Below are 56,851 nucleotides of genomic sequence, written 5' to 3' on the forward strand. Positions count from 1 at the left end.
AGCTTGCCCTGCATCATGGCTTCGAAGGCGCCCTTCACCGCGTCGATCGAGATGATCACGATGTCCTTGGCCGGCTTCAGCCCCGCCTCCTCGATGGCCTGGATGGCGCCGATGGCCATGTCGTCGTTGTGCGCGTAGAGCACGTTGATCTTCTTGCCCTCGGCCTTCAGGAAGGCTTCCATCACCTCCTTGCCCTTGGCACGCGTGAAGTCGCCGGTCTGGCTGCGCACGATCTTGAACTTCGGGTCCGCCTTGATGATCTCCTCGAAGCCCTTCTTGCGGTCGATGGCGGGGGCGGAGCCCACCGTGCCCTGCAGCTCGACGATGTTCACCGGGCCCTTCTCGGCCTTCATCTTCTCCACCAGCCAGCGGCCGGCCTTGCGGCCTTCCTCGGTGAAGTCCGAGCCCATGAAGCTGACCCACAGCGACTGGTCCTTCACGTTCACGGCGCGGTCGGTCAGGATCACGGGGATCTTGGCGGCCTTGGCTTCGCGCAGCACCGTCTCGAAGCCGGTCTCCACCACCGGCGAGAAGGCGATCACGTCGACCTTCTGCGCGATGAAGGAACGGATCGCCTTGATCTGGTTCTCCTGCTTCTGCTGCGCATCCGCGAACTTCAGCTCGATGCCGGCGTCCTTGGCCGCGGACTTGATCGACTCGGTGTTGGCCGTGCGCCATTCGCTTTCGGCGCCGATCTGCGAGAAGCCCAGCACGATCTTCTTCTGGGCGAAGGCGCGGGGGATCCCGGCGGCCAGCGTGAAGGCGGCGCCGCCGGCAAGGACGGTTCTGCGGTCGAGGGTCATGGTTGTCTCCTGGTGGTTTTCGAGGGTTGTCGCCGTGTCACGCGCAGGTGTATGCGGTCTTCACGGTGGTGTAGAACTCCGCGGCATAGCGCCCCTGTTCGCGAGGGCCGTGGCTCGATCCCTTGCGGCCGCCGAAGGGCACGTGATAGTCCACGCCGGCCGTGGGCAGGTTGACCATCACCATGCCGGCCTGGGCGTGGCGCTTGAAGTGGGAGGCGCGCTTGAGCGAGGTCGTGCAGATGCCGGCGCACAGGCCGTAGGGCGTGTCGTTCGCCAGCGCCAGCGCATGCTCGTAGCTGTCCGCCTTGAGCACGGTGGCGACCGGCCCGAAGATCTCTTCGCGCGCGGTGCGGTGCTCCGGCGCGCCCAGCAGCAGGGCGGGGCTCATGTAGTGGCCGGCCGTCTCGCATTCCACGAGCCGCCCTCCGGCGACCAGTTCGGCGCCTTCGGCGCGGCCGATCTCCAGGTACGACTGGTTCTGTTCCAGCTGCGGCTTGCTGGCGACGGGACCGATGTCGGTGCCCCGGGCCAGCGCCGGGCCGACCTTGAGCTGCTTCATGCGATCGCGCATGCGGCTGACGAAGCCGTCGTAGACCGTGCGTTCGACGACGAGGCGGCTGGACGCGGTGCATCGCTGGCCGGTGGAGAAGAAGGCGCCCTGCACGGCGCATTCCACCGCGCGGTCCAGGTCCGCGTCGCCCAGCACCACCAGCGGATTCTTGCCGCCCATCTCCAGCTGCACTTTCACCCCGCGCGAGGCGACCTGCTGCCGCACCTGCGCGCCCACCGTTTCGGAGCCGGTGAAGGTGATCGCATCGACCAGCGGATGCTCGATCAGGGCCTGGCCCACCTGGCGGCCGCTGCCATTCAGGAGGTTGAACACGCCCGCCGGCAGGCCGGCGCGGCTGAGGATTTCCGCCAGCGCCCAGCCGCAGGCCGGCACCAGTTCGGCCGGCTTGAACACGACGGCGTTGCCGTACGCCAGGGCCGGCGCGATCTTCCAGGCAGGGATCGCGAGGGGAAAGTTCCACGGCGCGATGATGGCGACCACGCCCACGGGTTCGCGCGTCACGTCGACGTCGATGTCGGGACGCACCGAGGCCACCTTGTCGCCCGTGATGCGCAGCGCCTCGCCGGCGAAGAACTTGAAGATGTTGCCGGCACGCGCCGCTTCTGCGGTGGCCTCGGCCAGCGGCTTGCCCTCCTCGCGCGCCAGCAGCGCACCGAGTTCGTCCTTCCGGGCCAGGATCTCGCTGCCCACGAAGTCCAGCGCGTCGGCACGCCGCTGCGGCGTGGACAGCGCCCACGAGGCCGCGGCGTCGTGCGCGGCCAGCACCGCCTGCTGCGCCTGGCGCGCGTCGGCCCGGGCGTATTCGGCCACCGGCGTGGCGAGGTCCGAAGGGTTCTCGCTCAAGCCGGTGGTCGCGCCGGTTTCCCAGCCGCCGTTGATGTAGTTGCGAAGGATCTCCTGCATCGGCTCTGCTTCTTTGAAGTGGAGCGGATGGTAGGAAGGTGCGGGAAGTGCCGCCAATAGTTATTCGGCGCGTTGCCATACGGGAATTCGCATCCATGAAAACCCGTAGTGGCCGGCGTCTCCCAGGGGAGATCGGCCCGTTCCATGTCCTCCGCGATACGCGCGGGATGGCTTCGCACCGCCGAGCCATATACAGTTTGCTATCGATGAGGCGCCCAAGAAGAAGCACTTTGCAATGATCAATTACAGCCACTGGTTCATCCGGGCGCGCCTGAAGACGCGGCAGCTGCTGCTGCTGGTTTCGCTGGCGGAGGAAGGCAACATCCACCGCGCCGCCGAAGTGCTCAACATGACGCAGCCGGCCGCCTCCAAGCTGTTGAAGGACCTGGAGGACGTGCTCGGCGTCCCGCTGTTCGAGCGCCTGCCACGCGGCATGCGGCCCACGGTCTACGGCGAGGCCATGATCCGGCACGCGCGCGTGGCCCTGTCGAGCCTGAACCAGGCGCACGACGAAGTGCAGGCGCTCAAGACCGGCCAGTTCGGCCAAGTGAGCGTGGGCGCGATCACCACCCCGGGCATCGTGCTGCTGCCGCAGGCGATCTCGCGGGTGAAGCAGACGCACCCGACGCTGCGCATTTCGCTGCAGGTGGAAGGCAGCGACGTGCTGATGGAACGCATGGAACAGGGCAAGATCGACCTGCTGGTGGCGCGGCTCTTCGCCAAGCACGACAAGTCGAGCGTGCGCTTCGAGGCGCTGGCGGAGGAGCCGGTGGTCGCCGTGGTCCGCCCCGGGCATCCGCTGCTCGCGCTGCACCAGCCCACGCTGCGCGACCTGAGCGGCTGCGGCTGGATCGTCCCGCCCGAGGGCAGCGTCATGCGGCACCGCTTCGACCTGATGTTCAGCGAAGCCGGCCTGCAGGCGCCCACCAACCTGATCGAGACCAGTTCCCTGCTGTTCGTCACCAAGATGATCGGCGAAGGCGACCTGGTGGGTCTGCTGGCCGGCGACGTCGGACGCTATTACGAGCGGCACAACGTGGTGCGCGTGCTGCCGGCGGAGCTGCCCTGCCGCATGGACGCCTTCGGCCTCATCACCCGCACCGACCGGCCGCTGTCGCCGGCCGCCCACGTGATGCTGGATGCGATCAAGGCCGCGTCGGCGGAGTTGTACGGCGTGGCGCTCGAGGCCGGCATCTAGGACGCCTGCCATGTCCATTCCGGTATCGCAGCGGCCCAAGAACTCATTGGTGCCGCGGCCGCGATCGCCCTAGTCTCCGGTTCCCAAGCACGACCGGAGGCCGCATAGCGATGACCGACCGCAAACCCCTGCGCTCGGCCCAGTGGTTCGGGACAGCCGACAAGAACGGCTTCATGTACCGCAGCTGGATGAAGAACCAGGGCATCCCGGACCACGAGTTCCAGGGCAAGCCCATCATCGGGATCTGCAACACGTGGTCCGAGCTGACCCCGTGCAATGCCCACTTCCGCAAGATCGCGGAACACGTCAAGCGCGGCGTGCTGGAGGCCGGCGGCTTCCCGGTGGAGTTCCCCGTCTTCTCCAACGGCGAATCGAACCTGCGGCCGACCGCGATGCTCACGCGCAACCTCGCCTCCATGGACGTCGAGGAGGCGATCCGCGGCAACCCGATCGACGCCGTGGTGCTGCTGGCCGGCTGCGACAAGACCACCCCGGCGCTGATGATGGGCGCGGCCAGCTGCGACCTGCCCGCCATCGTCGTCAGCGGCGGGCCGATGCTCAATGGCAAGCTGCAAGGACGCAACATCGGCTCCGGTACGGCCGTGTGGCAGCTGCACGAATCGCTCAAGGCCGGTGAGATCGACCTGCACCAGTTCCTGGCCGCCGAATCGGGCATGTCGCGCTCGGCCGGCACCTGCAACACCATGGGCACGGCCTCCACGATGGCGTGCATGGCCGAAGCGCTGGGTGCCGCCCTGCCGCACAACGCCGCCATCCCCGCCGTGGACGCGCGCCGCTACGTGCTGGCGCACATGTCCGGCATCCGCATCGTGCAGATGGTGCAGGAAGACCTGCGCCTGTCGCGCATCCTCACGCGCGCCGCCTTCGAGAACGCGATCCGCGCCAATGCCGCCATCGGCGGCTCGACCAACGCGGTGATCCACCTCAAGGCGATCGCCGGCCGCATGGGCGTGCCGCTGGAGCTGGAGGACTGGACGCGCATCGGGCGCGGCGTGCCGACGCTGGTGGACCTGATGCCTTCGGGCCGCTTCCTGATGGAGGAGTTCTATTACGCCGGCGGGTTGCCGGCCGTGCTGCGCCGCCTGGGCGAGAACGGCCTGCTGCCGCATCCCGATGCGCTCACCGTCAACGGCCGCAGCCTGTGGGACAACGTGCGCGAGGCCCCCAACTACGACGAGGAGGTGATCCGCCCGCTGGCCAAGCCCCTCATCGCCGACGGCGGCATCCGCGTGCTGCGCGGCAACCTGGCGCCGCGCGGCGCGGTGCTCAAGCCCTCGGCCGCCTCGCCCCACCTGCTCAAGCACCGCGGCCGGGCGGTGGTGTTCGAGGACTTCGACGACTACAAGGCACGCATCGCCGACGAGTCGCTCGAAGTCGACGAAGGCTCGATCCTCGTGCTGAAGAACTGCGGCCCGCGCGGCTATCCCGGCATGGCCGAGGTCGGCAACATGGGCCTGCCGCCCAAGCTGCTGCGCAAGGGTGTGAAGGACATGGTGCGCATCAGCGACGCCCGCATGAGCGGCACCGCCTACGGCACCGTCGTGCTGCACGTCGCGCCGGAGGCCGCCGCCGGCGGGCCGCTCGCGGCCGTGCGCAACGGCGACTGGATCGCGCTCGACTGCGACGCCGGCAGCCTGCAGCTGGAGATTTCCGAGGCCGAGCTGGCGGACCGGCTGGCCGTCCCGGCGCCGTCCTCCGCCCCCAAGGGCGGCGGCTACGCCCGCCTCTACGTCGACCACGTGCTGCAGGCCGACGAAGGCTGCGACTTCGACTTCCTCGTCGGTTGCCGCGGCGCCGAGGTTCCCCGCCACTCGCACTGAGTGCATCATCCCGCCTGTCGCATCGCACGGAGCCTGCCATGTCCTTTTCCGCCCTCTACCCCAGCCTGCGCGACCGCGTCGTCCTCGTCACCGGCGGCGCCACCGGCATCGGCGCCTGCCTGGTCGAGAACTTCGCCGCGCAGGGCGCGCGCGTGGGCTTCATCGACATCGACGTGAACGCCGGGCTGGCGCTGGCCGAGCGCCTGGCCGGCAGCGCGCACGCGCCGCTGTTCCTCGAAACCGATCTCACCGACATCGCGGCGCTGGACCGCGCCGTCGCGCAGGTGCGCGAACGCTTCGGCCCGATCCGCGTGCTCCTGAACAACGCCGCCAACGACCGCCGCCACACGATCCAAGAAACGACGTCGGACGCATGGGACGCCAGCGTCGCCGTCAACCTGAAGCACCAGTTCTTCGCCGCCCGCGCGGTGTGCGAAGGCATGCGCGAGGCCGGCGGCGGCTCGATCGTGAACTTCGGCTCCATGAGCTGGATGGCCAAGCAGGCCGGCCTGCCCGTCTATGAGACCTGCAAGGCCGCGGTGCAGGGCCTCACGCGCAGCCTGGCGCGCGAGCTCGGGCCGGCCAACATCCGCGTCAACACGCTGGTGCCGGGCTGGGTGATGACGGACAAGCAGCTGCGCCTGTGGGTCGACGACGCCGGGCGTGCCGAGATCGCGCGCAACCAGTGCATCAACCAGCCCCTGCAGCCGGAACACATCGCGGCGATGGCCCTGTTCCTCGCCGCCGACGACAGCGCCATGTGCACGGCGCAGGACTTCATCGTCGACGGGGGCTGGGTTTGAACGCAGCGCTGCGGGTCGACGCCCGCGCCACCCTCGGCGAATGCCCGCTGTGGTGCGAGCGCAGCGCCAGCCTCTGGTGGACCGACATCCAGAGCTGCACGCTCAGCCGCTGGCGGCCGGCCGACGGCAGCCTGCGGCACTGGACGCTGCCGGACCGCGTGGGCAGCTTCGCGTTCTGTGCGGGCGATGACCGCCTGCTGCTGGGCCTGGCCACCGGCATCGCCCTCTTCCATCCCGAGACCCAAGCGCTCTCGCCGATCGTGCCGCTGGACGCACCGCCGGCGGAAGGCCTGCGCATCAACGACGGCCGCTGCGACCGCGAGGGCCGGTTCGTCTTCGGGATGTTCAACACGGCCGAAGCGCCGGTCGGGCATTTCTACCGCGTGCACGGCGACCTGCGCATCGAACGCCTGCCGCTTCCGCCCGCCGGCGTGGCCAACAGCATCGCCTTCAGCCCCGACGGCCGGACGATGTACTACGCGGATTCGCCGACCCGCACGATCTTCCGTGCCGACTACGCCGCCGACGGCCGCGTGGGCGCGCCACGCGTGTTCGTGACGCTTGCGGCCAGCGAAGGCTACCCCGACGGGTCGACCGTGGACGCGAACGGCGGCCTCTGGAACGCGCAGTGGGAGGGCGGGTGCGTCGTGCGCTACGACAGCGAAGGCCGCGAGACCGCCCGCATCGCCCTGCCCGCCACGCGGCCGACCTGTCCCGCCTTCGGCGGCACCACCCTCGACACGCTCTACGTCACTTCGGCGCGCATCGGGCTGCGGCCCGAGGCCCTCGCGCAGCAACCCGCCGCCGGCGGGGTGCTCGAGATGCAGCCCGGCTGGCACGGGCTGCCCGAATCGCGCTTCGTCCTTGCAGGAACCCGACCATGACCCGCCCCACGCCCCGCTACCAAGGCGTCTTTCCCGTCGTGCCGACCACCTTCGGCGCCGACGGCGCGCTGGACCTCGAAAGCCAGAAGCGCTGCCTCGACTTCATGATCGAGGCCGGCGCCGATGGCCTGTGCATCCTGGCGAACTTCTCCGAGCAGTTCAGCCTCTCCGATGAGGAAAGGCGCGTGCTCACCGACACCATGCTGCAGCACGTGGCCGGCCGCGTGCCCGTGATCGTGACCACCACGCACTTCGGCACGCGGGTGTGCGTGGAACGCTGCCGCCATGCGGAGCAGGCCGGCGCGGCGATGGTGATGGTGATGCCGCCGTACCACGGCGCCACGTTGCGCGTGACGGAGCCGCAGATCCATGCGTTCTTCGCCGCGCTCTCCGATGCCCTCACGATCCCGATCATGATCCAGGACGCGCCCATCAGCGGCACGCCGCTGTCCGCCGCCTTCCTCGCGCGCATGGCGCAGGAGCTGCCGCGGGTGCGCTACTTCAAGATCGAGACAGCCGGCGCGGCCGGCAAGCTGCGCCAGCTGATCGAGCTGGGCGGCGACGCGATCGAAGGTCCGTGGGACGGCGAGGAAGGCATCACGCTGCTGCCGGACCTGGAGGCCGGCGCCACCGGCGCGATGACCGGCGGCGGCTTTCCCGACGGCATCCGCCAGATCATGGACCCGTGGCGCGCGGGCCGGCACGAGGAGGCTGCCCTGGCGTACCAGCGCTGGCTGCCCCTCATCAACTACGAGAACCGGCAGTGCGGCATCCTCACGGCCAAGGCGCTGATGAAGGAAGGCGGCGTCATCGCCTGCGAGGACCCGCGCCATCCCTTCCCGTCGCTGCACCCGGCGGCACGCGAGGGCCTGATCCGGACCGCGCGCCGGCTGGACCCGCTCGTGCTGCGCTGGGCGAAGTAGCTTCACCTGGCTGCGTTCAAGGCGGTCGCAAGAAGCCTCGTCACCGGCGGGACGACTCCCTCGCCGCCGGCTGGCAGATCAGCGGCTGGATCCTGCGGAACGCGCGCGGCGCGGCTTTCTCCCACGGCCACGCGCCGGCCGTGCTGGGGATCACCACCTGCACCACCGGGTAGCCGAAGTCGCCGTACAGCCGGTTGCAGGCGAACATGAAGTTCGCGGCCTTGCGCGGCGAAGCAGGCTCGACGTAGACCGGGAAGCCCTCGAGGAATCCGCGGTACGCCACGCCCGGGCGGAACTTCTTGCCCGCGCGCACCTGCCGGTTGTACTCGTTGACCACCCAAGCGCCCAGCTTCGGCGAGAGCCCGAACACGATCACTTCCGGATGCCCGCTGTCCATGGCGATGCCGACGGAATAGCTGAAGGGCGCCTCGTCGCCGTCCGGATCGAACACCGAGAGGACGAAGCAGCCGTACTCCGCGATGCTGCTGCCGATGTGGTTTTCGTGCGCCGCGCGTTGGGCTCGGGTGAATCGCTGGGTCATCGATGCGATGTTGTCTCCGTGGGGGAGGGTCGAGCATAACGAAGAGAAAGGTCACCGCTGTCCAGCTCCCGGCCGTTCACGACCTAGCGGGTCATAGACCTGGTGGTTAAGCTTGGACGCTGGCGCGCAGTCGGCCGAGTCCGACTGCAGCGGTGGATGCCGGCGGACAGCCCCGCCCCCACGGCTGACCTCAAAGTGCAAGGCCATGCCTAGACCGCGAAGAGGAAACGCCGTGCACGCCATCTTCCGCCTGCCGCTGCTGTCCGCCGCCGCCCTGCTGTTCGCCGAACCGCTGTTCGCCATCGCGGAGTCGCCGATGCCCGACCCGATCGCGCCCGCCGTGATCGGCCGGCCGCTCGACCAGCTCGGTGCGCTGAAGAACGTGCGCCCGAAAGCCATCCCGTCGAAGCCGGCGCCCGCCAAGCGGGTGGCGGCGAAGCCCGCCGCGGCCAAGCCCCTCGCGGTGGCGCCGCAGCACGCGGCCGTGACCACGGCCACCCTGGGCGCGGCGGCCGCGGTGGCCGCACCGGCGCCGGCATCCACCGCGCCGCGCGAGGCCAAGCAGGCCGTGGACGACCGCGCCGATCCCAACACGCGCCTGAGCGAAGTGGGCGAGGGCAAGCGCCTGGCGCGCAAGCCGCTCGGCGAAGGCGCCTACATCGCCGCGCGGCACCGCAACGCCGTGCACAAGTACTACGAGCAGCACCCGGTGATGCGGCCGGCCGTGAAGTGGAAGATCGGCGAGCCGGTGCCGCGCGACGCGGTGGCGGCGCTGGTCCCGCGCGGCGTGCTGGCCGTCCTGCCGCCGGCGCCCCCGGGGCACACCTACGTCGAGCTGGGCGGCGAGGTGGTGCTGGTGGCCACCGGGTCCCGCATGGTGGTGGACGGCGTCAGCCGCACCCGCACGGAGACGGCGCAACTCACGCGCTAGCCTCCTTCGCATTCCCGCGCGGCATGGCGCACGGCGCCAAACGTCATGCCGCACGCCGCATGGCACGGTCACCATGGACCCTGCCATGCAAGACGCCCTGCCCCCGACCCTTCACGCGCTCACCGGCCCCCATCTCGCCGACGGCTGCCTGCGCTGTGGCGTGCCGGTCCGCGTCGCTCCTTCCGCGCTGCAGCCCCTCGTGCCCGGCATGGCATGCCGCGGCCGTGCGCGGCCCGTACGCCACGTCGGCAGCATCGACGTCTTCCTCGAAGCGCTCGACCACGTCTCGCCCGGCGACGTGATGGTCATCGACAACGGCGGCCGCCTGGACGAAGCGTGCATCGGCGACATCGTGCTGCTGGAGGCGCGGGCCGCGGGGGTGGCCGGCATGGTCATCTGGGGGCTGCACCGCGACGGCGCGGAGCTGCGCGAGATCGGCTTTCCCGTCTTCAGCCTCGGCGCCCTGCCGACCGGTCCGCAACGCCTGCACGCCAGGCCGCCGGACCTGTTCACCCGCGCCATGGTGGGGACGCATGCGATCACGGCCGACGACGTCGTGGTGGCCGACGCGAACGGCGTGCTGTTCCTCCCGCGCGACGGGCTGGAGGAGATCGTCGAGGCCGCGCAGGCGTACCGCGACACCGAGGCCCGGCAGCTGCGCGCCATGCGCGAAGGCCGCGGCTATCGCGAGCAGGTGCGCTTCGCGGAGTACCTGCGAAGGCGCCAGCGCGACCCGGGCTACGGGTTCCGCCAGCACCTCAAGGACATCGCCGCCGCCGGGGAAGTCTGATACTGCCTTCCCCCTACTGCCTGGAGAACCCCCATGGTGACCTGCCACCTGCGCTACGTGATCGACCCCTTCAAGCTCGCCGAGTTCGAGCGCTATGCCCGCATGTGGCTGCCGCTGGTCGCCCGGTTCGGCGGCACGCACCACGGCTACTTCCTGCCGCACGAAAGCGCGAACGACATCGCGGTCGCGCTGTTCTCCTTTCCATCCCTGGCCGCCTACGAGGAGTACCGCGCCCGCGCAGCGGACGACCCGGACTGCCAGGCCGCGATGCGCTACCACGCCGAAACGCGCTGCATCCTCAGCTTCGAGCGGACGTTCCTGCGGCCGGTGCTGGCCTGAGGGAGGACGGCCCATGGAACGAGGCGTCCGGCTGCACACCAGCGCACACGTCGTGCTCGAACTCGGGCGCGGCAAGGTGCTGTGGGTGTGCGACGGCGACGGCGCGCAGGTGACGTGCCATGCGGGCGCACTGTGGGTCACGGGCGGCGACGCGCGCGACGTCGTGCTGCGCTCGGGCGAGAGCCTCACCGTGCAACGCGCGCGCCGCGCGCTCGTGCACGCCATGCACGATTCGCGCCTGTCCGTGCGGCCGGGCACCTGACCACGCACCACGGAGCGCTGCCATGATCGTCACCCTGACCTCTTTCGCCCTGCCGGCACCCATCACGCGCGAACAGGCGCGCGACATCTTCCTCGCCACGGCACCGACCTACCGGGGCGTGCCGGGGCTGCTGCGCAAGCACTACCTGCTGTCCGAGGACGGCCGCACCGCCGGCGGCGTCTACTTCTGGACGTCGCGCGCGGCCGCGGAAGCGCTGTACACGGACGCCTGGCGCGCCTTCGTGCGGGGCAAGTACGGCACGCCGCCTTCGGTGACCTACTTCGACAGCCCCGTCGTGGTCGACAACGTGGCGCAGGAAACGCTGGCCGGCGGCTAGGGCGCCGCCGCGGTTGCAAGCCACGCGCGCGGCGACAGCCCCGTGCGCGCGGCAAAGGCGCGCGAAAGCGCGGAAGGGTTGGCGTAGCCCAGCTCCTCGGACAGCGCCTTGATGGAGCGGCCCTCGCGCAGCCGCTCCTGCGCCAGCGCGATGCGCCAGCCGGCCAGGTAGTCCGCGGGCGTCTGCCCGACCACGTCACGGAAGGTGCTGGCGAACACCGTGCGCGACATGCCCGCGCATTCCGCCATGCGCTCCAGCGTCCACGGCTCACCCGGCGCTTCGTGCAGCGCGGTGAAAGTGCGTGCCAGCCGCGGATGCGACAGGCCGGTGATGAGACCGGGCGGGATGCGCGCCTCTTCGGGGTGGTCCAGCAACCAGCGGAGCAACTGCAGCACCAGCACCTCGAAGAGCCGATCGGCCAGCAGGCGCTGCCCGCATTGCACGCGGTCGGTCTCGGCGAACAGCAGGTCCAGCGTGGCCTGCAGCCCCGGCACGCGCGCCAGCGGCAGCGCCACCAGCGCGGGCAATGCGCGCGCCAGCGGATTGCCCGCGCCGCCCGCGAAGCTCACCCGCGCGCAGGTGAAGTCGGGGCCGTCCGCCGGCGGGTTGTGGAAGCGGTGCGTGAACGGCAGCGGGTAGAACAGCAGCGTCGGCACCTCGAAGTGCATCGCGCGGGGCACCCCGCGCGCACCGGGGTGCCGCACCTCCAACCGCCCGCGGCGCAGCACGTGCAGGTAGCCGTGCCCCTCGCAAGCGTCGAAGTGATTCAGGCCGCACAGCGCGCCGGCGTGGTGCAGCTGCGCCTGGATGCGCATGCGTTCAAGGAGACCGGACAGGCGATCGATGGATTCGGGCGGTGGCATGCGGGACGAATGGATATGTCTTCCGCATGGAATGTATCAATGAATGCGGACCGGCGCAGGACACTGCCCTTTCACCAACCACCCCGAAGACTGCGCCATGCCACGGACCCCGCTCCTTGCCCTCTGCTTCGCCCTCTCCGCCTCGTTCGCCGGACACGCCCTCGCGCACGGCACCGGCCACCACGGCGGCATCGCCTCCGACGCCGCCAAGGCGGTGCAGGCGCCCTTCGACATCGTGCACACGAAGATCCGCACCGAAGGCAACACCGCCGTCTTCCACATGGCCGTTTCGGGCCGCGCCGGTGCCACGCGGCCGGCGCGCTCCGGCAAGCTCGCGGGCAGCGCGGTGTTCTCCTATGTCTGGCCGACCAGCCTCGACCCCGCCACGGTGGGCTTCGAGCCGAAGGCCGGCATCCTGGCCTTCGCCGTCACCTCGCATCCCGACTTCGACGACACGCCGCTGTTCGACGAGAACGGCGACGGCGACCCGGCCAACGACGGCAACGTCTGGCACTCGCACTGGGTCGTGCTGCAGCCCGACGCCGCCTGCGGCAAGGACGCACTCAAGGTCGTCGACATCCCCGCGGGCAGCAAGCCGCGCCTGCCGAAGACGTGGCCCGGCCTGCCGATCCTGATCGACAGCCCCGGCTGGGCCCCGACCTTCCGGCACGGCACCCTCGAAGTGCGCGTGCCGTTCGACGAGATCGGCGCCGTGGAGTCCGCCGCCTTCGACGGCGTCACCGCGGCGCTGCGCGTGAATGCCAGCGTGCACGCGCCGCTGCTTTGCGTGAGCAACGTGTTCAAGGTCGCTTCGCGCGACCTGTCGCTGCCTGGCAAGGTCAACCGCTGACGCTCCATCGACACGCGAGTCGCGTGTCCGAAAGCGGCCGGTGGCCGCCGGCCGGGGAATGCATGATCCGCTCCATGACGGACAAGTTTCCCCGGTCGTTCCGGAACCTCGCGGCCGCCAACCTGGGCGCGCAATCCGCCGAGCAACTGAGCCTGGCCGCCGTGCCCCTGGCGGCGGTGCTCGCGCTCGGCGCCGGCCCGGGCGAGATCGGCCTGCTGGCGGCCGTCCAGACCCTGCCCTTCCTGCTGCTGTCCATCCCGATGGGCCTACTGGCGGACCGCCTGCCGCGCCGCCGGGTGATGCTGGCCTCCGAGGTGCTGCGCACCGTCTCGCTGTTGCTGCTGCTCCTGATGGTGGCCACCGGCCACATCAGCATCGCCGGCATGGCCGTCCTCGGCTTCATCGGCGCCCTCGGCACGGTGGGCTTCACCGTGGCGGCACCGGCGCTGGTGCCGGCGATCGTGCCGCGCGAACTGCACGCGCGCGCCAACGGGCGGCTGGAGCTGGCCCGCAGTGCGGCTTATGCCGGCGGCCCCGCGCTCGCGGGCGCGCTCGTGGCGTGGGCCGGCGCCAGTTCGGCCTTCGTCATCGCATCGCTGCTGTCCGCCGCGGCGGTGGCCTTGCTGTGGCGGCTGCAGGAACCCTCGCGCACGCCGGCACCGCCGCGGCATGCGCTGCTGGAGATCCGCGATGGCCTGCGTTTCGTCTGGCACGACGCGCTGCTGCGTCCCATCCTGCTGACCGGCGTGGCCTGGAACATCTCCTGGTTCGTGCTGCAAGCGGCGTACGTGCCTTATGCCTTGCGCGCCCTGGGCCTGACGGCGCAGGCCGTCGGCGTCACCCTCGGCTGCTACGGCGCCGGCATGGTGGTGGGCGCGCTGTTTGCGCCCCGCGTGGTCGGCACGATGCGCTTCGGCCGCGCCGTGCAGCTCGGGCCGGTTGTGTCGGTGCTGGCCGCGACGGCCATGGTGCTCACCCTCTTCGTGCCGACCGGCGTGCTGGCGGGTGTCTCGTTCTTCCTGTTCGGTGCCGGCCCCATCATCTGGACGATGACCACGACGACCTTGCGGCAGGGCATCACGCCGGGCACGCTGCTGGGCCGCGTCGGGTCCGTCTTCCTCACCGTGAACGCCGGCGCGCGGCCGGTGGGCGCCGGCATCGGCGCGGCGGTGGGCAGCCTGTGGGGCGAGGCGGCCTGCCTGTGGCTGGCGCTGGCGGGCTTCACGCTGCAGGCGCTGGTGATCCTGGCGTCGAGCATGAACGGGCTGCAGCGCGTGCCGGAGCTGCGCACGCCGTAGCCAGGCATTCCCGCCGCGCATGGCTGGCGGCACGAAGCGTCGCACCAAGCCGCGCGGCTGCCGTCTCCAATGGGCACTCCAGCAAGGAGATCCCCATGGCCGTCGCCGTTGCCGCGCAACGTTCCACCTTCGCCGATCCGAACCGGCCGCCGGTGCACGCCGCGCTGTCGTACGTGGTGCGCAGTGCTTCCGTGCCGCGCAGCTACACGTATCCGCCGCCAGCGGGCGAGCCGTGGGAGAGCGCGGACTTCGACCGCCGCACCGTGCGCATCGCCGATGGCCGGCGGCATCCCGGCGCGACGTCCGTCCACCGCGAAGGCTTCGAGCTGTGGGATGCGCCGTCGGCCGTCTCCGACTTCCTCGACCACGATGCGGTGACGGGCACCTACTACGCCGAATGCGCCGAGCTGGCGCTGGCGGCGACCGGTGCCGCGCGAGCGTACGTGTTCGACCACCTGCTGCGGCGGCGCGAACCGGACGGCACGCCGCTCACCTTCGGCCGCCCGGACCAGGGCCGCGCCGGCGCCAACGGGCGCATCCACAACGACTACACCGAGGCTTCGGGACGCCGCCGCCTGGGCCTCGTCGTCACCGACCCCGCCGAGCGCGCCGCCGTGCGCCGCTACAGCATCGTGAACATCTGGCGCCCGATCCGCGGCCCGGTGCTGGACGCGCCGCTGGCCGTGTGCGACGCGCGCACCGTGGCGGCCGACGACCTGGTCACGGCCGAAGTCCTCTACCCCCGGCGCACCGGCGAGATCTACTTCGTCGCGCATTCCCCCGGCCACCGCTGGACCTTCTTCTCCGGGATGGACAGGCACGAGGCGCTGGTCTTCAAGCAGTTCGATTCCGCGCAGGACGTCGCCCGCTTCACGCCGCATTCCGCCTTCGACCACCCGCACACGCCGCCCGGCACGCCGCCGCGCGAAAGCATCGAGCTGCGTTGCCTGGTGGTGTATGACTGAAGCAGGCGCGCACCCGGCGCGCCATCGGTGCGCGGTGGAAGCCGCGCTACCTGGAAGGCCGGCGCAAGCCTCGCCCGTCGGCAGTGCGCGTGCCTTCCGTCCTGGACCGCGGCCGGATCAGCATGCGGCGGTCGCAGCACATGCACTGATAGAAGGCCGAGCCCGGAAACAGCCGCATCCACCAGCTTCTGGGCAGGCGGTCATGGCTGACCGTGGGACAGGAACATCGGGTGAAGCTGATCATGCGGTGGCGAAAGGGCGCGTCGTCCGGAAGTCTAGCCAAGCCCGGGCAGGCCACCGCAAGAATGCACAACGGAATCCAACCGGATGTGACCCGCGTCACGCAGTGCATGCGCGGCGGCATCGCCGCCCGGCGGCGGATGTGATGGAATGAAGGCCATGTCCGTCCCGCTCGTGCGCCTGTTCTCGCTGGACCTGCTGAAGGCCTTCGTGGCCGTCGGCCGGCGCATGAGCATCACCCAGGCGGCCGACGACCTGTGCCTCACGCAGTCCGCCGTGAGCCGGCAGATCCACACCTTCGAGGAACAGGTCGGCACCGCGCTCTTCGTGCGCAAGCAGCGCGGCGTGGCCTTCACCGAAGACGGCGAGCGCCTGTTCCACGCGGCCGACCACGCCATCCGGCAGCTGCAGGACATCGCGGCCGAGATCCCCGGCGGCAGCGCGCACGGCGCGGTGACCATCACGTCCAGCATCGGCATCACCGGCCTGTGGCTGCTGCCCCGCCTGTCGCGCCTGCAGGAGCGGCATCCGCGCATCGACGTGCGGCTGGCCGCGAACAACACGGTGAGCGACCTGCGCGGCGAAGGCATCGACCTGGCCGTGCGCTACGCCCGCGAGACGACGGTGCCGCCCAACGCCGTGCGCCTGTTCGACGAGACGCTGGCGCCGGTGGCCCACCCGCGCCTGGCGCAGGCGCTGCGCCGCGGCGAGGCCTGCCCGCTGCTGGAGTACGAGAACACGCGGCCCTGGCTGCAGTGGCGCCGCTGGTTCGACGACGAGCGCTGGCAGAAGGACCGCCGCCAGGTGCTGCACTTCAACCAGTACGACCAGGTGATCCAGGCCGCGATCGCCGCGCAGGGCGTGGCCATCGGCCGCATCGAGCTGCTGCAGTCGCTGATCGACAGCGAGCAGCTCGCCATCGTGGACCTGCCGTGCACGCCGCAGCCCAGCCCCTATGCGGTCTGGCTGCTGGCCGCCGCCGAAGCGCCGCGCGACGAGGTGCTGAAGGTGGCGGAATGGATCCAGCTGGAGGCGGCGCAGGTGCGGCAGTGGCGGCGGCCCGAAGCCGGGAGGCAAGCGGCTTGACGGCGTAACCCGGTCGGCTGCCGGGTGGCGTGAAGATCACTCGTCCCGCTGCCGAGCCCAGGCGCTGCTCCACACCAGCAGGCCGTACAGCAGCATGCCGACCCCGATCGCCGGCAGCTGGTAGAGCACGCCCTCCCGGCGGCGCATGTAGCGCGCGAACTCCAGGAACTCCGCCAGGGTGACGCCGAGCCCGTGCGCGAGCCACAGGGAAGCGCCGATGAGGACGAGCCCCACGCCCGCGAGCTTGAGGCCATAGCGGCCGTCCAGCACGCGCCACTCGCCCCACAGGTAGTCCCACGCGAACATGGCGCCGCCCGCCAGCATGGAGGTGGCCCACCACGCGGGCTTGCCGATCCAGGCGATCGCGCCGACGAGGGCCAGGGGGACCAGGTAGCTCTGCACGCCCGCAGTCTATCGGCCCAGACGCCGCCGTGGCGCCTAGGCGGAACTGCTCTTCGCGACGGTCGCCGCAGCCACCGACGTACGAGACCCGGCCAGCGCCGCCAGTGCGATGCCGCAGGCCACCAGCGCCGACGCGATCCAAGTAGAAAGGTCGGCCTGCTCGCCCAGCAGCAGGCTCGCGCCCAGGGCCGTCATCGGCGGCACCAGCGCGGACGACAGCGCCGCGCGCGAACTGCCAAGCTGCGACACGGCCGCCATGTAGACCACCTGCCCGAGCAGGCCGGCCAGCACGCCCTGGCCCAGGGCCTGCAGCACCACGTCGCTCCATGGTGCGGTGAGCAGGCGCGGCGCGCCCGTCCAGGGAAGCAGCGCCAGCAGGCCGATCGAGGACCATGCATTGACGACGGCGGCGCCTTCCCACGCGGTGAGGCCACTGCCGCGGAAGGCCACCGTGTAGCCGGCCCACGCCACGGCCGCGAGCAGGAACAGGAGGTCGCCGCGCCACGCGCCGGGGAGCAGCGTCGCCCCCGACAGGCCCAGCCACGCCACGCCGGCCAGGATGAACATGAAGCCGATGCAGCGGATAACCGGGATCGCCTCCCCCAGCAACAGCAGGCAGGCGAGCGCGGTGAACACCGGCATGGTGCCCGCCATGAAGACGCCGATGTGCGCCGCGGGCGCGAGCTGGGCGCCGGCCAGCACCAGCAACCCGAACGGCAAGCCGCCACCGGCCACCAGGGCCAGCAGCCGCCACCGCGAAAGACCCGCCGGGCGCAGCCCCACGCGACGCAGCACCGGCAACAGCACGAGCGCGGGGATGCCGTACCGCAGCAGCGCGATCTCGATCGGGCCGAGGGTGGTGGTGACGCCATGGCGCGTGAGCAACTGCCAGGCGGAGCCGAGCAACGCCGCCGCCAGCGCCGCCGCCACGCCTGTCCACATGACTTGCTGCATGCCGCCAGTGTCCGGCGTAACGGTCGCGGCGGTCTATCGAAATCCTGCTATCGCAGCGCGGTGCGCGCCTGGCGCGGCGTGCAGCCCACCGCCTGCCGGAAGGCCTGGCCGAAGTGGCTCTGGCTGCTGAACCCGAGATCGAAGGCCAGGTCCGCGAGCCGCGTGCCCCCGTCTTCCAGCCGCTGCAATGCATCGGCGATGCGCAGGTGCAGCCGGTACTGGTGCGGGCTGGTGCCGAGGTGCCGGCGGAAGAGATGCGCCAGGTGGAAAGGCGAGCAACGCGCCTCCTCCGCCAAAGCCTGCACGTCCAGGTGCCGAGCGCCGGCCGACGCGACGGATTGCCTGGCCCGAAGGACGGGCAGCGAAGGCTCGGCGACCTGCAGAGAGGCGGCGCGCTCCACCGCCGACCGGGCCGCAGCGCCGGCGCTCGCTACATCGATCTCGCCGCGCCGCAACTGCGCGAGGGCGCGTTTCACTTCGAACAACTCACGCGGACGCAGCAGCCACGCCCGGCCGGTGGAGGCAACGACCTGACGGGTGCCGCTGTAGAGGACGTGGTGGTCGCGTGTGCCGCGGTGCTGCAGTTGGTAGGTGTCGCCCGGCGACAGGCGGAAGGCGGTGAGGGCATCGACGTACACGAACTCGCGTGCATTGCGCCAATACACGTGCCCGTGGCCGGGAAGGACGCATCGCCATTGCGTCGCTTCGTGCAATGGTCCCCAATCCGCGCCGTGAGGAGCGGCTCTGATCCGCTCGACGTGCGTACTGCCGTCTGAAGCACAGAGCTGGCGGGTGATGAGCATAGTGGATCGTAGCGCGACCCCGCAAAAAAAGGCCGCAATGCGCGGTTTCGTGATAATCATGTCCTCCGCTTCCGGATGGTCGCCGTGTTCCCGATCCCGCTCTGGTCGAACCTTCCGCTGAAATTGCCGCGTAGTCGATTAATCCGCCTAATGTGTGCGATGCCAGTATCCCGTCCTAATCGTCTTGCCTGCGAGATTCTTGAACTGGACGGACTCACCTTCGGGTGAGGCAAGAAGTAGCTCTCAACGCGCGCATTTACTTGAAGTTGTCGGCTCGCCACAGAAGCCAAGAGGTACGGGCAGACGTTCACATCTCTAGAGCTTTAACGTATCGTTGTCGTTGTCGTGTACATGCCAACATCTGCCGCTCCATCGGCAGTGAGTGCACGCTCAACGCCAACGGACGTGGGTCTATTTGCTCTCGGGCAAACGACGCCAACCCAGCAGCGTCTCGCAATTGGTCAGAGTGAATGCCATTCACGCCACGGCTTGATCGCTAGACATGGATTTCGCGCAGCGGCTCTGGCGGTCTTCGCATGAGCGCGGCCTCACCCATCAAGCCCTGGCTGGCCTGGTGCAAGTGCAACTGACGCAGATCAACCGCGTGCAGGCCGCGCGCTCCAAACGCAGCAGCAAGGCCCTCGAGCGCCTTGCTGCGCGGGCGCGAACTCGCCGCCAATCGGAGCTCACGGCTGGATGCGCTGAAGGACCGAGGATCTCGCCATGCAGCCAATCGCATGGTAAGGCCAGGGGCCGGGTTTAGATGACTGAGAGACGCTGCAGATCGAACATGTCGATCCGCGACTCCTCGAGCTTCTTTTCCAACTCGGCAGGCCCATACTTACGGGCAAACTCAGTTTCAGCTTTCGATATGGGTACGGCCAGCAGCCAAGCCGTTTTTATGCCCTCGATCAACTCACTGTCGAAAGACCCATTCCAAAGGAATGGCGGAACGAAATAAAGATCGCTCAATGTCGACGACAGTCGATGCATCTCAAGAATATCCGGGAAGATCATTCCTGGCGCGCAGAACCACTTAGAGTTGATCACACAGAAAGCCGCAGTCGAAAGCGCATTGGCAAAGTCCGGATAGTCGGCGCCGCAAGCCCCCAGAAATTCAAACCGCAGTGGAAACGGCTTACCATCCTTCACCACCGCGTGATCTGACAGACCAATTGTTGAGTAGGAGGTAATTCCTGCAGCTGGCTTGCCTCTGACCGATAGGATGTCAATAGCACCCACGCGCTGATCGTCCCAATATCTCACGACCACAGGATCGCCGGCAAAGCCAAAGCCGTTGACAGCCTTTCTCGCCAGAGCAAGATGCCTCGTCGAAGGAGCGTCACTCATAGTCATCTGCGGAACCAGTTCGATCGATCTTCGCCTTGGTGGCTGCGGTTAGAAGAAGGCAACTCAGGCCTGTATCGCGATGGATCGTTCATTCTATTGAGGAACTCACCCCGCGTGACCAGTTTGTCGTCGTAGAGCCATTGTCGAATGGCATCTTGCCGCTGTTTCCAGTACTCCATTTGAGGTCGGTGCCCCATCTCCCACCGATCGCTCTTGTTTATCCCGGTACCGGTGAGAGGATCTTGCACACGACCTGTGGTCGGATCGACCGCATCGTCCCACGCTTGATCTCGAACGCCAGCGCGAAAGCTTCCGTTTCGGTCGAACGTCTTGGAGTCAAGAATCTCTGCATTGGGGCGCACGTAGAAGCGAGCAGGATGCTGTCCTTGAGGCCCAACATCAACTAGGGTCGATTCGACCGCCTTGGCCGCTTTCGGCGTTACATGGATGCCCACGCCAGGAACCGGCGCGGGCAGGCCCGTAAGAGCTGCGGTTCGAAGCGCCATAGACATGATCGCCGCACGTCCCACTGTGGTGCCGAGCGAAACTTGAGCTAAGTAGTTGATGCCGTCCACTAGCGCGCGTCCAGCAGCTAGTCCGATTCGACCTGCTAGCGTTGCGCTTCGCGTCGCGCCGCCTTGAGCAGTGGGGATGAGCGTGCCAACAACGTCCAGCGCATTCGATTTGACCCCGCCAAACTGGAAGCTGTTGTAAGTCGTCCCGTCGTATGCAACGCTGGACTTCACCATTCGATCTAAGTTGCCCAAGACGCGGTCGGGCTCGTTTCGCAGGGCCAACATGCCCAGAAGACCGCCCATGGCCTCAGGACTTGTACGAATTCCATGAGAACCGCTCATTGCCATCGAAAGCGCTACCGCGCCCTCGGGCGTCGGATCGCCAATCAAAGTGCCAAATGCCACCATCGCGTTCTGCACCATCGGTGGCTTCACCCAGCCACCTTCCTGCATCCAGGCGTCATAGCGGCCTAGCAGCGCTTCGCGCAGCCTCGGGTTCTGCGCCGTGTTCTCTAGCACCTCTTTCATCTCCCCGAGACTCTTTTGATAGAGTTCCGAAGACTGCTGCTGTTGTGTAGTGGTTGCCCATTCGGGCGCACCTGTCTGCGTCGCAGTCAGAATCCCAGACCAAGCTGAAGTGAACCGCGCAGTTGGGCTCGGCCGGTCTTGAGCCGGGCCAGCGACCACTGACGCCTCCTCCAAATCGATCAGTGACGGCTGACTCCGCTCGGTCCGCAAGCCCGCCCCCGTGATTCGCGTCGACTCGCCACTCACCGCATCCGCAATGGACTGGCTCAACGCATTGCCAAAAGCATCGATCGCGATCTGTCGGATCAGGACCTTCCCGCCCCCAGCTACTGCGGCGGCCGTCCCTGCAAGCAGCCCTGAAACCCCACGTGCCGCGTAGCTTCCCAGTGGCGACTCTCCCCAAGCCGCCTGCAACTCGTCGCCGACTACACGCCCAACCGCTGCGCCCACTGCACTTGCCGCAACACCTCTCCATGAGAAGCTGGGCTGAAGCCCAAGTGCCACGGCGACCCCTTGCGTTGCCAAGTTGCCAACGATGGCGCGCGAGACGCTTGAGCGCAACCCGGCGCCCGCAAGTGCGCTGCCAGGTGACGCGAGCCCTGCCGTCAGCCCTGTCGACAGCGCTCCCAGTCCTACGCCCCGCCAGTCGAACCGCTCCTGTGCTCCTGTCGCAATCCCGACACTCTGACTGGCTATGGATCCGACGGCGCCGCCGATGGCAGCGCTTGCCATTGAGACGGCCGCTCCTGTCGTCAACGCGCCCCCGGCCGACGCTCCTATGGTTATCGCCACTCCGTTTACCGTAGCAGTGCCACCTGCCATCGCCGCTAGACCGGTGGTGAACGTGGTCGCAGTGCCTCCCGTCGCGGTGACTGCCCCGAGGCCAGTCGCAGCGGCACCAGCCGTATAGATCGTAACGATCACCGCCACAATCACCATCAACAACTGCCCGATACCGCCACAACCCTCCTTCGGCATCGGCAAATGCGGCGTCACGTCACCCGTGATCTTGCTGGGGTCGTAAGGTTCGAAAGTCGTGCTGTTGTTGTGGACCGTGCCCACACGATTGGGAATGCTCAGCGTCTGCCCGACCTTCAAGTCGGTGCTCGTCACCAGTCCGTTCGCCTCCGCGATGCGGTACCAGAGCGCGCTATCGCCGTACGCTGATTGCGCGATGCTCTGGAGCGAATCACCTGCGCGGATGATGTAAGTGCCCGGACTCGCGTTCGGGTACTTGGAGTTGATGGGCGCGTAGCCAAGCTCGAAGTCGGCGAGGTTGGCGAAGTTTGGATTGCCGTCGGTCTTTCTCGGCTCCTTCTCGTTGATGCCGGCGCCGTACAGGGCAAGAACCTCTCCGTTCACGATCAGCTGCCGTTGCACCCGCCCCGCCTGGTTGACATACAGCGCCCGCCCCTGGCTATCGTTCACGAAGTCACGGTTGTTCGCAGACATCGAGGAGTCGCGGAGCGAAACGAGATGGCCGTTCGCGTCATAGCCGTGGGTGGTCTTGCCGGGCGCGGTGACCGTGGACGAGGCATTGATCTCGTCGGCCTGGTGGCCTTCGAAACGCTTGAAAGTCGTGTTGTACGTCGTGACCGTCCCGGACTTCGCGTCGCGGACCGCGTAACCCTTCGCGTTGCCCACGCCGTCGTAGCCGGCCGCCCGCACACCGCCGCCGATGTCCTGCGAAGGGTCCCAGCTGACGATGGCTCGGTCCTGTCCATCGCTTCCCACCGTGCGCTGATACAGCAACCGTCCGTTGGCGTCGTACCGGCTGTAGGTCTGGCTCAACCCGTCGTCCTCGTTTTCCTTCAGGTCGGTTCGCGCCGCGGACAAGTAGCCGGTCGGGAGCGAAGCGGGCCCGGAAAAGAGCAAGCGATCCGCGCCGTCATAGCGGCGGTGGTTCACCATCACGCCATCGCGAACGATGCTTTGCAGGCGGTTGGCCGCGTCGTAGCGATACACCTCCGTCGTCCAACCATCTGCCTTCGAGAAGGTCAGGTTGTTGTTGGGGACTCCCGTTCCGTCGGAGTCGTCGTTGTAGTACAGGACGGCCGATGCGCCGTTGGTGGCGGCGACACGCTTGCCCCAGGACGTGTCACTGGTCCGATTGCCATTCCGATCGTATGTGATCACGTGGCCGCGATCCGTGCCGATGTCGCCCGCAGGATTGATCGCGTCGACCACCGTCTGCCGGTTCATCGTGTCGTACTTGAAGTACCTCGCAACCGTCGAGGGCGCGACCTCGCCAGTCACTCCCTGGTAGCCTACCGTCGTCGCGACAAACGTCCGGTTTCCGACCTTGTCGTAGTCCATGCTCACATGGACACGGGCATCCGCAACGTCCCGCAGGCGGCCCAGCGCGTCATAGGCCAGGTGGTTGTCTTGGTAAGTCAGTCCGTTCTGCACGACACGTTCGCGGATGTGCCTTCCGCCGGCGTCGTACATGTAGGTCGTGGTCTGGTTCAGTGCCGCATCATGGAGGCGTACCAGCTGACCGGCCGCATCGTAGCCGTACTGAAGGTTCTGCCCGCGCGTGTTCTTCTGCGTGGTGAGCTGCCTCGCGTGGTCGTAGGTGTAGGTGTAGCGTGCCCCACCCAGGTCGGAATGGTCCGTGACCCTGCCGAAGTAGTCGTAGCTCCAGCGACTGACAAAGCCGTTCGCGTCCAGTTCGGCGATCTTTCTGCCCTGGGCGTCGAATGCGGCGCGTGTCTTCTGCCCGAGAGCTTGGCGGGTCTCCACCACGTTGCCGCGGAGGTCATACGTGTAGGTCAGTCGATCGCCATTGCCGTTCGTGTAGGTGAGCTTCTGGCCCAACTGGTCGTACGTCCAGCGGTCCTTGATGGTTGCCAGTCCAGCCCATACGACATTCGAGCCGGAGCTCTGGTACGTAGGAAGCTGGCCCTTGTCGACCGCCAGGAGATTGCCGGCGCGGTCGTACTCGTACTTCACCACACGGGATTCTGCGTCCGTCGTCTGGATGCGCATTCCAAGGGCGTCATACACGTGGCGAACCACGCCTGTGTCGGCTTGCCGCTCTTCGATCACGTTACCCGCGCCGTCGTAGACTTGACCGTTCACGTTGCCATTCGCGTCCTGGATCGCCACCTGCCGGCCCAAGGCGTCGTAGTAGACCTGGGTGGTGGCGACGCCGATCACTGCGATGCTCGGAAGGCTCTGCTGCACCATCTGGTTGTTGGCATTGAAGCGGTAGGTGGTGACCCAGCTGGACGAGCGTGGATCCGTGATGGCCACCACGTTCCCCCAGCGGTCCGTGTTCTGGGCGACCACCGGCCGGAATGCGCGGTTCCCGAGTGCGCTGCTGGTCAACCCTTGGATGGACCGGCCTTCGGCGGTGCTCAGTGCGTAGGACGAGGAGGGTGTCGTCACGCTGACGCTGTAGGTCGTGGGCGTCGCGGACACGTAAGTGGCTGGCGTGTACGGCGGTGTGGTTACCGTCAGTTGCCGGCCATAGATGGAAACGTCGTATCTCGCCGTGGCGATCCTCTCGCCTGTCCTGACCACTTCAAGGTACCAGGTTCCGAAGCCGAGATGATCCAGCCTCATTCGCTCGGTGCCGTAGTAGCCGCCGGTGTACGGGTCCGTGTGCGCAAGCGCCCGATCGATTGTGACGCTGACCCAGCTGCTTCCGTTGTAGTACCTGGCGGACGTCGCGCCGCATGCGTCCCAGGTCAACGCGGTCACGTTGGTCGGCGGCGTGTAGTAGGAGTTCGCCTCATCCCCGCCGGTGTACGTCCCCGGGATGAGGATGGTGCCCAATGCCACGTTGGTGATGTTGGGCAAGCCCGATGCCGGGATGGTGTAGGCCGAGGTGCCGGGCACGATCGTGAAGGTGCCCGTTGCGTGCTGCGTTGCGCTGCTCTGGCCGGCCAAGGTCCAGAGCAGTTCGAACTGGTAGCTCCCGGACGACAGGTGTGCCGTGTCCACGCCGTCCACGTCGGAGTTGTACCCGAAGACATTCACGGGCAGCGTGCTCCATGCCGTCCCGCCCACGGGCCGGTAACGCATCACCTGCTGGGTGGAGAAGTCCTGGTGAACCCAGTAGAGTTTCCCCTGGGGGAAGCCTGCGAAGTTGATGGCGACGGGGATCGACGACAGCAGGGGCTGCGTCACCGACACGGTCCCGCTCGCGGTCACGTCGCCAGGCTTCCCCTGCGGGGTCGTCGTGACGATGTACTCGTAGGTTCCCGCCACCAGCGCGGACGCGTCGTACCGATAGGCGTTGCCGAAATCGACCAGGGTGGCAGCCGGTACGCCCGTCCAGGCGGTAGAGCCAAGCGCCCGGACCTGGAGCATGACGGCGGTTTGCGGATCTTCCGGTGCCCCCAAGAGGATCTCGTTGCGGCCGTAACCCGGCGCCTGGTCGATCACGGTCGCCCAATTGCCGGAAATGTCCTTCTTCTCCACTCGCACGCGGGTCACTTGGCCCACGCCGCCGGTCGTGGGTGTGCCGGCGGTCTCGGCCCACGTGAGCGTCAGCCCCGCCGCGTGGGTGGTGCCATCGAACAGACCCGCCGCATAGCTCTTCGCAACACCCCCTGAATAGGACACCGGAGTCGTGTATCCGAACTCGGCGTCGTAGACACCGCCGTGCCGGGTGACGGGAGTCTTGTAGTCGATCACGACGCGAAGTTCGCCGCTCCCCAAGGGCGCAAGGCTGTTCCAGCCCAGGGTCACCTCGTTCATGCCCGTCCACGCCGACGCGGTCTGCAGGTCGCCGACAGGGACTGCAGATCGGACTGAAGCGGCGACGAACTGCCGCTGGACGGTCACCCCCCCGCGGGTCTCCGTGCGCACCGCCTCCGTGCGAGACGCAACATGGCCCAGGGCGTTGTACTGGATGTCCGTGCGCCGCGAGTACGAATCTGCGTGTGCCTGGTCGACGCTCTGGTAGGCGCGCACGTCCTGATTGACACCGCCTGCACCCGAACTCCGGATCTCGGCGCTGACGTTTCCTCGCAGGTCGTAGAGCTGCACGCGGTCGACGCCATCGCCAGCGTTCGTGCGCCACACCCGGCCGGCGGCGTCGTAGTCGTAGTACTCCTGCAGCGCGCCTTGGGTTCCCCTGCGAGTCATCTCGCCGAAGGCATTGAATTCCTGCCGCGTGGACACGTACCCAGCTTCTGCCTGGCTCAGGACGTTCACCCCGGACCCTGAAGCGTTCGCCAGGGTTCCTTCCCACTTCGAGCGCCATTGGCCGTCGACGAACTGCAGCACGCGGATGCCGGCGATGCGGTCCGCCTTCTCGCCCCAGGTCACCTCGCCCCCACCCGCGGCGGCGGCGGCAGTGAAGTCCCTGCTGGCTTTCGCAAGGCGCGACTCCGGCACGAGGACTTCGCTGCCCCAGATGTACTTGACGACCTGCGTGGTCACGACATAGTCGACTTCGATGCGGACCGACCCACCTTGCGGATCCACCAGGTCTGACCATTGCAGAGCCATCCTCGCCGGGGTCGCCTGAACGTGATCCCCGTAGTCGATGAAAGGGGTGTAGTTGGCGTGCATCCCACCTTGCACGACCGTGGTGGAGGCCGGGGTGAGCGTCTCCACCAGCTGTCCCAATGCGTCGTACACGTTCAGCTGAAACTGCGTCCGGGTGTGCCCATCCGCATCCGTCACCGCTCGCCACGTCTTTGCAACGCGCCCGGCCGCGTCGTAGGAACTGAACAAGGTGGAATCGTTGGCGTCGCGCACCTCCAGTTCCCGACCGAGCGCGTCGAAGCGGGTGATCGTGGAACGGTCCGTGGGCGCTGCAGGCAGCGGCACGTACCCGGCGTCCATGACCACGGGCGTGTTGTGTTCCAGCTTGACGACGACATTGCCGTGCGCATCCCGCTTGAACTCGACCAAGGTGTTGGTCGCGTTCGAAGCCTGGAAGGGGGTGGCAACGGCGACCACACGGCCCAGCACGTCGTGGAAAGTGAGGGTCGACTCTCCCAGCGCGTTGGTCGTGCGGACCTGGTTTCCGAGCGCGTCATAGCCATACGTCGTGGTCAGGTTGCCGACGACGGTCGTCGCCGCAGGACCCGTGCTGTACTCCACAGCGATGCGCGTTTCACCCGTCTTGCGATCCAATAGGTCGTAGGCATAGCTGGTCGCACGATCGGCGCTCGATCCGCCGGGCACGACGAACATCGCGAGGTTCCAGGATCCCGGGGTCGCCGCAGTCGCGTATTCCGTGACGCGTTCGAGGTTCCCGAACTTGTCGTACGCCCGCGTCGTGACATGGCCCAGGGGGTCGACGATGGCCCTTTCCCTCCCGAGTACGTCGAAGTAGCGATGCGTGTGATACCAAACCGTCGCAGCGGAGTCTCTCGCACGGCTCTCCTGAACCATATCGCCGAATGCGTTGTACTGACGTCTGGTGCGAGCCGAGGCGGCGCTTTCCGACGTGGCCAGTCCCGCGTCGTACATGAACGCCGCGGGTTGCCATGTATCGACGAGGCGTCCGGCCCTGTCATACGAGGACCGCAGCACGCGGTCCGTCGCGTGGTTGAAGGACGATGCGTTGAGAACGCCTTCCACCTCTGCTCGAGAAACGGCCTGCGTCGCCGACGTGAGCTGGCGCCCCGCCAGTGCTGTCCCGCTGCCGTACCGGGTGAGGGCAGTGACGGCCCCGAACGTGTCGCGGCTGTAGCCCGTCACATACCCGGCTGCATCGACCTCATACGCCACACGGCCGGCTCGGTCATACACCTTCTGGCTCAGCCCTCCGCCGACGTCCCTGTTCGCCACGGCGTTGCCAAGTGCGTCGTAGTACGTCCTCGCTTCCAGTGAGCGGTTTTCCACATCGCGCCGCGGGGAGAGGCCGTCGTTCGCCAGTGGATTGTCATTGGCGGCGTCGTAGACGCCCACCGGCGGAAAGATCACCCGCACCTGCCGCCCGGCCGCGTCGTACTCGTAGCGAGTGCTGCGTTCCTCCGCGAGTCCCGCCGCTTCCGTTCTTTGGGTGAGATTGCCGAGCCCGTCGTAGCGGAGCACGGTTTCGATCGCGACCTGACGGGTGGCGCCTTCCACGACGGTCTTCGCCACAGGGTCGAAACTGCTCGATGCCAGGGTCACCTCTGGAGAGCGCTCTCGCACGAGTCGCCCGGCCGCATCGTACGAGTAGGTCCAGGTGGCGCCTTGCTTGTTGATGAAGCTTGCCTTGTTGCCGAGCCCGTCGTACGTCCATCGCTCCACCTGCCCCAGCGCGTCGGTCGTGCTGCTGCGCCGGCCTGCCGCGTCGTACGCATGCATCTCCCGACGGTCGAGGGCCGACTCGGACACATTCGCCGACACGGTCGACACGGTCACCGCGACCGCGGGATCGAGCCTGCTTTCGTAGCGACGGGTTTCCAGCAGGCGGCCGTTCGCATCATGGACGTGCTTCTTCACCTGCCGAAGCGCGTCGACCTCGAAGACCAGCCGTCCAGCGGCGTCGTAGGCGAAGCGGTCCGTGCGGTCGTCCGCCGTGGAGGCAATGGTCGGAGGTGTGCCGCTCCAGGCAGCGAGCGCCGCTGCTTCCACCTTGGTGGCGAGTGCCGTCCGCGACGACACGCGTCCGCCGGCGTCGTACTGCGTCCGAACCGCCGCATTCTCGGGGTCGACGCTGAGGACGCGGCGGTTGGCCGCGTCGTAGCTGTAGCTCAGGATGCGGTCGTCCGCCGTTCGCGGAGCAGTTGCCGGAGTGGCCGTGTCGCCGATGGCGGTGCTGAGGTGGATCTCCTGGAGGACGTTCCCGTTCCGGTCGTAGACCCGCTTCTGCACGGAGCCCATGCCATCGACGCTCGCGACCAAGCGCCCCGCCGCGTCGTAGCTGTAGCGAAGGCGGACGTCCCGCCCGGCGTTCGCGACAGCCCCCACCGCCGCGGTCATGCCGGCGACCGTCGCTGGCGTATCGAGCGGCACAGGGCGTGCGTAGGCGATGCGCTCGACGACGGCGCCATTGGGGTCATACCGGTACTCGACCACGGCCCCCAACCCGTCCATGGAGAAGACCGCGCGGTTCACGCCGTCATAGACGGTCGTCTGCCGGGTGTCGCGTGAAGGGTCCGGGAGCGGCAAGGGGATGCCGACGCCTGTCCAGGCGGAGAGGTCGATGCGGTTGGCGAAGGCATCGCGCTGGACGACATTCCCGTTGGCGTCGTACGTGAAGCGGACCACCGCGCCGGTACCATCCACTGTCGCGATGCGACGACCGTCACGGTCGTGTACCTGGTACTCCGTCACGTCCGCGGCGCTTGTAAGGACTCTGGACTGGATGTCCGTGAAGCCTGGCGCCGGCGGCAGCGACGCGACGTTCACTGGGGTCGCGTAGCGGATCACCCGGACGAGCCGGCCTTCCGCGTCGTAGAAGTTCTGGACGACGGCTCCGAGCGGGTCGACGGTGAAGGCCAGCCGGCCGTTCCCGTCATACGCGTAGAGCGTCGAGTTCCCGAGCGCGTCTGTCGAAGAGATTGCATTGCCCGCGTCGTCATACGCCCACTTTCGTTCGAGGTTGAGCCCTGCCGGGTCCACCCGCTCCGAGGTGCGGCGGCCCAAGGAGTCGTAAACGTACTGCGTTCTCGTCCCCGCAGGCGACGTGACGGTGAGCGTTCGATCTGCTGCGTCGTAGGTATAGGTGGTCCGCAGGTTCAAGCCCCCGGGATCCACGGTTTCGGTCGCCACCCGGCCCTTGCGGTCGTAAGCGTACGTGGTCACGTTGCCGTTCGGGTCGGTGACGGTCACCCTCTGCCCTTTGGCGTCGTAGGTGTACCGCGTCGCCAGTGCGAGTCCGGAAGAATCGACGGTCCGCGTCAGGACGCGATCCGCCGCGTCATACGCATAGTTGACGCGGTTGCCTGCGGCATCGCGCGTCTCCACCAGCCGGCCGGCAGCGTCGTACGAGCTTGATTCCGTCGCCAGGGGGGAGGACTTGCCCACCAGGCGCCCGTCGCGGTCGTAGGTGTACGTGGTGACCCCGCCACGTCCGTCCTTGAGCGTGTGGACCTGGCCGTGTCGCGTGTAGGAGGTCTCGGTACGCACGCCCTCCGGGGTCGTCATGGAGACGGAACGCGTCTCCGGGTCGTACGTGAAGGTGCTCGTGTTCCCGAGTGCATCTGTTGTCGTCAGCTGCCTGCCGAAGGCGTCGTAACTGGCGCTTCGCGCTCCGCCCATGGGATCGCGGGACACCACCACACGGCCGAGCCGGTCGTACTCATCGACCCGTGCCTTTCCGTTGGCATCGATCCTCCGTGTCGCTCGTCCGAATGCGTCGTACTCGGTGGTTTCCAGTGCGGCGATCTGGTTGGGATCCGACAGCGTCGCGGTTCTCAGGCCCCTCCGGTCAACCGTGTACTGCTGCGTGAATCTGACGCCGCTGCTCAAGTGGTACTGCGTACGGAGGATTTCCTCCCCAAAGCTGTTGTACTGGATGCTGGTCTGATTTCCCTCTGCATCCAGGACGGAGGCCACCGTGCTGTCTCGGGCGTACGAGTACGTCGTCACCGAATCAGTCGCGGCATTCGCCGTCACGGCAATTGCCGAAGCGATCAGGCCCCCCGGGCCTCTCACACCCGAAACCGCGGAGTACGCGATCTCCTTGTGCAGCCGCCCCAAGGCGTCATACCGACGCTCCTTCACCTCCCCGAGACTGTTGATCGTGTAACGTAGCGATCCGTCCGCGTCGTAGTAGTGCCACCGCACATTTCCGTTGGCGTCGGTGGTCGAGGTGCGCCGCCCCGCGGCGTCGTAGGTGTACCTCGTGCCGTGCTGGGCCCAGATCGCATCCACCTGCGCTGGCGTCTGCCCACCAACCAGAAGGGAAGCACCGAGGGCGGAAAGTTCTCCTACCAGCCGCCCCTGCACGTCGTATCGGACGAGCAACGTGCGTGCCTCGTCCGTGTTCACCGCACGCACGGTGGACACCAGCCTGCCACCGCTGTCATAGGCGTAGCGTGTCGTCACCCGGTCCACGCCCGTCTCTTCCGTCAGCCTCCCGAGAGAGTCGAAAGTCCGCGTCGAAACCTGGTCGTGGACGCTAGGCGTCGGTCGCAGGCTGGCCAACGAGCTGGTCACCGTGACTGGCGTTGCCGCACGGTTTGCATGCCGCAGCGTGCTGACCAGGTTCCCGGCAACGTCATAGCCCCATTCGGTCAGATAGCCCTCGGCGTCCACCTCCGCGATTCGCTGTCCCTTGCCGTCGTAATAGTTGAATGAGGAGATGTCGCTGCCATTGACCGGCGGCTTGAGCTGCGCGAGCGTCCCTGCGGCTCGCAGTGACTGTGTCGTGGCAGATGCATGCCTGACCCGTTGCACCTCGCGCCCGGCGGCGTCGTATGTGAACGTGGTGAGGTAACCCTCCGCGTCGAGCGTTCCCTCCAGAGCGCCGGTATCGTCATGGAAGTGGCGGACGATCCGGTCGCGTGCGGTCGCCGCGGGGACGGGGATGGAACCGGGACTGAGGGAACTCGCAAGAGCCAGGTTCGCATACTGCGTGGTGCGTACGATCCGCGAGGCGCCGTCGTACGCAATCGCCTCCACGGCCGCGGAGGTCCCCGTCCCGACCGTTCGCGCAGTCCGCACCAGCCGGCCCGCGCCGTCATAGGCGTTCCAGGTCTGCACATCGGCAGTGGTGCTCGTAGGCCGCAAGGCTGCGGGAGAAACACCCAGGACAGGCGCGCCGGCGGCGTCGGTCAACGGGGCTGTGCTGATGGCGGTGGCGTAGGAGATGCTGTGGGTCAGGCGCCCATTGCCGTCATAGGCGAACTCCGTCAGGCTTCCATTGCCGTCCACCTCGGCGGACTTCCGGCCCTCTTCGTCGTACAGGGTCCAGTGACGGACCCCTGTTGGGTCCTGCGTCATGCGGAGTCGCCCGCCTGCGTCGTAGAAGAACCGGGTCTCACCAAGTCCGGCACCTGCGGCCGTCGAGTGCGACGTGGAGACAAGCCGGCCTGCAGCGTCATACGCCTGCGTGGTCGTCAGCCCGTCCGGGTTCAGCACCACTGTCCGGCGACCGGCGTCGTCGTACTGTGTGACCGTGACCTGCCCCAACGCATTCGTCTGCGTGAGCACGCGGCCGAGACCGTCGTAGGTGAACTGGGTCACGCCCTGGCTGGGCGAGACCACCTGCAGCAGCCTCCCCGATGCATCGCGAACGAACTGCTCCACGGACGCGATGCCGGCGCCGGCTCCCGCGGCGTCCGACGCGCTGTAGGCGGTACGGGTTCGCAGGTGTCCGCGCGCGTCGTAGGTCATGTCGCTGCGGCGCGTGCGCGTGAGGTCCTGCGCGGCGCACCACGTTGCGAGCGCGGACTCTGCGGGCACGTCGGCTTCTGCGAGGCCGCCCACTGGATACGTGGCGCCGGCGTAGACGACCGTCGACACCCGGTCGCCCAAGGCGTTGTATCTGTGCTCGGTGACCGCCCCTTCCGCCGTGATGGAGAAGCGCAGCAACGCGCGGCTCCCCCCCTCGTAGACGAATCTGGAGGTCAGGGGCTGCGCGGGCTGCCCCGTCCCGCCACCGTCGGGGTCGGGCTGGAGGTACGCGGTTTCTGCGATGAGCTGGTTGCGGGCGTCGTAGGCTTTCCGGACGGTGTTTCCCGCGTGATCACGTTGCAGGACCTGGTTACCGCGATCGTCGTAGGCGAAGGTGGTGATCCGCCCCGTACCCTCTGTCACTGCGAGCACATCTCCATTGGCGGCATAGGAGAAACTGCGCGCCGCGGCGACGCCGGCAACGGGCGGCGGTGTGAGACTGGTCAGCTGGCCCTCTGCGTCGAAGTCATAGCGGGTGACGAGGCCGAGGGCGTCCGTGACAGTACAGTGACCTGCTCCATAGGCAAAGCTTGTGGTCTGGCCGAGTGCGTCCTGCACGGAGGCAAGCTTGAACGTGCCGCCGCCGACATCCACGTAGGTGAAGGCAAGACGCGTTCCGTCCGATTGCGTGATACCGGCGAGCCTTTTGCTGCTCCCGTCGTACTCGTAGTCGGTGACGTAGCGGTTCATGTCCGAAACGTCGTAGTCCTGCGGAGTGTGGTCGACAACTGTCTTCACCAGCCGATTGCTGCCGTCGTACAGGAACTGCAGATGGGACAAGGGCGTGCCATCGCCGCGGTAAGTCAGGACGCGATGAAGGTTTCCTTCGGTCGTGTAGGCGTACTGGCGCGTCTCCCCGCTGTCCGCGGTCTCGGAGACGATGCGCCCCTGTGCGTCGTACGTGTACGTCACCCGATAACCAGTTGCATCGGCGGTGGCGAGCAACCGAAACGCGCCGTCCGACTGGTACCGCTGCGTCAGTCCCGAGCTGCCATCGCGCCACTCCAGCTGGCTGTCGGCGGCGATGAAGGTGATGGTGTCATGGGCTCCGGCACCCTGCGTGGTCCGGTAGAGGCCCGATACGCTGTCGAAGACGTAGGCGGATGCGCTGCCGTCTCGGGCGGTCCTCGTGAGCGTGCTTCCGGCCGTATTGAGGGTGCCAGTCAACTGGAGCGGCTGCAGCACGAAGCCCGTGCTCCAGTTGTCCCCGTTGTCGTCGTTGAACAGGCCTTGGCTGTTGTACGTTCGCAGCGCAGTTCCATCGACCCCGCGCAGGCTGAGCACGTCCTCGACGCGCTGGATGACAAGGTTCCCCGTAGCGACGTTCACGTACGCCGACTCTCCGTTGCGCCCGTGTACTGCGCCTGCACCCAATGGCATCCCCAGCGTCTGATGGGAAGTGAGGTTGAGTCCCAGGCTGTTGCCGCTGACGATCGCTACCATCTTTGTGCTCTGCGTGTTCGTTGGTCGGTGGCGGCCATCCTGGTGTTCGCCGGGATACGCCTTGCACCGAGTACATCCCCGCAGCACGCGCGCTGTTTAGGCGCTAAACAGCGCGCGAACGGGTTGGATGTACTGGCAGATCACCGCTGCTGGGCGCGACATTTCACGGATGGCTGGCGTCTGCCGCGGTGCGCGCTAAACTGCCCCCGGGACCACCCATGACCGAGAACCCTCGCTTCGACCAGCTGCTCGCGCAAGGCCTGGAGGCCAGCCGGGACAACCGCACCGACGCCGCCCTCGAGCTCTTCGCGCAGGCCAGTGCGGCCGCACCGGGCTCGGGCGTGCCGCATTTCCTCATGGGGTCGGAACACGCGAGCGCCGGCGACATCCAGGCGGCGGAACTCGCATTCGCCAACGCGGTGCTGCTCGCGCCGGAATTCCACCTGGCCCGCTACCAGCTCGGCCTGCTGCAGTTCAGCTCCGACCGGGCCGCCGTTGCATTGATCACGTGGCAACCGCTGTTCTCACTGCCCGAAAGCGACCCACTGCGCCACTTCGTCTCGGGTTTCGCCGCGCTCGCACAGGACCGATTCCAGGAAGCGCTGCATCACTATCGCGCCGGGCTACAGCGCAACGACGACAACCCTGCCGTGTCCGCCGACATCGGCAAGGTCATCGCAGCCGTCGAACAATTGATGCAACCTCCGGCGGCCGGACAGCCGGCCGCGGCGGCCAGCCACGTGCTGCTTTCCGGCTATTCGAAGGGCATGCACTGAGACCCGCGTGACCAGCATCGACCCCAGCCACCAGCTGGCCGCCCTCCTCCGCAAACAGGTTTCCGCCGTCCGTGATGGCGGCGCCAAGGCGGGTCCAGCGGGCAGCCCAGCTCGGGCGGAACGGGCCCAGTCCGATGCTGCCAGCGTTGCCGCAGGCCGAATCCAGGCGTTGTCGCCGAACGATCCCGATCGCAAGAAGAAGGCGCTGCGCATCTTCCTCGAATCGGTTCTGTTGCAGGAACTCGGCGCGCAGCTGGTGCACGACCCTTCGTTTCCAAACATGGTCGACGCCGTGCAGGGCCAGATGCAGGCCGACAGCCAGATGGCGGCTGCGGCCGACGAACTCAGCGAACTCCTCGTGGCCGGCGCCACGCGCAAGTAGCCGCCGTCCCTTCGCTAATGGCGGACCGGCGGCGGCTTGATCGCGTCGCTGAGCTTCCGTCCGAAGAACCCCGGCCGATCCAGCAGCCGTTCGGCAAGTTCCGCCAGTCGAGAGATGTCTCGCGCCTCGCCGGCGACCACGGCGCGCGCATACCGCCCGGTCACGTTCGTCGGATCCAGGCGTTGGGCGACCTCGAGATGGTGATCCGCCTGGGCCTTGTCGCCGGCCAGTGCGAGGACCAGGCCCATCGCGCCGTGGGTTTCGGCGAAGTTGCGGTCGCGTTCGAGCGCGCTGCGGAAGGCCTCGAGCGCCCCCGCGATGTCCTGCTGCAGGAGGCGGGCCCAGCCCAGCGCATGCCAGGTGCCGACGTGTTCCGGCACCAGTTGCACTGCGCGTTCCAACTGGCTCTGGGCCAGCGGAAGGTTCTGCATCTGCAGGCTGGCATAGCCCAGGGCCGACCACGTGCGGCCATCCTCCGGGTTGCTGCGCAGCGCCTGCTCCAGGAGCTTCGCTCCCAACGCGGGCTGCTGCTGCGCCATCGCCACGTAAGCGCGCGCGGCAAGCGCCTCGACTTGCGCGGGATCCACCGCGAGTGCCGCTTCCGACCAAGTGAGCGCCGCTTCGAAGTGCGAGCTGTCGATCGCGACCAGGCTGGCCGGCCCCTTGGCCCGCGGCTCGAGGCGACCCACCGCATCCTCCTGCTGGGACCACTCCCAGGCCTCGTGCAGCAGATGCAGGCGGTGGCTCGCGCGCAGCCAAAGGATCTGCAATGCTTCCCGCTGCTCCGGCTCCAGCTCACCTCCAGCGGCCAACCACGGCTGCACGAGTTCGCGCGCGGCCGCGTAGTCGGCGCGCAGGAAGCTCACGTACGCCAGGTCGTGGGAGACCGCAGGATGGTCGCCGGTCGATCGCAGGCTCCGCAGCAGGGCGTCCGCCTGCTCCAGGTCCCTTCGCGCGATGCACACGCCTGCGCGCCGAAAGACCCAGGGCGTGCGGTCCGGCGCGAGCCGCTCGGCGGTGGCGATGTGCCCCAAGGCGCGCTCGTGCTGCCCTGCCGCGATCGCCGCCTCGCATGCATCGGCCAGCAGCGAAAGGTTGGCGGGGTCCTGCCGGAGATAGCTTTCCAGGCGCTCGAGGCGACGGGTTGCGGGAGAAGGGGAAGTGTTCATGGTTGACTCGCCATTTCAGAATCGCACGTCGAGGTCGCCGTGCTCGGAGACCCCGGCGCGCAGCCGCAGAAGCGCCTGCTTGTGGATCTGGGAGATTCGGCCTTTCGTCAGGTTCAGCGTTTTTGCCACTTGCTCGAAAGGCACTTCCTGAAGGTAGTGGCTGCGGATGACCGTACGCTCCTGGGGCGGCAGCGCATCCACGATGGCCAGTAGCCGCTCGCGCAGTTCGCGGATCTGGGAATTCCGATAGAAAGGGATGCTTTCCGCCCGGTTGGGGCCGTCCACCATCGACGTGCCTTCCAGCAGCCACGATAGCGCCAGTCCCAACCCGACCTCCGCCACATACGTCATCAACTGTTCCGCGCCTTTGGGCGCGGAACCTTCGCGCACGGCGGCTCGCCCCAGCGCGATCTCCTTCAGTGCCTCGGTGCGCTGCGCCCGGATGCGTTGACGGGCGGCGATCTGCTGCTGCTTTTCGGTCAGCCGTTCCAGCCCGTTCAGGATGGCGCCATGCATCCGCCGTGCGGCAAACGTCCTGAATTGCGCGCCGCGATCGGGATCGAACCGTTCCAGCGCCTCCAGCAGTCCGATCGATGCGAACTGGTGGTAGTCGCCGAACTCGATCTCGTCATGGAAGCGCTTGCTGTAGTAGACGGCAGCCACCACGCGCGCATAGGGCAGGTGCAGGCCAAGCAGTTTCTCGCGTGCGCCCGGGTCCCCGTCCCCGCGGTAGCGGCGCCACAGGACGACCTCCTCCGCAAACTCCGCCTCGGGCACGACCGTTGGCGGGAGAGCTTCTCGGGGGCGCGCATCCATGGCGTCAGTGGAAGGACCCGACCAGGGCCTTCAGGACCAATGCCCACCCATCCACCAGGATGAACATCAGGATCTTCAGCGGCAGCGCCACCGTGGTCGGCGGCATCATCATCATGCCCAACGCCATCAGCACGCTCGAGACGATCAGGTCGATCAGCAGGAAGGGCAGGAAGATCACGAATCCGATCTGGAACGCAGCGCGCAGTTCGGAAAGCATGAAGGCGGGGATCAGCTGCACGTTGCTGATCTCCTCCATGCTCTGCGGCGGCTTGGCTTTCGACAGTTCGACCATCAGCGCCAGGTCCTGCTCGCGCGTCTGCCGCACCATGAATTCGCGCAGGGGCTGCGAAGCGGAGGTATAGGCCGGCTGCATCCCGATGGCGCCATCCATGAAGGGCTGGAAGGCGTCCTGGTTCACCTTGTGCAGCACGGGTGACATCGTGAACAGGGTCAGGAACAGGGCGAGCCCGATCAGCACGGGGTTCGGCGGCGTCTCGGGCATCCCGATGGCGTGGCGCAGCATCGACAGCACGATGATGATGCGCAGGAACGAAGTCACGCACACCAGCAACGCAGGCAGCAGTGCCAGGACCGTAAGCCCCAGCACGACGCGAACGGCCTGGGCGGTGTCGGTACTTGCGCGGTCGACGATCCCTGCCGGCGCGCCGGCACGCGGCGCTGCCGGGCGCGCGGTGGCGGCAGGGGCGCGCTCCTGCACCGTCTGCGCCAACGTTGCTGCGGGGAGGATGGCCATGAGTGCAAGGAAAGCCATGCACACGAAGTGGCGGAAACGGAACGGCAGCATCACTGCGGCACCTCCACCGGACCGGGCGCCGGACGGCGCGCCAGGACGGTGACCTGCTGCGCCGTGCACCCGAGCAGCAGTTCCTCGCCGTCCCACCGCACGGCGTGCACGCTGGCTTGCGGCGTGAGCGGCAGGCTGGCGAGCTTCGCCACCTGCGCTCCCGTCGGGCGCACCGTGCCCCGCCCGCCGAGGAGGGCACCCGCACCTCGCCTCCGGACGACGACAGCCATGGCGCCGATCGCCAGGAGGCCCAGCACCACTGCGGCCGTCCAGGGTGCGCCATCGCCCGAGGCAGGGGGATCCCGCCGCAAAGGCAGGTCCTTCGGCAGGCCCGCGGGCGCGGGCGCGCTCGCCGAGGCTTGCGGTTGCTGCGCGACCTGAGCGAACGTCGGGGACGCGGCGCCCGCCTGCAGCACGACAGCGGCGGCCAGGAACCACCGCTTCCTCCGCGATCTTGCCTGGTGCATCTCAGAACTTCAGAGGCAGGGGCAGTTCGGTTACGCGGACGGCGAAGCATCCATCCACCGCCACCAACTGGCCACGCGCAACCACCTTGCCCTCGAGGACCAGGTCGACGGGCTGGTCCACCGCGCGGTCCAGCGGCAGCACTTCGTTTTCGCGCGCGCCCAGCAGGTCACCCAGCGTGAGGGCGGCCTGTCCGACGCACACGCTGAGCTTCACTTTGACGGCATGCAGGGGATGGGCCGTGCCGACCAGCGCCGGGCCTGCGCCTGCGCCGCGCACCATTTCGTCCAGCGCGATCGGCTGCGCGCGTGGTACGCCGGTGGCGCTGTCGTTCATGAAGGATTCGATCATCTGGCTCATGGCATTTCCTTGTTGTGCGGGGGACGGGAAGGTGGGCGGTCAGGGGGACGGGTTTTTCACGAGCTCCACCGCCAGCTGCCCTAGGTGGCGACCGAGATAGCCGCCGAAGAGCGTGGCGCCGGTGCCGTCGAGGACGCGCGCAGGGGCTTCGAGCGGATGCGGCAGCCGCAGGACGTCGCCCACCTGGAGTTCCTGCAGGCTGCCCAGGTCGAGTTCGCACCCGACCAGTTGCACCTGCAGGGACACCATCTGCTGCGCGACTGCATCCGATGCAGCCGCCAGGGGTTGCGAGGCGCCCGCGCGGGTGGTGGACCGCGCGAAACCGCGCGATGCGCACCATGCCTCCACCACTTCCGGCGCCAGAACCAGCCGCGCGTCGACCACGCCCGTCACCACGACCTCGACCGCCCCGGACCAGGGCGCCACGTCGGCGGATGCAGGAACACTCGTGCTGCCCGGCGCAGCCGCAAGTTGCAGCACGCCGGCGAGCCGTTTCCAGCCGTCCGCCACGCAGGCTTCCACGACTTCGGACGCCACGGCTGCGGACGAGAGATCGCCGAACAGCGCGGTGGCAACCATGGCTGCGGCCTTCGGTGCGTGCAGCCATGCGGCGATTTCGCCGGAGAAACGCAGCGGCGTCCAGTCCTGGCCCACCAAGGATGCCGCCGTTGCCACGGTGCAGGCGCTCGTGAGGCTGCCCGCCAGCCCCCACGCCTGCTGCCATGAGGAGAGCGCGGCCTGCACGGCGTCCGACAGGCCTGCGAGCTGCCCCGCCTCCCAGCACCGGAGAGGCACGGCCGCAGCCGCTCCGCGCCAGGGCCGTGCGCCGTCTTGGGTCACGATGGCTTCCATCACTTGCCGATCACCTTGAAGAGTTCCTGGAGCATGTCGTTGGCGGTCGAGATAACCTGCGAGGACGCCTGGTAGCCGCGCTGCATGACCACGAGGTCGCTGAACTCCCGCGACAGGTCCACGTTGGAGACTTCCAGCACGCCGGCCCGCACCGTGCCGAAGGCACCTTCGCCGGCCCGCCCGGTCTCCCAGGCCATGCCGTTGGCTTCGCCGTACTCGTTGCCGCCCAGGTCTTCGATCGCATCGATGGAGGGGTACCGCGCAAGCAGCAGGCTTGCCCCTTTTGCCGTCTGGCCGTTGGTGTAGGTGGCGACCAGCGTGCCTTTCTCGTCGAAGGTCGCCTTCGACAGCGTGCCCGGTGCATAGCCGTCCTGGGACGTCATCGCCAGCGTGGAGAGGTTGCCCGAGGCGAAGGAAGTGACGTCGCTGCCGAAGTCCAGGGTCAGTTGCTGCGCGTCACGGCCGGCAGGCGCGTAGGTGAATACCAGCTTGGTCGCGTCGGCTCGCGGCCTTCCGTCGACAAAGACGATTTCCGAGGTGCCCACCGAGGTCGTTCCGTCGAAGAGTTCGACCTTCCAGCTTCCCGGCGTGACGGTATCGGTGCTGGTGAACTTGGCCGAAAGCGTGTGCTCCTGGCCAAGCGAATCGTGGATTTTCACGGAGCCCACCGTCTGCTCCGTCACCGTGCTGGAGAGGTTCCCGGTGAAGCGCGCACTGGCGGTGGCCTTGCCGGCGCTGGCCCGCATCCCGGCCAGGGAAAGGTCCACGCGGTTGCCGGCGGCGTCCACGCCGACGACCTTGCGGCCGTCGTTGCGCGAGACCAGCACGCCGCTCTCGTCGAAGTCGAACTGGCCCGCGCGCGTGTAGCGCACGCGTCCGTCCCCGTCACGCAGGATGAACAGCCCGTCGCCGTCCAGCCCGAGGTCGAACGCATTTCCGGTCTGGCGCAGGTCCCCCGGACGGAAGTCCAGCGTGGTGCCCGCGGTACCGACCCCATATCCCAACTGCTCCCGGCCACCGCCCGCCAGCATCGTGTTGGCGTAGAACAGGTCGGTGAACTGGAGCGTCGCGGTCTTGTACCCGGGCGTGTTGAGGTTGGTCGTGTTGTTGGCGATGACGCGCAGGCCCTTGGAATAGCCCAGGAGGCCGGTCATCCCGATCTGGATGGAATCGAGCATGGTGTGGTCTCGGAGGCGGCGTTCAGCGGACCGCGATGATCTGGCCGAGGCCGACGTTGGAGACCACGGTACCGCCGGTGGTCGTCACGCTGATCAGCGGCGCATCGCCCGACAGCGACAGCGATGCGACGGTGCCCGTCATCTGCCCGCTGCTGGTGCTGATGTCCACCGTGCGGCCGATCAACCCCACCGACTGGAGCGCAGCCTGGTTGGTGATCAGCTGGTCCAGCTTCTCGTTCAGCCGCTGCGTCTGTTCCAGCGAAGTGAACTGCGCCATCTGGGCCATGAACTCCTGGTTGTCCATGGGCTTCAGCGGATCCTGGTAGGTCAGCTGGGTGAGCAGGATCTTCAGGAAGTCCTGCAGGCCGATGTTGGCCTGCGCCGTCGGGGAGGCGGCGGTACTGCCGCCGATGGGACTGATGGCCATCATGGCTCCTTGGATGGAAAGAATTCGCCCGCCTGGAAGAGGGTCCGGCCGTTGCACACCACCGCGTGCAGTGGGCGTCCGGATGCCTGGAGTTCGCGGCGCAGATCGGTCACGAGGGCCCACGCGCGAGCGGCCACGCTCGCCGCATCCCCGTCGACGCCGAGCCAGACGGTGGTGCCGTGTGGCCCGTGCTCCATGTGCATGCGCAGGCCGGATCGCGGTTCCGGTTCTCCCCCCGGTGGAACGGGGACCGCGACGAGGGCGGCGGCCGTACCGGCGCGAAGCGGGCCTTGAACGCTGAACGACACCGCGCTCACCGCTCCGCCGATGCCGCTCGCCGCCGCCATCGCGGGTGCCTGCAGATCGAACGAAGGAGCCAGCGGGAACGCGGGGTGGACCGGGCCGGGAAGTCGCAACGACTCGGAAGATCCCGGGGCATGCGCCGGAGACGCCACCAGGAACGCCGGGGCTTGCATCGCCCCCGGTTTCGGCACCGGTCCATGGCCTCCAGCTTGGCCCGGAACCTTTTCTCGGGCGTCGCCCGGATGACGTGTCGGGGCCCGATCGGCGCCCCCATGGAACCACTCCGTCGCCTGGGCTTTTTCCATCTCGCGTCGCCAAGCCTGCGCTTCGCCGCCGTTCGCCGCAGCCGCGGGGCTGCGGGGCTCGGGCGGCGGCGGCACCATGAAGGGATTCACCACGTTCATGCTTCGGCGCCTCCTTCGTCGCGCACGGGATGGCGGTCCCCGGCACGCAGCATCAACCAGGCGGCGTCCGCCTCCTTGGACTCGCGCTGGAGCTCCTGCCGCACGTGCTGCCCGAGGGCGCTGTCCCGCGCCGCCACCAACGTGTCCAGGCGCCGCTGGCAAGCGAGGCATTCGGCGCGCGCCGCATCGGCCTGCGACTCGGCAGCTTGCCGCTCGCGCTCCGCTTCGACCATGCGCGAGGCGAGCACCGACAGGTAGACGAGGGCTTGCGCATGGGCGTGCGCATCGCCGCGGGCGCGCATCACGCGGGCCGCTGCGGCAGCTTGCTCGTTGCGCGTGGCCTCCAGTTCCGCCACCTGCGATGCGGCCCGCAGCGCCTGCTGCAACCGATCCGCGAGCCGCGCCTTGGCGGCCTCGAGTTCCCACTCGAGCTTGCGCTGCACTGGCGCCAGGCGCCAGCGGAATCCGCGCAGGTCCACCGCGGCGGGCAGGGAAGCAGTCATGCGGTCCTCCTGGCGGCCACGGCTTCGGCCAACCCCTGCAGTGCGTCGGCGCGCGCAACCCCGCCTTCGGCCTGGCGCAGCCACCCCTGCAGGGCAGGTTCCAGCGCCAGCGACGCGTCCAGGGCCGGATTGCTTCCCTTCTGGTAGGCGCCGATGTCCACCATCTGTCGATTCCGCTCGAGCAACGCGAGGTGCCTCACGGCCTCGGAGGCGAGCGCCCGTTCGCGTTCGCCCGCCAAGTCGGGCAGCAGACGGCTGGCGCTCTTGAGCACATCGATTGCCGGGTAGTGCCCCTGCTGGGCGAGTTCACGCGAGAGCACGATGTGGCCGTCGAGGATGGAGCGCAGGCTGTCCGCGATCGGCTCGTTCATGTCGTCGCCTTCGACCAGGACGGTCAGCAGGGCCGTTACCGACCCGCCCGAGGGCGAAGTGCCGCAGCGCTCGCAGATCTGCGGCAACTCCGCGAACACCGAAGGGGTATAGCCGCGGGCCGTCGCGGGTTCCCCCGCGGCCAGCCCGACCTCGCGTCGCGCCATCGCCAGCCGCGTCACCGAATCCATGGTGAGGACGACGTTGCGCCCTGCATCGCTGAAGAAGCCTGCGATCGCGACCGCTGCGTGCGCCGCGCGCAGGCGCGCGAGCGCAGGCTGGTCCGAGGTGGCCACCACGACGATGGAGCGCGCGAGGCCCTGCGGCCCGAGCTGCTTGTCGATGAACTCCCGCACTTCCCGGCCGCGTTCGCCGATGAGCGCGATCACGTTGACATCGGCCTTGACGTGCCGCGCGACCATGCCCAGCAGCGTGCTCTTGCCGACGCCGCTGCCGGCGAAGATCCCCATGCGCTGGCCCTGGCCGACCGTGAGCAGCGCGTCGATCGCACGGATGCCGGTTTCCAGCACCCGCTGGATCCGGGGGCGTTGCAGTGGGTTGGGCGCCGGCACCTGCAGGGAGCGCTGGACCATCGGCGGCGGAGGCGGCAGGCCATCCAGCGGCACGCCGAAACCATCGATCACCCGCCCCAACAGCGCTTCGCCCACGGCGACGCCGGAGCGCTCACCCAGCGCGACGACCTCGGCACCGGCGCCGATGCCGTGCAGCGAGCCGTAGGTCATGAGCGTCACGTGGTCGGCCTTGAGCCCGACGACCTCCGCAAGCACGCCTTCCCCCGCGGCACTTCCGCGTGGCGTGATGCGGCACAGTTCCCCGACCGTCGCGTCCGGACCTTCCGCCTCGATCGCCAGGCCCTGGACGCGGCGCACCCGTCCCAGGCGGCGTTGCAGCGTCACCGTCCGCAGGTGTTCGCGATAAGGGCGCAGCACGTTCACGCCGCCCCCTTGGCCATCGACATGCCGGCCGGCTCAGCCTCACGCGCCGCCCGCGCCCCGAGAAACGCGTCCTTGCATTGCTGCAGGATGGTCTCCAGCCGCGCGTCCACTTCGCCGGCACCGCCGCCACGCAGCACGCAGCCGCCGAGCGCGACGCGGTCGTCGGCGACGTAGCGAAGGCGCCGCCCGCCGGCATCGCTGGCATCGCTGGCATCGCCAGAGCGTGCTTGTTCGACCAGCTGCAGGTCCTCGGGATGGACGTGCACCGAGATCTCGCCGGAGCGCCCGCTCGTTGCCAGCAGTTGCCGCACCTGCGCCTGCAACCCGGCCGGGGTGGCGAGCGCCTGCCCGAGGAGGCGGCCGAGCACCTCGTAGCAGAGGGCGACGAGTTCTTCCTCCGCGGCGGCCCCGTAGGCTTGCGCCTGCGCCTCCAGCGCGGCCGCGGCGTTCTCGAGCCTGCGGCTCTTTTCCTCCAGTGGCCGGATGGCTTCGGCCCGGGCCGCTTCCAGGGCCTTGCGGCCCTCCGCCTGCGCCGCCTCGCGGCCGAGCGCCAGCCCCTCCTCGTAGCCGGTCCGGCGGCCTTCCTCAGCGCCCAGGCGGATTCCCTCGGCACGTCCTTGCCGCAGGCCTTCTTCGGTGGCTTCCCGCAGGGCCTCTGCGTCCGCGGCCTCGCGTGACAGGGCTTCGTCCAGCCGGGGCTGCACCGGCGCGACGGAGGCGCTCGCAGATTCCGGAGCGACCTGCCCAGAGCGGGCGCGCCCGACACGAACCGCACCCGCCTGGAAGAGCGCGTTGCGCAGCACGACCTCCCCGGATCCGTTCATCGGGCCCTCCGCCGCACCGCCAGGCGCGCCAGCAACGCGCGCCATTTCGGCGAACCATGCCGCCCGCGCACCGGCACCGTCGAATCCAATCGGCGCAACAAGGCTTCGCACAAGGCCCGCTCGAGCGCCGGTGCGCGTGGCCGCGCCGCGTGCCTTGCGGCCGCCTCTGCCGCTGCCTCGGGCAACTGCGCCAGCAAGGCCCCCGCCCAGGGCCACGCGCGCAGCGCCAGCACGCGTCCCGCCAGCACCGGAGGTTCGTCGCGCAGCAGCTGCGCCAGGCGTTCCACCTGATGTGCATCGAGCCTGGCGAGAACGTCTTCCGCGGTCTCGGGCTGCGCGGTCGGGGGAGCCTCGATCACGTCGCGCAACAGCGCTGCATCGGGAGGGATGCCCATTTCGCGCAGCTCACCGAGCAGTTCCTCAACCGCCTCGCGCTGCGCCGGCGGCAACGATCCAAGCAGCCAGGCCTGGTCGGACGGCGGCATCGCGTGCACCAGCAAGGCGGCACGGCGACTGGCGACGGCACCCGGAGCCATCATGCTCATCGCCGTGCGCCTTCCGCGAGCAGGCTCGCATCCGCGGTGTGCGCGGCGCCGCCCTCGTGCAGCCAGGCCTCGACCTTGCGCAGCGCGAGCTGGCGCTGCCCGTCGGTCAGCGGCGGGGCCATCGCCCGCGCGGCGCTGCTGCGCTTGCGCGATCGCAGGGCCAGGAAGATTCCGGCGGCCAGAACCAGCACCACGGCAAGCGGCCATGCCGTGGCCGCTGTGGCGGCTGGGGGCGCGGCGTCCAGCGGCACCCTAACCGGACCGCCTTCTTGTGCGGGAGCCGTCGCCGGGGCCTGGAACGACTGGACCAGGACCGCATCCCCGCGTTCCGGGGACGCGCCGACCGCGACCGCCACCAGCTTGCGCACCTGTTCCTGCTGTTCGGCATCGAGGGCCTGCCGCACCACCGCGACGACATGCAGGCGCCGGATCGAGCCTGGCTGGCTGACCACCTGTTCGACCCGCCGGCCGGTCTGGTATTCCACGTCGCGCTGCACGCTGCTGCCGCGCGCGCCCCGGTCACGCGCTTCCGGCGCGCCGGTGTCGCGGGCGGACTCCCGCTCGCGCACGAGCACGCCCGTTGCGACACCCTTCGCATCCGGTGCGGCGATCACGTCCTCGGTGGTCACCCGCACCTGGTCCATGTTCAGAGTCACGTCGACGCTCGCCAGGGCCTGGCCCGGACCGAACGCACGTTCCAGCACCGCGCCCGCCTTGCGCGAAAGATGGTTCTCCATCTCGCGCTTCAGGTCCAGACGCCCGCTGGCGCCTGCCTCGGCTTCCCCATCGCTGGCACGGCTCATGGCGACCCCCTGGTGGTCGACCACGGTGACCTCCTGCGCCACGAGGCCGGGCACGGCTGCGGCCACCAGCCGCTGGATGCCGTTCACCTGTTCGACGCGCAGGGTGTGCCCGTGCCGCAGGGTCAGGGTGATGGCCGCCTTGGGCCGCGAGGATGCCTGCTTGAACAGGCCCTGTTCCGGCAGCGCGAGGTGGACGCGTGCGTCACGCACTTCGGGGAAGGACAGGATCGTGCGCGTGAGCTCGCCCTGCAGCGCGCGCTGGTAGTTGATCTTCTGCGCGAACTCGGTCATGCCGAAGTCCGTGTTGTTGAACAGCTCCAGGCCGACGGCGCCATGCAGCGGCAGGTCCTTGCCCATCAGCTTCATTCGCGTGGCGTGCACCTGGGCCTTGTCGACCAGGAGCGTCGTGCCGCCATCGGCCACGGTGTACGCCACCTTCTGCTTTTCCAGCTCGGCGGCCATGGTGGCGGCATCCTGCGGCTTGAGGTCGGAGAACAGCACCGCGTACTCGGTGCGCAACAGCCACCAGCCGGCAAGCACCGTCGCCAGCACGATCGCCGCGACCCCTGCCAGCAGGCCCGCCTTGCCTCGCCGGTCCAGCACATCCCACCAGTTCTTCATCGTCTTTCCTTGTTGGTTTCCGGATCGGGGCGGGCTAGATCTGCATCCTCATCACGTCCTGGTACGCCTCCAGGACGCGATTGCGCACCTGCATCATCAGCTGGAAGGAGATGCGGCTTTCCTCCAGTCGCACCATCACCTCGTGCAGGTTCTGGGTCTCCCCGAGGGCCAACTTCTGCAGGTCCGACTGGCTGGCCACGAGCTGCTGGTTGACGCCTTGCAGGCCCTCGGTGACGAGTTGCGAGAAAGGCAGCCCCGCCGGCGCGCCGGCGGCCGGTGGCGGCGGGAGGGAGGCGGGGACTTCGTCGTGGGCGCCGAGGCCCTGGATGGCTTCGATGTTCATGATCCGCGTCCGATCTCCAGGGCTTTCAATGCCAGCGCGCGCGCCGTGTTCATGGCGGCCACGTTGGCCTCATAGGCGCGCGTTGCGCTCATCAAGGTGACCATCTCGGTGGCCGGGTCGACCCCTGGATAGGCGACGAAGCCCTGCCCGTTCGCCAGGGGGTGGCCGGGCTCGTGCACGAGACGGGGTCCGGTGGCGAGCGGCTCCACCGACACGCCCGGCAGGACCGCGCCCTCCAGGCCGCCACTCACGAGTTCGGTGAACGCCTGGCCCTGGGCCGCCCGCGCGACCGCACGCATCGGCTGGTAGCCGAGGCCCGAAGGGTCCTGCACGGTGTTGGCGTTCGCGAGGTTGGCGGCAGCCACCTCCACGCGCGTGCGCTCGGCGGACATGCCCGCGGCGCTGATGGCGAAAGACCGGAGGTAGTCCACGGCTTACTTCCTCCCGTCCGCGACCGCGGTGGCCATGATCGACATGTGCCGCGACAAGCCTTGCGCCAGGGCCTGGTACTGCACGGCATTGGCGGCCATCTCCGCCACCTGCAGGTCCAGGGACGGCTTGGCCACGCGGCCGTCCTCTTCCAGCATCGGTTCGAGTTCCAGGCGCACGGCCTGCAGGTGCGCGGGCGAGACGGTGCCGTGCGTGCGCAGCGCCTCGCGCGCCTCGGCCAGTTGCGTCTCGAACGACAGCTTCATCGGCGCATAGCCTTCGGTGTTGGCGTTCGCGATGTTCGCCGCGAGGGCCTGGTGGCGACGGGTGGCCGCTTCCAGCGCGAGTGAAACGGTGGCCGTCGTGACGGCCTCGAGTGGGGTGCTCATCGTGCTTGCTCCTCTTACTGGACCACGAGTTCGCCGTGCAGGGCGCCGGCCGCCTTGACGGCCCTCAGGATGGAAATGATGTCGCGCGTGCTGGTCTTCAGCCGCGCCAGCGACTGCACCAGGTCGGAGACCGTCCCCGCGCCGGCAAGGAACCCCACGCCGGTGGGCTCCTCCACGTTCACGGTGGTGTTGCTGATGACCGCAGTGGTCACGCCCGGGCCGACGCGATCGAGGTACGCCGGCTGCGACACGCTGTTCTGGGTGGCGATGTTGATCTTCAGGTCGCCGTGCGAGATCGCCACGCGCGAGATCCGCACATCCCCACCGGACACCACGGTTCCGGTGCGCTCGTTGATGACGACGCGCGCGCGGCGGTCCGGCTCCACGGTCACGCTCTCGAGCCGGGCGAGGAAGCTGACGGGTTCGCCCCGCAATGCGGGCGGTACCTCGATCTCGATGCCGCTGGCATCCCGCGCATGCGCCAGGCCCGCACCGAGCTGCGCATTGATGGCCGCGGCCACGCGACTGGCCGTGGTGTAGTCGGGTTCGGCGAGGACGAAGGTCACGTGGCTGCGCGCCGGCTGCGCGGGCGTCATCCCGACTTCGACGGTGGCGCCGTTCGGGATCGAACCGGCCGTGGGATGGTTTTTCTGGACCACGTTCCCGTTGGCGTCGTAGCGGTGGCCACCGATGGCGAGCGGGCCCTGCGCGAGTGCGTAGACCCGGCCGTTGGGCGCTCGCAGGGCCGACAGCAGCAGATTCCCGCCGGCGAGGCTGCGCGCATCGCCCGTGGAAGTGACGGAAACATCGAGCGTATCGCCCTCCCGCGCGAAGCCGGGCAGTGAAGCGCTCACCATCACCACCGCCACGTTCCGGCTGTTCACCTGTTCCGGCGCCACCGTCAGGTTGAACTGCGACAGGACGTTGGACAGCGCCTGCCGCGTCGCGCGGTTCCCGGGCGAGTCGCCGGTGCCAGCGAGTCCGGTCACGATGCCGGTGCCGACGAGCACGTTCTCGCGCCAGCCCTGCACCTTACCGAGGTCTTTCACACGCAGGGGAGCCCCTTGTGCGACACAGGCGAGGGACGCCGTGGCGAGCACCAGCGCCAGCATGGCCTTTGCACGGATCGCGACGTCCAGCATGTCAGAACCCCACCGCGTCGAAGAGGCGGCGCCACCATGCCCGCCGCTGCCTTTCGCTCAGGTCGCCCTCTCCCACGTACGTGATGCGGGCGTCGGCGATGCGCGTCGACTGCACGACGTTGCCGTGTCCGATGTCCACGGCCCGCACCACGCCTTCGAGGGTGACCCGCTGGAGCTCCTCGTTGACCGTCAGGACCTGGTCGCCGGCGATCCGCAGCTGTCCGTTCGGCAGCACTTCCTGCACCACCACCGTGACGGTCGTCAGCAGCCGGCTGGCGCGTTGCGTGCGGCCGCCACCCTCGAAATCGCCGCCGACGCCCAGCGAGGTCTGCGCCACGGTCCGGGGGCCGTGTGCCAGCTCCGCCTGCAGGCTGTTGTTGCGCCGCGTGCCGGTGTCGGCGCTGGTCACGGCGCTCGAGTTCTCGAACACCTGCACGGTCAGGACGTCTCCGGCGCGGAACGCCTTGTTGTCGCCCGTCAGGGGCCGCCAGCTGGACTCGTCGTAGAGGCTCTGGCCGGCCGCAGGCGCCCCCATGGCGAACGCCAGGGCCAGGGCGAGCGCGGATGCGTTCATGGTTTTCATCGTGCGACCTCCAGTTGGCCGGGGCCGACCACCTTGGCCACCACGCCTGCGGTGGCGCCGGGCTGGCGGACGCGGACGCTGTCGCCGGGACGGCCGTCCTGCAGGACTTCGACACGGGTCTCGAGGGACACCGCGCCCGCGCTGGAGCGCAGCGACGCCCATTGGCCGCGCAGGACCGCTGCGGCCGGCTGCACGTCCTGCTGGCGGATCGCTTCGCCGGCCCGCAAGGGACGCCGCGTCTCCAGCGGCCCGGCCGGAACGCCGGGCAGCAGCGGCACGCCAGCCATGCCGGCCACGTCGATCTCGCGCAGGGACATCGTCTCGCGGCCGACGTTGGCGCCGACGGACAGCGGCTCCGACGTGATGGCGACCTCGCGCCAGGCGGTCACCGAGAAGGCCACGGGCACGGTCCGGACGTGGCGCTGCGCGGCCCACACGTCCACCCACACCAGCATGCGCTTGCGCAGCTGCGCGCTGGCGAGCGGCCGTGTGTGCAGGCGCACGGTGGCGTCCGGCACTTCGATGTCACGCGGCAGGCGTTCCAGTTCGATCGCGCTGTGGCCAGCCTGGGTGGCCAGCCATGCGCGCAGGTGGTCCGCCGCGGCCGCCGCGATGTCGTCGCCGGCCAGCGAGCGGCTCGCCCCGGTCACGCGCACCGTCCCGGCGCCGCTCCACTGCACCTGCGTCTCGGCGAGGCGCGCGCGCTGTCGCACCCAGCCGGAAAGTCCGGCGCGCTCCAGGACGGCGCTTTCGCCGGCCGCGGGGGCGCGGCCGATCGGAAGGTTCACCAGGGCGCGCATGAGGTCCAGGTCCGTGGTCCGCAGGTGCGCGACCTGCCCGAGCACCACAGGGCCGGCGGGCACGCGCGCCTGCGGCAGCAGCTCGATCGCGATCTCGCTCGCGGCGAATGCAGGCACGGCCGCACACGCCACGAGGATGCAAAGCCAGCGGCGCATGGTCACCGCCGCAACCCGTTGATGAGGCCGAGCATCTCGTCGGAGGCCTGCACCACCTTCACGCTGGCTTCGTAGGCGCGCTGCGCCACCATGAGGCTCACCATTTCTTCCACCAGCTTGACGTTGGAGCCCTCGAGGAAGCCCTGCGCGATGGTGCCCATGCCGTCCTCGCCGGGCCTGCCTCCGATCGGCTCGCCTGAAGCCTCGCTGGCGCGATAGGTGTTCCCGCCCTGGGCGACAAGGCCTTGGGGATTGGTGAAGCGCACCATCTCCAGCTGGCCCGCCTCCACCAACGTCGCCTGCCCGGCGACACGCACCTGCACCCGGCCGTTGGCGCCCACGACGACGGCCTCGGCGTTGTCCGGGATCAGGATGCCGGGCTTCAGGGGAATGCCGGCCCGCGTCGCGAGCTGTCCATCCGCATTCACCTTGAGGCTGCCGCCACGGCTGTACGCCCGGGTCCCGTCCGGCATCGCCAGTTCGAAGAAGCCCTCGCCGTGGATGGCCAGGTCGAGGGGCGAGTCGGTCTTCTTGATCTCGCCGGCGTCGAACATCTTGGTGGTGGCCATCGCACCAACCCCTGCACCGATCCCTGGCGCTGCACCGAGCGGCCCCCCTTCGCTGGCCGCCGCCTGCTGCGCGCCGGCCCTGACGACGAGGTCGGAGAAGCTCACGCGGCTTTTCTTGTAGGCACTGGTGTTCACGTTGGCCAGGTTGTTGGCGATCGTGTCCACGTTCAGCTGCTGCGCGTGCATGCCGGTGGCGCCGATAGAGAGTGCGTCGAACATTCGGTCTCCAGAAGAGGTTGTTGCGTTGCGGTTCAGGATGTCTCGCCGAGCTTGCGGACGGCGGTGCCCAGCATCTCGTCATAACCGAGTGCCACCTTCTGCATGGTTTCGAAGTGGCGCATGGACTGCATCAGCTGCACCATCTCGTGCATCGAGCTGACGTTGGAGTTCTCCAGGAATCCCTGCCGGACGTCGGCCTCTCCTGCGGCTATCAGGCTGGTCTCGCCGGCCACCGTGACGAGCCCGTCCCCGAGTCGCTGCACCGGCGCCTGCGCATCGAAGCGCACGATCTTCAGCTGTGCGACTGCTTCGGCATGGGGGCGCGCCGGCACGCCGCCCGGCAGTGCGCCTTCGAAGACGCGTCCTTCGGCGTCGACGACGGGCACATCGTGCGGCAGTTGGATCTCGCCCCCCACTCCCATGACGGGATGGCCCTGCTGGGTGACCAGCCGACCCTGCGCGTCGAGCCGGAAGTTGCCCTGTCGGGTATAGGCGACGCCCTCCGGCGTCATCACTTCGAACCACCCTGGCCCCGCCAGTGCGACATCGAGGCTCTGGCCGGTGGCTTTCAGCGTGCCCGGCTTCTGGTCGACGTGCACCGTGGTGGCGGGTGCGGTGGCGGCGCCAGCCGCCTGGCCCGCGGCAGCCTCCACCCTGCGGGCGAAAGGCACGTCAAGCAGGACTTCGCGCTTGTATCCCGTGGTCTGCGCGTTGGCGAGGTTGAAGGCGACGCGGTCGACCTTCGCCATGTCCTGGTGGAGGCTGTGCAGGGTGAGTGCGAGGATTTCATTCATGGGCGTGTCAAAGCGAAACGGTGCCGTACGACTTGAGTTCGATGGCTTGCGGGATTTCGGCCATGGACAGCACGCGGAGGTGGGGCAATCCACGCTCGGACAGCGAGCGCAGGTGGCGGCGAAGTTCGGGCGCGCAGAGCAGCACCGGCAACAGGTTGCTCTTCATCATCTTTTCCGCCTGCTGCATCAGGTGGATCAGGAATTTCTCCACCAGCTTGGGCTCCATCACGAACTGTCCCGCCGCCGCCCCGTCGCGCTGGGCCGCATGAAGGTTCTGGAGGAAGCGGCCTTCCATCGCCGGGTCGAGCGTCAGCACGTGCAGCGACGGCGAATCGCCCACGAGGCCCTGACAGATGGCGTGCCCGAGGCGCTGGCGCACGGCTTCGGTGAGCTGCGCGGGATCCTTCGTGGCACGCGCGCCGTCGGCCAGGGTCTCCAGGATGGCCTCCATGTGGCGGATCGACACTTTTTCGCGCAGCAGATTCTGGAGCACCTTCTGCACGTCGCCCACCGACAGCAGCACCGGCACGAGTTCCTCCACGAGGGTCGGATGGCTTTGGCGCATGCGAGAAAGGATCTTGTCGGTCTCGCTGCGCGTGAGCAGCGTCGCCGACTCCCTGCGCAGGACTTCGGTGAGATGCGTCAGGAACACGGTCGGCGGGTCCACCAGCGTGTAGTGCGCGGCCGTGGCTGCCTCGCGGTGAGCCAGCTCGATCCACAGCGCAGGCAAGCCGTACGTCGGATCACGCGTGGCCTCGCCCGGAATGGAGCGCAGGTCGCCGGCGGCGTGGATGGCGAGCAACCGGTCCTCCCTGGCCTCGCCACGGGCGACCACGGCGCCATCGACATGGATCTCGTATGCCTCTTGCGCCAGGCGGGGATGGCCCTTGAAGCGGATGGGTGGCAGCACGAGACCGAAGTCCAGCGCGTGCTGCTTGCGAAACGCCGCGATGCGCTCCAGGAACAGGCTGCCCGGCTCGTTGACCTTGGGTACCCAGCGCGCGCCGACGAGCACCTCCACGAGTTCCACGGGCTGAAGCTCGTACGCCTGCTCGGTGCCGGACTCGAGCTGCTCTCCCGCGACAGGCTTCCCCTGGCTGGCATCGCCAGACTGCGCCTTCGTCCGGTATGCCATCCATGCGACGAGCGCGATCGCCACGACGAGGGCCAGGGCGGGCAATGCCGGAATTCCCGGCAGCAACATCAACGCCGCGAGCGCGACGCTCACCAACACCAGCGTCTTCGGGAACGAGGTGACCTGGCGCAGCGCTTCCTGGCTCAGGTTGCCGTCCGATGCCGAGCGGGTGACGATGATGCCCGTGCCCACGGCGATGACAAGTGCCGGCACCTGCGTGACGATGCCGTCGCCGATGGTCAGGAGCGTGTACGTCTGCAGCGCCTGCGCCCAGGGCATCTTGTGCTGCATGATGCCGATGACGAGTCCACCGACGATGTTGATCAGCAGGATGATGATGCCTGCGATGGCGTCGCCCTTCACGAACTTGCTGGCGCCATCCATCGCTCCGTAGAAACCTGCTTCCTTTTCCAGGTTCTTGCGGCGCCGTTGCGCTTCCGCCTGGTCGATGAAGCCCATGTTCAGGTCGGCATCGATGCTCATCTGCTGGCCCGGCATGCTGTCCAGCGTGAACCGCGCGGCGACTTCCGACACGCGCTGCGCGCCGTTGGTCACGACGACGTACTGCACGACGATCAGGATCAGGAACACGATCAGGCCGACGACATAGTTGCCCCCGACGACGTAGGAGCCGATGGCGCCGATCACCTTGCCGGCGTCGCCTTCGGCCAGGATCAGGCGCGTGGCCGCGACGTTGAGCGCCAGACGGAACAGCGTCGCGATCAGCAGGAGCGACGGGAACGTGGAGAACTCCACCGGCCGCGCCATGTAGAACGTGAGCAGCAGGATCAGGAAGGCGAAACTGAAGTTCGCCAGGATCAGGAAATCCAGCAGCGGCTTGGCGATGGGAACGAACAGGACGAGCAGGACGCCCAGCACCGCGAGCACCATCACGATGTCGGAGTGGCGGCCGAAGAAGCGTTGCATGCCGTTCATGCCACCTCCCCTGCCGCTCGCCGCTGCTGCGCCCGCATGGCGAAGACCCACACGATGATCCGCGCGACGTCCGCATGGAAGGCGCCCGGCAGGGTCTGCTCGATGTCGAGCTCGCGGAACAGCCGTCGCGTCAGGGCCGGACTGCGCACCACCGCGATGCGGTGCCGGTAGGCCATCTCGCGCATCGCCGCCGCCAACTGCCCGGCGCCCTTGGCCACCATCTGCGGCGCTTCCATCTCGCCGTGCACGTAGCGCAAGGCGACCGCATAGTGCGTGGGATTGGTGAGCACCACGTCGGCAGACCGCGTGTTGCGCAAGGCCTTGCTGCGCTTGAGCATTTCGCCGCGCAGCTCCCGCAGCCGGGCACGGATGCGGGGGTCGCCTTCGCGGTTCGTGTATTCGTCCTTCAGCTCGCGCCGGCTCATGCGCATCTTCTGCCCGAACTCGCGCCGGGTGTAGGCGAAGTCGAGCGCGGCGATGAGGCCGAGCACGAGCGCCATCTTCAGGCCCAGGTCCGCGACGTCGGCGACAAGGATGCGCAGGAAGGCGGCCGGCGACAGCGCCGCCAGCGCATAGAACTGCGGCAGCAGGCTTTCCAGCGCCAGCCAGGCGGCCAGCACCAGCACCACGAGCTTGATGCAGGCCTTCATCGCATCGAACAGGGTGCGCATCGAGAACACCCGCTTCATCCCGGCGGCCGGGTTCACACGGTTGAAGTCCGCCTTCAGGGGTTCGAAGGAGAGCACCACGCCCGTCTGCACCAAGGTCCCGAGCACCGCCGCCACCATCAGGACGAACATGAACGGCAGCACCACCTCCGCGGTCGACGCGAGCAGTTCACCCGCGATCGGGGGAATCGCGTCGCCCGCGGCGGCCGCCGGAAGCACCTGTGCCAGGACCGTGCGGGCCAATTGCAGCAGGCTGGTCACGGAGCTCCACCCCTGCCAGGCCACCGTCACCATGGCGGCCGCGAACACGATGGCGCCCACGGCGTCGGTGCTGCGTGCGGTCTGGCCCTGCTCCTGCGCCTTCTGCAGCTTGTGGGGCGTTGCCGCTTCGCTGCGGTCGATGTCCTGCTCGGCCACTACCGCCCTCCCCGCGCGGGCTCGCCCGCCGGCGACGGGAGCGTGAGCAGGCCCGTCCACGTGCGGTAGATCTCGCCGTAGATGCGCAGCGTCACCTGCCCCATGCCGCTGGCCCAGAAGGACAGTGCCAGCAGCCCCACGACGATCTTCACCGGGATCCCGAGCACGAACATGTTCACCTGGGGCAGGTTGCGGGCGACCACCCCCAGCGCGAACTCCACCAGCAGCACGCACATCACCACGGGGGCAGCAAGCGCGAAGCCGAGGGTGAAGAGTCCGGCGGCTTGGCGTATCACCGGTTCGGCCGAAGCGGCAAGCGGCCAGGGCCTGCCGACGGGAAAGCGCTCGAGGCTCAGTGCGATGCCGCGCAGCAGCGCGTGATGCCCATCCACCAGGAAGAACAGGAGCACGCCGAACAGCGTGAACACGGAGGTCAGCACCGGGACCTGCGTGCGCGTCACCGGGTCGAAGACCTGGCCGATGCCGAAGCCCACCTGCACGTCCAGCAGCCGCCCGGCCACGGCGAAACCGCTGAAAGCCATGAGGATGCCGAGGCCCAGCGTGGCGCCGAGCGCCAGTTCGCTCAGGAAGGACTGCGCCAGTGCCCCGACGTCAGGGACGCTCCCGCCTTCTCCGGCAAAGGGAAGCGCGAGCGCCACGGACAAGCCGAGCGCCAGCAGCACCCGCACGGACGTGGGCAGGGGCATCGCATGCAGCACCGGGGTCATCAGGAACAGGGCTGCGATCCGTGCGGAGACGAGCAGCACAGTGGCGATCCACGCGAGGCCCAGGCCGGGAAGGAGATCGCTCACGGGGGCGCCGCTCAGAACATGGAGGGGATGCGGGACCAGAGCTGCACCGTGAACTGGCACAGCGTCCTGAGCATCCAGGGTCCGAAGACGACGATGGCCACGCCGGCAGTCACCAGCTTCGGCACGAATGTCAGGGACATCTCCTGCACCTGCGTGACCACTTGCAGCACGCTGATCACCAGACCGACCAGCATCGTGAGACCGAGGACCGGCAGGCACACCAGCAAACCCGTCCAGAACAGGTCGGACGTCATCTTCAGAGCCAGATCGCTATGCACTTCCCCTCCTTTGCGGGCGCGCCACGTGGCTGCGCTGCGTCCCGCATCCGCCTCTTCGGACCCTTCACCCGCTGCGGCGTGTGGGGTCGTTGCTGTACTTTGGAGCGCGAATCCTCGCACGCGATCGGGCTAAACTTTCGCGAGTTTCTGTGGATGCTTTCACAGGAAAACGGCTTGACGCCGCATGCGTCCACGGCGAAGCAGGGCTTCTCTCGATCCGAGTGGCGAAGTTCCGCCGCAACGTGCGACTTCTTTCCCGCGCCAAAAGAAAAAGGGCTGCACATGCAGCCCTTCGAGAGAAGCGGGGAACCGTCAGAACGTGATCGTCACCGTCTCCGGCTCGCGCGTCGCCACCTGCGTGCGCACGACCAGCCCCGCCTCCGCCGGCCATTGCCACTGCACCCAGTCCGGCCCGCCTTGCGCGGCCACGGTCAGCGTATGGGCGTCGTCCTCCGGGCGCAGCGTGGTGTCGGCCCAGGAAGCAGGGGGTAGCTCGATCCTCATGCCTGCACTGTAACCACCGGTAGCACGGTCGGGCTGCCGTCAGGCGGCGATACTCGGCGGGAACCGTCGAAAAGTGCACAGGCGAGTGCGCTAGCATCGCCTCCCTTGAAAAGTTCACGGGCCGCCCCTAGCTCGTGGGCGGTGCACCCACACTCCAAGCCATGAGCCAGAAACAGACCCTCTCCTTCCAGGCCGAGGTCGCGCAACTGCTGCACCTCGTCACCCACTCCCTGTATTCCAACAAGGAGATCTTCCTGCGCGAGCTGGTGTCCAACGCGTCGGACGCCTGCGACAAGCTGCGCTTCGAGGCGCTGGACAACTCCGCCCTGTACGAGGACTCGCCCAACCTGGAGGTGCGCGTTTCCTTCGACAAAGAAGCCCGCACCCTGACCATTGCC

Annotated in this window: 54 protein-coding genes (2 of these 54 cut by a window edge); 18 read left to right on the forward strand and 36 right to left on the reverse strand. The window is 68.4% G+C overall.

Annotation, left to right across the window (positions count from 1 at the left end):
* Positions 1–803, reverse strand: the 5' portion of a protein-coding gene (locus IM787_RS06245; protein WP_193675781.1) for an ABC transporter substrate-binding protein. The gene continues 160 nt to the left of window position 1, outside the view; 803 of the gene's 963 nt are visible here — the first part of the coding sequence; its start codon is at positions 801–803; its stop codon lies beyond the left edge, outside the window.
* 37 nt (positions 804–840) lie between these two features.
* Positions 841–2,277 (reverse strand): aldehyde dehydrogenase family protein, encoded by a 1,437-nt coding sequence (locus IM787_RS06250; RefSeq protein ID WP_193675782.1) that lies wholly within the window; start codon positions 2,275–2,277, stop codon positions 841–843.
* Between the two features lie 235 nt (positions 2,278–2,512).
* Between IM787_RS06250 and IM787_RS06255 the strand changes: the two genes are divergently transcribed.
* The 5 genes from IM787_RS06255 (at position 2,513) to IM787_RS06275 (ending at position 7,926) form a co-directional block, all read left to right on the forward strand.
* A complete protein-coding gene (locus tag IM787_RS06255; protein ID WP_193675783.1) occupies positions 2,513–3,475 on the forward strand; it encodes a LysR family transcriptional regulator in 963 nt (320 codons plus the stop codon).
* 110 nt (positions 3,476–3,585) lie between these two features.
* Positions 3,586–5,316: an IlvD/Edd family dehydratase gene (locus tag IM787_RS06260; RefSeq protein ID WP_193675784.1), complete on the forward strand. Its 1,731-nt coding sequence runs from the start codon at positions 3,586–3,588 to the stop codon at positions 5,314–5,316.
* A gap of 38 nt (positions 5,317–5,354) precedes the next feature.
* A complete protein-coding gene (locus IM787_RS06265) occupies positions 5,355–6,119 on the forward strand; it encodes an SDR family NAD(P)-dependent oxidoreductase (RefSeq protein ID WP_193675785.1) in 765 nt (254 codons plus the stop codon).
* Positions 6,116–7,003, forward strand: a complete 888-nt coding sequence (locus tag IM787_RS06270; RefSeq protein ID WP_227494145.1) for an SMP-30/gluconolactonase/LRE family protein — start codon at positions 6,116–6,118, stop codon at positions 7,001–7,003. Before IM787_RS06265 ends, IM787_RS06270 begins: the two co-directional genes overlap by 4 nt.
* The gene (locus tag IM787_RS06275; protein WP_193675787.1) at positions 7,000–7,926 is read left to right on the forward strand and encodes a dihydrodipicolinate synthase family protein; all 927 of its coding nucleotides are present in this window, start codon (positions 7,000–7,002) and stop codon (positions 7,924–7,926) included. The genes IM787_RS06270 and IM787_RS06275 overlap by 4 nt, the downstream gene beginning before the upstream one ends.
* A 40-nt stretch (positions 7,927–7,966) precedes the next feature.
* On the opposite strand, the gene IM787_RS06280 is transcribed toward IM787_RS06275, so the two are convergent.
* On the reverse strand, positions 7,967–8,467 hold the full coding sequence (locus IM787_RS06280) for a DUF4262 domain-containing protein (RefSeq protein ID WP_193675788.1): 501 nt from the start codon (positions 8,465–8,467) through the stop codon (positions 7,967–7,969).
* A 232-nt stretch (positions 8,468–8,699) separates the two neighbouring features.
* On the opposite strand from IM787_RS06280, the gene IM787_RS06285 reads away from it, so the two are divergent.
* The 5 genes from IM787_RS06285 to IM787_RS06305 all read left to right on the forward strand — a co-directional run bounded on the left by IM787_RS06285 (position 8,700) and on the right by IM787_RS06305 (position 11,126).
* Positions 8,700–9,398 carry a hypothetical protein gene (locus tag IM787_RS06285; protein ID WP_193675789.1) on the forward strand — a complete coding sequence of 233 codons (699 nt, stop codon included), beginning with the start codon at positions 8,700–8,702 and terminating at the stop codon, positions 9,396–9,398.
* A gap of 85 nt (positions 9,399–9,483) precedes the next feature.
* Positions 9,484–10,188 carry an RraA family protein gene (locus IM787_RS06290; protein WP_227494146.1) on the forward strand — a complete coding sequence of 235 codons (705 nt, stop codon included), beginning with the start codon at positions 9,484–9,486 and terminating at the stop codon, positions 10,186–10,188.
* Positions 10,189–10,221: 33 nt separating this feature from the next.
* The gene (locus tag IM787_RS06295) at positions 10,222–10,527 is read left to right on the forward strand and encodes an NIPSNAP family protein (protein ID WP_193675791.1); all 306 of its coding nucleotides are present in this window, start codon (positions 10,222–10,224) and stop codon (positions 10,525–10,527) included.
* Positions 10,528–10,540: 13 nt separating this feature from the next.
* A complete protein-coding gene (locus IM787_RS06300) occupies positions 10,541–10,789 on the forward strand; it encodes a DUF2917 domain-containing protein (RefSeq protein ID WP_193675792.1) in 249 nt (82 codons plus the stop codon).
* 22 nt (positions 10,790–10,811) lie between these two features.
* On the forward strand, positions 10,812–11,126 hold the full coding sequence (locus IM787_RS06305) for a monooxygenase (protein WP_193675793.1): 315 nt from the start codon (positions 10,812–10,814) through the stop codon (positions 11,124–11,126).
* On the opposite strand, the gene IM787_RS06310 is transcribed toward IM787_RS06305, so the two are convergent.
* Positions 11,123–11,989: an AraC family transcriptional regulator gene (locus tag IM787_RS06310; RefSeq protein WP_193675794.1), complete on the reverse strand. Its 867-nt coding sequence runs from the start codon at positions 11,987–11,989 to the stop codon at positions 11,123–11,125. The two genes, IM787_RS06305 and IM787_RS06310, sit on opposite strands and share 4 nt — an antisense overlap.
* Before the next feature lie 97 nt (positions 11,990–12,086).
* On the opposite strand from IM787_RS06310, the gene IM787_RS06315 reads away from it, so the two are divergent.
* From IM787_RS06315 to IM787_RS06335, 5 genes are all read left to right on the forward strand, one after another.
* Complete coding sequence (locus IM787_RS06315) at positions 12,087–12,839, forward strand: hypothetical protein (RefSeq protein WP_193675795.1); 753 nt, start codon at positions 12,087–12,089, stop codon at positions 12,837–12,839.
* A gap of 74 nt (positions 12,840–12,913) precedes the next feature.
* The gene (locus IM787_RS06320; RefSeq protein ID WP_193675796.1) at positions 12,914–14,137 is read left to right on the forward strand and encodes an MFS transporter; all 1,224 of its coding nucleotides are present in this window, start codon (positions 12,914–12,916) and stop codon (positions 14,135–14,137) included.
* A gap of 95 nt (positions 14,138–14,232) precedes the next feature.
* The gene (locus IM787_RS06325) at positions 14,233–15,102 is read left to right on the forward strand and encodes a CmcJ/NvfI family oxidoreductase (protein WP_193675797.1); all 870 of its coding nucleotides are present in this window, start codon (positions 14,233–14,235) and stop codon (positions 15,100–15,102) included.
* A 230-nt stretch (positions 15,103–15,332) separates the two neighbouring features.
* Entirely contained in the window at positions 15,333–15,488 is a 156-nt protein-coding gene (locus tag IM787_RS06330; protein ID WP_193675798.1) for a hypothetical protein, read from the forward strand.
* A 13-nt stretch (positions 15,489–15,501) separates the two neighbouring features.
* Positions 15,502–16,428 (forward strand): LysR substrate-binding domain-containing protein, encoded by a 927-nt coding sequence (locus IM787_RS06335; RefSeq protein ID WP_193675799.1) that lies wholly within the window; start codon positions 15,502–15,504, stop codon positions 16,426–16,428.
* 36 nt (positions 16,429–16,464) lie between these two features.
* Here the strand turns inward: IM787_RS06335 and IM787_RS06340 are convergent, their stop codons facing one another.
* The 5 genes from IM787_RS06340 to IM787_RS06360 all read right to left on the reverse strand — a co-directional run bounded on the left by IM787_RS06340 (position 16,465) and on the right by IM787_RS06360 (position 33,721).
* Positions 16,465–16,830, reverse strand: coding sequence for a hypothetical protein (locus IM787_RS06340; protein WP_193675800.1), 366 nt, complete (start codon positions 16,828–16,830; stop codon positions 16,465–16,467).
* Between the two features lie 36 nt (positions 16,831–16,866).
* Positions 16,867–17,784: a DMT family transporter gene (locus tag IM787_RS06345; protein WP_193675801.1), complete on the reverse strand. Its 918-nt coding sequence runs from the start codon at positions 17,782–17,784 to the stop codon at positions 16,867–16,869.
* Between the two features lie 47 nt (positions 17,785–17,831).
* Positions 17,832–18,587: a helix-turn-helix transcriptional regulator gene (locus IM787_RS06350; RefSeq protein ID WP_193675802.1), complete on the reverse strand. Its 756-nt coding sequence runs from the start codon at positions 18,585–18,587 to the stop codon at positions 17,832–17,834.
* A gap of 759 nt (positions 18,588–19,346) precedes the next feature.
* On the reverse strand, positions 19,347–19,937 hold the full coding sequence (locus IM787_RS06355) for a suppressor of fused domain protein (protein WP_193675803.1): 591 nt from the start codon (positions 19,935–19,937) through the stop codon (positions 19,347–19,349).
* A gap of 2 nt (positions 19,938–19,939) precedes the next feature.
* Positions 19,940–33,721 carry a GH-E family nuclease gene (locus tag IM787_RS06360; RefSeq protein WP_193675804.1) on the reverse strand — a complete coding sequence of 4,594 codons (13,782 nt, stop codon included), beginning with the start codon at positions 33,719–33,721 and terminating at the stop codon, positions 19,940–19,942.
* 218 nt (positions 33,722–33,939) lie between these two features.
* Here IM787_RS06360 and IM787_RS06365 point away from each other — a divergent pair, with 218 nt between their 5' ends.
* Together IM787_RS06365 and IM787_RS06370 are read left to right on the forward strand one after the other, a co-directional pair.
* Entirely contained in the window at positions 33,940–34,497 is a 558-nt protein-coding gene (locus tag IM787_RS06365; protein WP_193675805.1) for a tetratricopeptide repeat protein, read from the forward strand.
* A gap of 7 nt (positions 34,498–34,504) precedes the next feature.
* A complete protein-coding gene (locus IM787_RS06370; RefSeq protein WP_193675806.1) occupies positions 34,505–34,879 on the forward strand; it encodes a hypothetical protein in 375 nt (124 codons plus the stop codon).
* 14 nt (positions 34,880–34,893) lie between these two features.
* On the opposite strand, the gene IM787_RS06375 is transcribed toward IM787_RS06370, so the two are convergent.
* The 27 genes from IM787_RS06375 to IM787_RS06505 all read right to left on the reverse strand — a co-directional run bounded on the left by IM787_RS06375 (position 34,894) and on the right by IM787_RS06505 (position 56,453).
* Positions 34,894–36,048, reverse strand: coding sequence for a tetratricopeptide repeat protein (locus tag IM787_RS06375; protein ID WP_193675807.1), 1,155 nt, complete (start codon positions 36,046–36,048; stop codon positions 34,894–34,896).
* Between the two features lie 15 nt (positions 36,049–36,063).
* The gene (locus IM787_RS06380) at positions 36,064–36,864 is read right to left on the reverse strand and encodes a sigma-70 family RNA polymerase sigma factor (RefSeq protein ID WP_193675808.1); all 801 of its coding nucleotides are present in this window, start codon (positions 36,862–36,864) and stop codon (positions 36,064–36,066) included.
* A gap of 4 nt (positions 36,865–36,868) precedes the next feature.
* Positions 36,869–37,618 (reverse strand): flagellar type III secretion system pore protein FliP, encoded by a 750-nt coding sequence (gene fliP, locus IM787_RS06385; RefSeq protein ID WP_193675809.1) that lies wholly within the window; start codon positions 37,616–37,618, stop codon positions 36,869–36,871.
* 50 nt (positions 37,619–37,668) lie between these two features.
* Positions 37,669–38,136 (reverse strand): flagellar biosynthetic protein FliO, encoded by a 468-nt coding sequence (locus tag IM787_RS06390; protein WP_193675810.1) that lies wholly within the window; start codon positions 38,134–38,136, stop codon positions 37,669–37,671.
* A 1-nt stretch (position 38,137) separates the two neighbouring features.
* Positions 38,138–38,494, reverse strand: a complete 357-nt coding sequence (locus IM787_RS06395) for a FliM/FliN family flagellar motor switch protein (RefSeq protein WP_193675811.1) — start codon at positions 38,492–38,494, stop codon at positions 38,138–38,140.
* A gap of 39 nt (positions 38,495–38,533) precedes the next feature.
* A complete protein-coding gene (locus tag IM787_RS06400) occupies positions 38,534–39,346 on the reverse strand; it encodes a FliM/FliN family flagellar motor switch protein (protein ID WP_193675812.1) in 813 nt (270 codons plus the stop codon).
* Positions 39,346–40,524 (reverse strand): flagellar hook protein FlgE, encoded by a 1,179-nt coding sequence (locus tag IM787_RS06405; protein ID WP_193675813.1) that lies wholly within the window; start codon positions 40,522–40,524, stop codon positions 39,346–39,348. The genes IM787_RS06400 and IM787_RS06405 overlap by 1 nt, the downstream gene beginning before the upstream one ends.
* Before the next feature lie 22 nt (positions 40,525–40,546).
* Positions 40,547–40,951: a flagellar hook assembly protein FlgD gene (locus IM787_RS06410; RefSeq protein WP_193675814.1), complete on the reverse strand. Its 405-nt coding sequence runs from the start codon at positions 40,949–40,951 to the stop codon at positions 40,547–40,549.
* Complete coding sequence (locus tag IM787_RS06415) at positions 40,951–41,658, reverse strand: hypothetical protein (RefSeq protein WP_193675815.1); 708 nt, start codon at positions 41,656–41,658, stop codon at positions 40,951–40,953. Before IM787_RS06415 ends, IM787_RS06410 begins: the two co-directional genes overlap by 1 nt.
* Positions 41,655–42,161 carry a hypothetical protein gene (locus IM787_RS06420; RefSeq protein ID WP_193675816.1) on the reverse strand — a complete coding sequence of 169 codons (507 nt, stop codon included), beginning with the start codon at positions 42,159–42,161 and terminating at the stop codon, positions 41,655–41,657. The genes IM787_RS06415 and IM787_RS06420 overlap by 4 nt, the downstream gene beginning before the upstream one ends.
* Entirely contained in the window at positions 42,158–43,486 is a 1,329-nt protein-coding gene (locus tag IM787_RS06425; protein WP_193675817.1) for a FliI/YscN family ATPase, read from the reverse strand. Before IM787_RS06425 ends, IM787_RS06420 begins: the two co-directional genes overlap by 4 nt.
* Positions 43,483–44,310, reverse strand: coding sequence for a FliH/SctL family protein (locus tag IM787_RS06430; RefSeq protein WP_193675818.1), 828 nt, complete (start codon positions 44,308–44,310; stop codon positions 43,483–43,485). Before IM787_RS06430 ends, IM787_RS06425 begins: the two co-directional genes overlap by 4 nt.
* Positions 44,307–44,855 (reverse strand): hypothetical protein, encoded by a 549-nt coding sequence (locus tag IM787_RS06435; RefSeq protein ID WP_193675819.1) that lies wholly within the window; start codon positions 44,853–44,855, stop codon positions 44,307–44,309. Before IM787_RS06435 ends, IM787_RS06430 begins: the two co-directional genes overlap by 4 nt.
* On the reverse strand, positions 44,852–46,279 hold the full coding sequence (fliF, locus tag IM787_RS06440) for a flagellar basal-body MS-ring/collar protein FliF (RefSeq protein ID WP_193675820.1): 1,428 nt from the start codon (positions 46,277–46,279) through the stop codon (positions 44,852–44,854). The genes IM787_RS06435 and fliF overlap by 4 nt, the downstream gene beginning before the upstream one ends.
* A 34-nt stretch (positions 46,280–46,313) precedes the next feature.
* Positions 46,314–46,622: a flagellar hook-basal body complex protein FliE gene (gene fliE, locus IM787_RS06445; RefSeq protein WP_193675821.1), complete on the reverse strand. Its 309-nt coding sequence runs from the start codon at positions 46,620–46,622 to the stop codon at positions 46,314–46,316.
* The gene (flgC, locus tag IM787_RS06450; RefSeq protein ID WP_193675822.1) at positions 46,619–47,053 is read right to left on the reverse strand and encodes a flagellar basal body rod protein FlgC; all 435 of its coding nucleotides are present in this window, start codon (positions 47,051–47,053) and stop codon (positions 46,619–46,621) included. Before flgC ends, fliE begins: the two co-directional genes overlap by 4 nt.
* A 3-nt stretch (positions 47,054–47,056) precedes the next feature.
* Positions 47,057–47,440 (reverse strand): flagellar basal body protein, encoded by a 384-nt coding sequence (locus IM787_RS06455; RefSeq protein ID WP_193675823.1) that lies wholly within the window; start codon positions 47,438–47,440, stop codon positions 47,057–47,059.
* A gap of 14 nt (positions 47,441–47,454) precedes the next feature.
* Positions 47,455–48,582 (reverse strand): flagellar basal body P-ring protein FlgI, encoded by a 1,128-nt coding sequence (locus IM787_RS06460; RefSeq protein ID WP_227494147.1) that lies wholly within the window; start codon positions 48,580–48,582, stop codon positions 47,455–47,457.
* Position 48,583: 1 nt separating this feature from the next.
* Positions 48,584–49,156: a flagellar basal body L-ring protein FlgH gene (locus IM787_RS06465; protein ID WP_227494148.1), complete on the reverse strand. Its 573-nt coding sequence runs from the start codon at positions 49,154–49,156 to the stop codon at positions 48,584–48,586.
* Between the two features lie 5 nt (positions 49,157–49,161).
* Positions 49,162–50,121 carry a flagellar basal body P-ring formation chaperone FlgA gene (gene flgA, locus IM787_RS06470; protein WP_193675824.1) on the reverse strand — a complete coding sequence of 320 codons (960 nt, stop codon included), beginning with the start codon at positions 50,119–50,121 and terminating at the stop codon, positions 49,162–49,164.
* 2 nt (positions 50,122–50,123) lie between these two features.
* Positions 50,124–50,909 carry a flagellar basal-body rod protein FlgG gene (gene flgG, locus IM787_RS06475; protein ID WP_193675825.1) on the reverse strand — a complete coding sequence of 262 codons (786 nt, stop codon included), beginning with the start codon at positions 50,907–50,909 and terminating at the stop codon, positions 50,124–50,126.
* A gap of 32 nt (positions 50,910–50,941) precedes the next feature.
* Positions 50,942–51,703 (reverse strand): flagellar hook-basal body protein, encoded by a 762-nt coding sequence (locus IM787_RS06480; protein WP_193675826.1) that lies wholly within the window; start codon positions 51,701–51,703, stop codon positions 50,942–50,944.
* Between the two features lie 7 nt (positions 51,704–51,710).
* Positions 51,711–53,774 carry a flagellar biosynthesis protein FlhA gene (flhA, locus tag IM787_RS06485; RefSeq protein WP_193675827.1) on the reverse strand — a complete coding sequence of 688 codons (2,064 nt, stop codon included), beginning with the start codon at positions 53,772–53,774 and terminating at the stop codon, positions 51,711–51,713.
* Positions 53,771–54,859 (reverse strand): EscU/YscU/HrcU family type III secretion system export apparatus switch protein, encoded by a 1,089-nt coding sequence (locus IM787_RS06490; protein ID WP_193675828.1) that lies wholly within the window; start codon positions 54,857–54,859, stop codon positions 53,771–53,773. Before IM787_RS06490 ends, flhA begins: the two co-directional genes overlap by 4 nt.
* Positions 54,859–55,671, reverse strand: a complete 813-nt coding sequence (locus IM787_RS06495; RefSeq protein ID WP_354004364.1) for a flagellar biosynthetic protein FliR — start codon at positions 55,669–55,671, stop codon at positions 54,859–54,861. The genes IM787_RS06490 and IM787_RS06495 overlap by 1 nt, the downstream gene beginning before the upstream one ends.
* Positions 55,672–55,682: 11 nt before the next feature.
* Positions 55,683–55,949: a flagellar biosynthetic protein FliQ gene (locus IM787_RS06500; RefSeq protein ID WP_354004365.1), complete on the reverse strand. Its 267-nt coding sequence runs from the start codon at positions 55,947–55,949 to the stop codon at positions 55,683–55,685.
* A gap of 312 nt (positions 55,950–56,261) precedes the next feature.
* A complete protein-coding gene (locus IM787_RS06505; protein WP_193675829.1) occupies positions 56,262–56,453 on the reverse strand; it encodes a hypothetical protein in 192 nt (63 codons plus the stop codon).
* A 161-nt stretch (positions 56,454–56,614) separates the two neighbouring features.
* Here IM787_RS06505 and htpG point away from each other — a divergent pair, with 161 nt between their 5' ends.
* On the forward strand, positions 56,615–56,851 hold the 5' portion of the coding sequence (gene htpG / locus IM787_RS06510) for a molecular chaperone HtpG (protein WP_193675830.1). 1,674 nt of this gene lie beyond the right edge of the window; only the first 237 of its 1,911 coding nucleotides appear in the window; the start codon lies at positions 56,615–56,617; its stop codon lies beyond the right edge, outside the window.

The sequence above is a fragment of the Ramlibacter pallidus genome (assembly GCF_015070875.1).
Classification (GTDB): domain Bacteria; phylum Pseudomonadota; class Gammaproteobacteria; order Burkholderiales; family Burkholderiaceae_C; genus Ramlibacter; species Ramlibacter pallidus.

Coding starts and splice junctions, on each gene's coding strand:
- IM787_RS06320 (WP_193675796.1), top strand. CDS start 12,914: ATGACGGACAAGTTTCCCCGGTCGTTCCGGAACCTCGCGGCCGCCAAC.
- IM787_RS06325 (WP_193675797.1), top strand. CDS start 14,233: ATGGCCGTCGCCGTTGCCGCGCAACGTTCCACCTTCGCCGATCCGAAC.
- IM787_RS06420 (WP_193675816.1), bottom strand. CDS start 42,161: ATGACTGCTTCCCTGCCCGCCGCGGTGGACCTGCGCGGATTCCGCTGG.
- IM787_RS06400 (WP_193675812.1), bottom strand. CDS start 39,346: ATGGAAGCCATCGTGACCCAAGACGGCGCACGGCCCTGGCGCGGAGCG.
- IM787_RS06455 (WP_193675823.1), bottom strand. CDS start 47,440: ATGAGCACCCCACTCGAGGCCGTCACGACGGCCACCGTTTCACTCGCG.
- IM787_RS06460 (WP_227494147.1), bottom strand. CDS start 48,582: ATGCTGGACGTCGCGATCCGTGCAAAGGCCATGCTGGCGCTGGTGCTC.
- IM787_RS06365 (WP_193675805.1), top strand. CDS start 33,940: ATGACCGAGAACCCTCGCTTCGACCAGCTGCTCGCGCAAGGCCTGGAG.
- IM787_RS06360 (WP_193675804.1), bottom strand. CDS start 33,721: ATGGTAGCGATCGTCAGCGGCAACAGCCTGGGACTCAACCTCACTTCC.
- IM787_RS06375 (WP_193675807.1), bottom strand. CDS start 36,048: ATGAACACTTCCCCTTCTCCCGCAACCCGTCGCCTCGAGCGCCTGGAA.
- IM787_RS06345 (WP_193675801.1), bottom strand. CDS start 17,784: ATGCAGCAAGTCATGTGGACAGGCGTGGCGGCGGCGCTGGCGGCGGCG.
- IM787_RS06435 (WP_193675819.1), bottom strand. CDS start 44,855: ATGAGCATGATGGCTCCGGGTGCCGTCGCCAGTCGCCGTGCCGCCTTG.
- IM787_RS06335 (WP_193675799.1), top strand. CDS start 15,502: ATGTCCGTCCCGCTCGTGCGCCTGTTCTCGCTGGACCTGCTGAAGGCC.
- fliF (WP_193675820.1), bottom strand. CDS start 46,279: ATGAAGAACTGGTGGGATGTGCTGGACCGGCGAGGCAAGGCGGGCCTG.
- IM787_RS06415 (WP_193675815.1), bottom strand. CDS start 41,658: ATGAACGTGGTGAATCCCTTCATGGTGCCGCCGCCGCCCGAGCCCCGC.
- flgA (WP_193675824.1), bottom strand. CDS start 50,121: ATGCGCCGCTGGCTTTGCATCCTCGTGGCGTGTGCGGCCGTGCCTGCA.
- flhA (WP_193675827.1), bottom strand. CDS start 53,774: ATGAACGGCATGCAACGCTTCTTCGGCCGCCACTCCGACATCGTGATG.
- IM787_RS06305 (WP_193675793.1), top strand. CDS start 10,812: ATGATCGTCACCCTGACCTCTTTCGCCCTGCCGGCACCCATCACGCGC.
- IM787_RS06380 (WP_193675808.1), bottom strand. CDS start 36,864: ATGGATGCGCGCCCCCGAGAAGCTCTCCCGCCAACGGTCGTGCCCGAG.
- IM787_RS06355 (WP_193675803.1), bottom strand. CDS start 19,937: ATGAGTGACGCTCCTTCGACGAGGCATCTTGCTCTGGCGAGAAAGGCT.
- flgG (WP_193675825.1), bottom strand. CDS start 50,909: ATGTTCGACGCACTCTCTATCGGCGCCACCGGCATGCACGCGCAGCAG.
- IM787_RS06480 (WP_193675826.1), bottom strand. CDS start 51,703: ATGAATGAAATCCTCGCACTCACCCTGCACAGCCTCCACCAGGACATG.
- IM787_RS06290 (WP_227494146.1), top strand. CDS start 9,484: ATGCAAGACGCCCTGCCCCCGACCCTTCACGCGCTCACCGGCCCCCAT.
- IM787_RS06465 (WP_227494148.1), bottom strand. CDS start 49,156: ATGAACGCATCCGCGCTCGCCCTGGCCCTGGCGTTCGCCATGGGGGCG.
- IM787_RS06255 (WP_193675783.1), top strand. CDS start 2,513: ATGATCAATTACAGCCACTGGTTCATCCGGGCGCGCCTGAAGACGCGG.
- IM787_RS06280 (WP_193675788.1), bottom strand. CDS start 8,467: ATGACCCAGCGATTCACCCGAGCCCAACGCGCGGCGCACGAAAACCAC.
- IM787_RS06410 (WP_193675814.1), bottom strand. CDS start 40,951: ATGGCCATCAGTCCCATCGGCGGCAGTACCGCCGCCTCCCCGACGGCG.
- IM787_RS06310 (WP_193675794.1), bottom strand. CDS start 11,989: ATGCCACCGCCCGAATCCATCGATCGCCTGTCCGGTCTCCTTGAACGC.
- IM787_RS06295 (WP_193675791.1), top strand. CDS start 10,222: ATGGTGACCTGCCACCTGCGCTACGTGATCGACCCCTTCAAGCTCGCC.
- IM787_RS06405 (WP_193675813.1), bottom strand. CDS start 40,524: ATGCTCGATTCCATCCAGATCGGGATGACCGGCCTCCTGGGCTATTCC.
- fliE (WP_193675821.1), bottom strand. CDS start 46,622: ATGAACATCGAAGCCATCCAGGGCCTCGGCGCCCACGACGAAGTCCCC.
- IM787_RS06505 (WP_193675829.1), bottom strand. CDS start 56,453: ATGAGGATCGAGCTACCCCCTGCTTCCTGGGCCGACACCACGCTGCGC.
- IM787_RS06395 (WP_193675811.1), bottom strand. CDS start 38,494: ATGAGCCAGATGATCGAATCCTTCATGAACGACAGCGCCACCGGCGTA.
- IM787_RS06250 (WP_193675782.1), bottom strand. CDS start 2,277: ATGCAGGAGATCCTTCGCAACTACATCAACGGCGGCTGGGAAACCGGC.
- IM787_RS06260 (WP_193675784.1), top strand. CDS start 3,586: ATGACCGACCGCAAACCCCTGCGCTCGGCCCAGTGGTTCGGGACAGCC.
- IM787_RS06430 (WP_193675818.1), bottom strand. CDS start 44,310: ATGAACGGATCCGGGGAGGTCGTGCTGCGCAACGCGCTCTTCCAGGCG.
- IM787_RS06315 (WP_193675795.1), top strand. CDS start 12,087: ATGCCACGGACCCCGCTCCTTGCCCTCTGCTTCGCCCTCTCCGCCTCG.
- IM787_RS06300 (WP_193675792.1), top strand. CDS start 10,541: ATGGAACGAGGCGTCCGGCTGCACACCAGCGCACACGTCGTGCTCGAA.
- IM787_RS06390 (WP_193675810.1), bottom strand. CDS start 38,136: ATGCACCAGGCAAGATCGCGGAGGAAGCGGTGGTTCCTGGCCGCCGCT.
- IM787_RS06275 (WP_193675787.1), top strand. CDS start 7,000: ATGACCCGCCCCACGCCCCGCTACCAAGGCGTCTTTCCCGTCGTGCCG.
- IM787_RS06265 (WP_193675785.1), top strand. CDS start 5,355: ATGTCCTTTTCCGCCCTCTACCCCAGCCTGCGCGACCGCGTCGTCCTC.
- IM787_RS06350 (WP_193675802.1), bottom strand. CDS start 18,587: ATGCTCATCACCCGCCAGCTCTGTGCTTCAGACGGCAGTACGCACGTC.
- fliP (WP_193675809.1), bottom strand. CDS start 37,618: ATGGCCATCCTCCCCGCAGCAACGTTGGCGCAGACGGTGCAGGAGCGC.